The organism is Variovorax sp. P4_B11 (assembly GCF_056402355.1).
The window spans coordinates 166,142-220,269 of the sequence record NZ_JBFUHO010000005.1; the positions used below are offsets into that span (position 1 = coordinate 166,142).

At 68.6% G+C, this 54,128-nt stretch carries 57 protein-coding genes (2 of these 57 running past the window's edge); 17 read left to right on the forward strand and 40 right to left on the reverse strand.

Annotation, left to right across the window (positions count from 1 at the left end):
* The 6 genes from AC1DYD_RS07845 to AC1DYD_RS07870 all read left to right on the forward strand — a co-directional run.
* Positions 1–383, forward strand: partial view of a xanthine dehydrogenase family protein molybdopterin-binding subunit gene (locus AC1DYD_RS07845; RefSeq protein ID WP_478172185.1) — the 3' portion only. The gene continues 2,053 nt to the left of window position 1, outside the view; only the last 383 of its 2,436 coding nucleotides appear in the window; its start codon lies off the left edge, out of view; its stop codon occupies positions 381–383.
* Between the two features lie 22 nt (positions 384–405).
* Positions 406–1,197, forward strand: a complete 792-nt coding sequence (locus tag AC1DYD_RS07850; RefSeq protein ID WP_478172186.1) for an FAD binding domain-containing protein — start codon at positions 406–408, stop codon at positions 1,195–1,197.
* 106 nt (positions 1,198–1,303) lie between these two features.
* Positions 1,304–2,233 carry an AAA family ATPase gene (locus AC1DYD_RS07855; RefSeq protein ID WP_478172187.1) on the forward strand — a complete coding sequence of 310 codons (930 nt, stop codon included), beginning with the start codon at positions 1,304–1,306 and terminating at the stop codon, positions 2,231–2,233.
* Positions 2,230–3,435, forward strand: coding sequence for a vWA domain-containing protein (locus AC1DYD_RS07860; protein WP_478172188.1), 1,206 nt, complete (start codon positions 2,230–2,232; stop codon positions 3,433–3,435). Before AC1DYD_RS07855 ends, AC1DYD_RS07860 begins: the two co-directional genes overlap by 4 nt.
* Before the next feature lie 84 nt (positions 3,436–3,519).
* On the forward strand, positions 3,520–4,101 hold the full coding sequence (locus tag AC1DYD_RS07865) for a CoxG family protein (RefSeq protein WP_478172189.1): 582 nt from the start codon (positions 3,520–3,522) through the stop codon (positions 4,099–4,101).
* A gap of 33 nt (positions 4,102–4,134) precedes the next feature.
* Positions 4,135–5,139 (forward strand): XdhC family protein, encoded by a 1,005-nt coding sequence (locus tag AC1DYD_RS07870; RefSeq protein WP_478172190.1) that lies wholly within the window; start codon positions 4,135–4,137, stop codon positions 5,137–5,139.
* A 280-nt stretch (positions 5,140–5,419) separates the two neighbouring features.
* Here AC1DYD_RS07870 and AC1DYD_RS07875 read toward each other — a convergent pair whose 3' ends face one another.
* The 4 genes from AC1DYD_RS07875 to AC1DYD_RS07890 form a co-directional block, all read right to left on the reverse strand.
* On the reverse strand, positions 5,420–5,647 hold the full coding sequence (locus AC1DYD_RS07875; protein ID WP_478172191.1) for a hypothetical protein: 228 nt from the start codon (positions 5,645–5,647) through the stop codon (positions 5,420–5,422).
* Between the two features lie 71 nt (positions 5,648–5,718).
* Complete coding sequence (locus AC1DYD_RS07880) at positions 5,719–7,368, reverse strand: alkaline phosphatase family protein (RefSeq protein WP_478172192.1); 1,650 nt, start codon at positions 7,366–7,368, stop codon at positions 5,719–5,721.
* On the reverse strand, positions 7,365–7,961 hold the full coding sequence (locus AC1DYD_RS07885; RefSeq protein WP_478172193.1) for a YceI family protein: 597 nt from the start codon (positions 7,959–7,961) through the stop codon (positions 7,365–7,367). The genes AC1DYD_RS07880 and AC1DYD_RS07885 overlap by 4 nt, the downstream gene beginning before the upstream one ends.
* Positions 7,958–8,779, reverse strand: a complete 822-nt coding sequence (locus tag AC1DYD_RS07890; protein ID WP_478172194.1) for a CDP-alcohol phosphatidyltransferase family protein — start codon at positions 8,777–8,779, stop codon at positions 7,958–7,960. Before AC1DYD_RS07890 ends, AC1DYD_RS07885 begins: the two co-directional genes overlap by 4 nt.
* 68 nt (positions 8,780–8,847) lie before the next feature.
* On the opposite strand from AC1DYD_RS07890, the gene AC1DYD_RS07895 reads away from it, so the two are divergent.
* Genes AC1DYD_RS07895 through AC1DYD_RS07910 form a run of 4 tightly spaced genes read left to right on the forward strand, consistent with a single transcriptional unit; the run spans position 8,848 to position 12,205 of the window.
* Entirely contained in the window at positions 8,848–9,822 is a 975-nt protein-coding gene (locus AC1DYD_RS07895) for a zinc-dependent alcohol dehydrogenase (RefSeq protein WP_478172195.1), read from the forward strand.
* Positions 9,823–9,846: 24 nt separating this feature from the next.
* Positions 9,847–10,260: a 6-pyruvoyl trahydropterin synthase family protein gene (locus AC1DYD_RS07900; RefSeq protein WP_478172196.1), complete on the forward strand. Its 414-nt coding sequence runs from the start codon at positions 9,847–9,849 to the stop codon at positions 10,258–10,260.
* Positions 10,218–11,321: a glycosyltransferase family 4 protein gene (locus AC1DYD_RS07905; RefSeq protein ID WP_478172247.1), complete on the forward strand. Its 1,104-nt coding sequence runs from the start codon at positions 10,218–10,220 to the stop codon at positions 11,319–11,321. Before AC1DYD_RS07900 ends, AC1DYD_RS07905 begins: the two co-directional genes overlap by 43 nt.
* Positions 11,318–12,205, forward strand: coding sequence for a class I SAM-dependent methyltransferase (locus tag AC1DYD_RS07910; RefSeq protein ID WP_478172197.1), 888 nt, complete (start codon positions 11,318–11,320; stop codon positions 12,203–12,205). Before AC1DYD_RS07905 ends, AC1DYD_RS07910 begins: the two co-directional genes overlap by 4 nt.
* Here the strand turns inward: AC1DYD_RS07910 and AC1DYD_RS07915 are convergent.
* Genes AC1DYD_RS07915 through AC1DYD_RS07935 form a run of 5 tightly spaced genes read right to left on the reverse strand, consistent with a single transcriptional unit; the run spans position 12,202 to position 17,418 of the window.
* Positions 12,202–13,089: a RibD family protein gene (locus AC1DYD_RS07915; protein WP_478172198.1), complete on the reverse strand. Its 888-nt coding sequence runs from the start codon at positions 13,087–13,089 to the stop codon at positions 12,202–12,204. The two genes, AC1DYD_RS07910 and AC1DYD_RS07915, sit on opposite strands and share 4 nt — an antisense overlap.
* A gap of 14 nt (positions 13,090–13,103) precedes the next feature.
* Positions 13,104–13,952: a hypothetical protein gene (locus AC1DYD_RS07920; RefSeq protein ID WP_478172199.1), complete on the reverse strand. Its 849-nt coding sequence runs from the start codon at positions 13,950–13,952 to the stop codon at positions 13,104–13,106.
* Positions 13,953–13,962: 10 nt separating this feature from the next.
* The gene (locus AC1DYD_RS07925) at positions 13,963–14,637 is read right to left on the reverse strand and encodes a glutathione S-transferase family protein (protein ID WP_478172200.1); all 675 of its coding nucleotides are present in this window, start codon (positions 14,635–14,637) and stop codon (positions 13,963–13,965) included.
* Positions 14,634–16,262 (reverse strand): (2,3-dihydroxybenzoyl)adenylate synthase, encoded by a 1,629-nt coding sequence (locus AC1DYD_RS07930; RefSeq protein ID WP_478172201.1) that lies wholly within the window; start codon positions 16,260–16,262, stop codon positions 14,634–14,636. The genes AC1DYD_RS07925 and AC1DYD_RS07930 overlap by 4 nt, the downstream gene beginning before the upstream one ends.
* Before the next feature lie 16 nt (positions 16,263–16,278).
* Positions 16,279–17,418, reverse strand: a complete 1,140-nt coding sequence (locus tag AC1DYD_RS07935) for an FAD-dependent monooxygenase (protein WP_478172202.1) — start codon at positions 17,416–17,418, stop codon at positions 16,279–16,281.
* Between the two features lie 96 nt (positions 17,419–17,514).
* Between AC1DYD_RS07935 and AC1DYD_RS07940 the strand changes: the two genes are divergently transcribed.
* Positions 17,515–18,738, forward strand: a complete 1,224-nt coding sequence (locus tag AC1DYD_RS07940) for an NAD(P)/FAD-dependent oxidoreductase (RefSeq protein WP_478172203.1) — start codon at positions 17,515–17,517, stop codon at positions 18,736–18,738.
* Positions 18,739–18,843: 105 nt separating this feature from the next.
* On the opposite strand, the gene AC1DYD_RS07945 is transcribed toward AC1DYD_RS07940, so the two are convergent.
* Together AC1DYD_RS07945 and AC1DYD_RS07950 are read right to left on the reverse strand one after the other, a co-directional pair.
* Positions 18,844–19,059, reverse strand: coding sequence for a hypothetical protein (locus AC1DYD_RS07945; protein ID WP_478172204.1), 216 nt, complete (start codon positions 19,057–19,059; stop codon positions 18,844–18,846).
* Between the two features lie 102 nt (positions 19,060–19,161).
* Positions 19,162–19,485 carry a hypothetical protein gene (locus AC1DYD_RS07950; RefSeq protein WP_478172205.1) on the reverse strand — a complete coding sequence of 108 codons (324 nt, stop codon included), beginning with the start codon at positions 19,483–19,485 and terminating at the stop codon, positions 19,162–19,164.
* A 187-nt stretch (positions 19,486–19,672) separates the two neighbouring features.
* Here AC1DYD_RS07950 and AC1DYD_RS07955 point away from each other — a divergent pair, with 187 nt between their 5' ends.
* Both AC1DYD_RS07955 and AC1DYD_RS07960 read left to right on the forward strand, forming a co-directional pair.
* On the forward strand, positions 19,673–19,864 hold the full coding sequence (locus tag AC1DYD_RS07955) for a hypothetical protein (protein WP_478172206.1): 192 nt from the start codon (positions 19,673–19,675) through the stop codon (positions 19,862–19,864).
* A 96-nt stretch (positions 19,865–19,960) separates the two neighbouring features.
* Positions 19,961–20,782, forward strand: a complete 822-nt coding sequence (locus tag AC1DYD_RS07960; protein WP_478172207.1) for an alpha/beta fold hydrolase — start codon at positions 19,961–19,963, stop codon at positions 20,780–20,782.
* Positions 20,783–20,833: 51 nt separating this feature from the next.
* Here AC1DYD_RS07960 and AC1DYD_RS07965 read toward each other — a convergent pair whose 3' ends face one another.
* The 7 genes from AC1DYD_RS07965 to cyoA are packed head-to-tail and all read right to left on the reverse strand — an operon-like array spanning position 20,834 to position 27,507.
* Positions 20,834–21,370 carry a response regulator transcription factor gene (locus tag AC1DYD_RS07965; RefSeq protein ID WP_478172208.1) on the reverse strand — a complete coding sequence of 179 codons (537 nt, stop codon included), beginning with the start codon at positions 21,368–21,370 and terminating at the stop codon, positions 20,834–20,836.
* The gene (locus tag AC1DYD_RS07970; protein WP_478172209.1) at positions 21,360–22,664 is read right to left on the reverse strand and encodes an ATP-binding protein; all 1,305 of its coding nucleotides are present in this window, start codon (positions 22,662–22,664) and stop codon (positions 21,360–21,362) included. Before AC1DYD_RS07970 ends, AC1DYD_RS07965 begins: the two co-directional genes overlap by 11 nt.
* Entirely contained in the window at positions 22,648–23,394 is a 747-nt protein-coding gene (locus AC1DYD_RS07975) for an SURF1 family protein (protein WP_478172210.1), read from the reverse strand. Before AC1DYD_RS07975 ends, AC1DYD_RS07970 begins: the two co-directional genes overlap by 17 nt.
* Positions 23,395–23,416: 22 nt before the next feature.
* The gene (cyoD, locus tag AC1DYD_RS07980) at positions 23,417–23,809 is read right to left on the reverse strand and encodes a cytochrome o ubiquinol oxidase subunit IV (RefSeq protein ID WP_478172211.1); all 393 of its coding nucleotides are present in this window, start codon (positions 23,807–23,809) and stop codon (positions 23,417–23,419) included.
* Positions 23,806–24,447 (reverse strand): cytochrome o ubiquinol oxidase subunit III, encoded by a 642-nt coding sequence (gene cyoC / locus AC1DYD_RS07985; RefSeq protein WP_478172212.1) that lies wholly within the window; start codon positions 24,445–24,447, stop codon positions 23,806–23,808. Before cyoC ends, cyoD begins: the two co-directional genes overlap by 4 nt.
* Positions 24,440–26,443: a cytochrome o ubiquinol oxidase subunit I gene (gene cyoB, locus AC1DYD_RS07990; protein ID WP_478172213.1), complete on the reverse strand. Its 2,004-nt coding sequence runs from the start codon at positions 26,441–26,443 to the stop codon at positions 24,440–24,442. Before cyoB ends, cyoC begins: the two co-directional genes overlap by 8 nt.
* 2 nt (positions 26,444–26,445) lie before the next feature.
* Positions 26,446–27,507, reverse strand: a complete 1,062-nt coding sequence (cyoA, locus tag AC1DYD_RS07995) for a ubiquinol oxidase subunit II (protein ID WP_478172214.1) — start codon at positions 27,505–27,507, stop codon at positions 26,446–26,448.
* A 147-nt stretch (positions 27,508–27,654) separates the two neighbouring features.
* Here cyoA and AC1DYD_RS08000 point away from each other — a divergent pair, with 147 nt between their 5' ends.
* Positions 27,655–28,998, forward strand: coding sequence for an MFS transporter (locus tag AC1DYD_RS08000; protein ID WP_478172215.1), 1,344 nt, complete (start codon positions 27,655–27,657; stop codon positions 28,996–28,998).
* 26 nt (positions 28,999–29,024) lie between these two features.
* On the opposite strand, the gene AC1DYD_RS08005 is transcribed toward AC1DYD_RS08000, so the two are convergent.
* From AC1DYD_RS08005 to gyrA, 22 genes are all read right to left on the reverse strand, one after another.
* Entirely contained in the window at positions 29,025–29,576 is a 552-nt protein-coding gene (locus AC1DYD_RS08005) for a DedA family protein (RefSeq protein WP_478172216.1), read from the reverse strand.
* A gap of 12 nt (positions 29,577–29,588) precedes the next feature.
* Positions 29,589–29,924, reverse strand: coding sequence for a monovalent cation/H(+) antiporter subunit G (mnhG, locus tag AC1DYD_RS08010; protein ID WP_478172217.1), 336 nt, complete (start codon positions 29,922–29,924; stop codon positions 29,589–29,591).
* A complete protein-coding gene (locus AC1DYD_RS08015; RefSeq protein WP_478172218.1) occupies positions 29,921–30,199 on the reverse strand; it encodes a K+/H+ antiporter subunit F in 279 nt (92 codons plus the stop codon). The genes mnhG and AC1DYD_RS08015 overlap by 4 nt, the downstream gene beginning before the upstream one ends.
* Positions 30,196–30,687, reverse strand: a complete 492-nt coding sequence (locus AC1DYD_RS08020) for a Na+/H+ antiporter subunit E (RefSeq protein ID WP_478172248.1) — start codon at positions 30,685–30,687, stop codon at positions 30,196–30,198. The genes AC1DYD_RS08015 and AC1DYD_RS08020 overlap by 4 nt, the downstream gene beginning before the upstream one ends.
* Positions 30,687–32,387, reverse strand: a complete 1,701-nt coding sequence (locus AC1DYD_RS08025; protein ID WP_478172219.1) for a monovalent cation/H+ antiporter subunit D — start codon at positions 32,385–32,387, stop codon at positions 30,687–30,689. The genes AC1DYD_RS08020 and AC1DYD_RS08025 overlap by 1 nt, the downstream gene beginning before the upstream one ends.
* Positions 32,384–32,737, reverse strand: coding sequence for a Na+/H+ antiporter subunit C (locus tag AC1DYD_RS08030; RefSeq protein ID WP_478172220.1), 354 nt, complete (start codon positions 32,735–32,737; stop codon positions 32,384–32,386). The genes AC1DYD_RS08025 and AC1DYD_RS08030 overlap by 4 nt, the downstream gene beginning before the upstream one ends.
* Positions 32,737–35,676 carry a monovalent cation/H+ antiporter subunit A gene (locus AC1DYD_RS08035; protein ID WP_478172221.1) on the reverse strand — a complete coding sequence of 980 codons (2,940 nt, stop codon included), beginning with the start codon at positions 35,674–35,676 and terminating at the stop codon, positions 32,737–32,739. Before AC1DYD_RS08035 ends, AC1DYD_RS08030 begins: the two co-directional genes overlap by 1 nt.
* Before the next feature lie 42 nt (positions 35,677–35,718).
* Positions 35,719–36,096 carry a fluoride efflux transporter CrcB gene (crcB, locus tag AC1DYD_RS08040; protein WP_478172222.1) on the reverse strand — a complete coding sequence of 126 codons (378 nt, stop codon included), beginning with the start codon at positions 36,094–36,096 and terminating at the stop codon, positions 35,719–35,721.
* A gap of 16 nt (positions 36,097–36,112) precedes the next feature.
* A complete protein-coding gene (locus tag AC1DYD_RS08045) occupies positions 36,113–37,414 on the reverse strand; it encodes a TRAP transporter large permease (RefSeq protein WP_478172223.1) in 1,302 nt (433 codons plus the stop codon).
* Positions 37,407–37,913 carry a TRAP transporter small permease gene (locus AC1DYD_RS08050; RefSeq protein ID WP_478172224.1) on the reverse strand — a complete coding sequence of 169 codons (507 nt, stop codon included), beginning with the start codon at positions 37,911–37,913 and terminating at the stop codon, positions 37,407–37,409. The genes AC1DYD_RS08045 and AC1DYD_RS08050 overlap by 8 nt, the downstream gene beginning before the upstream one ends.
* A gap of 18 nt (positions 37,914–37,931) precedes the next feature.
* Entirely contained in the window at positions 37,932–38,900 is a 969-nt protein-coding gene (locus AC1DYD_RS08055; protein WP_478172225.1) for a TRAP transporter substrate-binding protein, read from the reverse strand.
* Between the two features lie 178 nt (positions 38,901–39,078).
* Positions 39,079–39,438 (reverse strand): ComEA family DNA-binding protein, encoded by a 360-nt coding sequence (locus AC1DYD_RS08060; RefSeq protein ID WP_478172226.1) that lies wholly within the window; start codon positions 39,436–39,438, stop codon positions 39,079–39,081.
* Positions 39,439–39,698: 260 nt separating this feature from the next.
* Positions 39,699–40,883 carry a lipopolysaccharide assembly protein LapB gene (lapB, locus tag AC1DYD_RS08065; RefSeq protein ID WP_478172227.1) on the reverse strand — a complete coding sequence of 395 codons (1,185 nt, stop codon included), beginning with the start codon at positions 40,881–40,883 and terminating at the stop codon, positions 39,699–39,701.
* Complete coding sequence (locus AC1DYD_RS08070) at positions 40,873–41,205, reverse strand: LapA family protein (protein ID WP_478172228.1); 333 nt, start codon at positions 41,203–41,205, stop codon at positions 40,873–40,875. Before AC1DYD_RS08070 ends, lapB begins: the two co-directional genes overlap by 11 nt.
* A gap of 44 nt (positions 41,206–41,249) precedes the next feature.
* A complete protein-coding gene (locus AC1DYD_RS08075; RefSeq protein WP_286371264.1) occupies positions 41,250–41,567 on the reverse strand; it encodes an integration host factor subunit beta in 318 nt (105 codons plus the stop codon).
* A gap of 71 nt (positions 41,568–41,638) precedes the next feature.
* Complete coding sequence (gene rpsA / locus AC1DYD_RS08080) at positions 41,639–43,324, reverse strand: 30S ribosomal protein S1 (RefSeq protein WP_286371265.1); 1,686 nt, start codon at positions 43,322–43,324, stop codon at positions 41,639–41,641.
* A 162-nt stretch (positions 43,325–43,486) separates the two neighbouring features.
* Complete coding sequence (locus tag AC1DYD_RS08085; protein ID WP_478172229.1) at positions 43,487–45,481, reverse strand: bifunctional 3-phosphoshikimate 1-carboxyvinyltransferase/cytidylate kinase; 1,995 nt, start codon at positions 45,479–45,481, stop codon at positions 43,487–43,489.
* Between the two features lie 2 nt (positions 45,482–45,483).
* Positions 45,484–46,362: a prephenate dehydrogenase gene (locus tag AC1DYD_RS08090; RefSeq protein ID WP_478172230.1), complete on the reverse strand. Its 879-nt coding sequence runs from the start codon at positions 46,360–46,362 to the stop codon at positions 45,484–45,486.
* 85 nt (positions 46,363–46,447) lie between these two features.
* A complete protein-coding gene (gene pheA / locus AC1DYD_RS08095) occupies positions 46,448–47,566 on the reverse strand; it encodes a prephenate dehydratase (protein WP_478172231.1) in 1,119 nt (372 codons plus the stop codon).
* A 21-nt stretch (positions 47,567–47,587) separates the two neighbouring features.
* On the reverse strand, positions 47,588–48,655 hold the full coding sequence (serC, locus tag AC1DYD_RS08100; RefSeq protein ID WP_478172249.1) for a 3-phosphoserine/phosphohydroxythreonine transaminase: 1,068 nt from the start codon (positions 48,653–48,655) through the stop codon (positions 47,588–47,590).
* 50 nt (positions 48,656–48,705) lie between these two features.
* Positions 48,706–49,290 (reverse strand): DUF2059 domain-containing protein, encoded by a 585-nt coding sequence (locus tag AC1DYD_RS08105; protein WP_478172232.1) that lies wholly within the window; start codon positions 49,288–49,290, stop codon positions 48,706–48,708.
* Positions 49,283–51,934, reverse strand: coding sequence for a DNA gyrase subunit A (gene gyrA, locus AC1DYD_RS08110; RefSeq protein ID WP_478172233.1), 2,652 nt, complete (start codon positions 51,932–51,934; stop codon positions 49,283–49,285). The genes AC1DYD_RS08105 and gyrA overlap by 8 nt, the downstream gene beginning before the upstream one ends.
* Before the next feature lie 225 nt (positions 51,935–52,159).
* On the opposite strand from gyrA, the gene ompA reads away from it, so the two are divergent.
* The 3 genes from ompA to gph all read left to right on the forward strand — a co-directional run.
* Positions 52,160–52,804, forward strand: a complete 645-nt coding sequence (gene ompA / locus AC1DYD_RS08115) for an outer membrane protein OmpA (RefSeq protein ID WP_478172234.1) — start codon at positions 52,160–52,162, stop codon at positions 52,802–52,804.
* A gap of 97 nt (positions 52,805–52,901) precedes the next feature.
* Positions 52,902–53,621, forward strand: coding sequence for a bifunctional 2-polyprenyl-6-hydroxyphenol methylase/3-demethylubiquinol 3-O-methyltransferase UbiG (gene ubiG, locus AC1DYD_RS08120; RefSeq protein WP_478172235.1), 720 nt, complete (start codon positions 52,902–52,904; stop codon positions 53,619–53,621).
* Positions 53,618–54,128 carry the 5' portion of a phosphoglycolate phosphatase gene (gene gph / locus AC1DYD_RS08125; RefSeq protein WP_478172236.1) on the forward strand. 158 nt of this gene lie beyond the right edge of the window, so the window shows 511 of its 669 coding nt (coding positions 1–511); the start codon lies at positions 53,618–53,620; its stop codon lies beyond the right edge, outside the window. Before ubiG ends, gph begins: the two co-directional genes overlap by 4 nt.

Below are 54,128 nucleotides of genomic sequence, written 5' to 3' on the forward strand. Positions count from 1 at the left end.
TCGGCGGGCTGGTGCAGGGCATCGGCCAGGCGTTGATGGAGAACTGCGTCTACGACAACGATACCGGCCAGTTGCTCACCGGCAGTTTCATGGACTACGCGATGCCGCGGGCCGAGGACTTCCCGATGTTCAAGCTCGACACGGTGTGCACGCCCTGCACCCACAACCCGCTGGGTACCAAGGGCTGCGGCGAGGCCGGTGCCATCGGCTCGCCACCCGCCGTGATCAACGCGGTACTCGACGCGCTGGCGCCGTTGGGCGTCAAGGACTTCGATATGCCGGCGTCGCCGCACCGCGTCTGGGAGGCCATGCGCAAGGGCAGCACCACGGCGACCCAGCAGCCGTCCCTCGCCGCCGGCACCCAAGGCCAGCCCGCTCCCTGAACACCCGGAAGGAAATCACACCATGTACGCCTTCACCCTCGAACGCCCCACCAGCCTGGCCGATGCGGTCAAGCTCGCCGAAGCCGGCGCCAAGCCGCTGGCCGGCGGCCAGACCCTGCTGGCATCCATGAAGCTGCGGCTGTCCGCGCCCGAGCAATTGGCCGACCTCGGCGGCGTCAAGGAGCTCACCGGCATCAGCAAGTCGGGCGATGCCTTCGTGATCGGCGCCATGTCGCGCCACCTCGATGTCGCCAACAACGCCGAAATCAAGGCCGCCTTCCCGGCGCTCGCCGACCTGGCCGCGCGCATCGGTGACCGGCAGGTGCGCGCCATGGGCACGCTGGGCGGCTCGGTCGCCAACAACGACCCGGCCGCCTGCTATCCCAGCGCGGTGCTGGGCTCGGGCGCCACCGTCATCACCCACAAGCGCGAGATCGCGGCCGACGATTTCTTCCTGGGCCTGTTCACCACCGCGCTGGAAGATGGCGAGCTGATCAAGGCGATCCGCTTCCCGATCCCGCAGCGGGCCGCCTACGTCAAGCTGCGCCAGAAGGCTTCCAACTTTCCGCTGGTCGGCGTCTTCCTCGCGCAGTACGCGAGCGGCGTTCGGGTGGCGGTGACGGGCGCCGGCAACGGCGTGTTCCGCCACAAGGGCCTCGAGGACGCGCTCAACAAGGCCTTCACGCCCGAGTCCGCGGCCGGCGTCAAGATCGACGCCACCGATCTCAACAGCGACCTGCATGCCTCGGCCGACTACCGGGCCAACCTGATCTCGGTATTGACGCAGCGCGCCGTCGCCCAAGCCTTGGGCTGACATTGGCCCCCACGCTCGGCACTTCGTGTCCTCGCTGCCCCCCGAGGGGGCTGCGGTCCGCCTTGGGGCGGCCCGGCGCCGGACCCGTCGCCGCTATCCTTTCGCCATGACTGAATCAACGCCTGCCACGACCTCGCCGTTCCCCTCCATCGATGCGGTCGTGCAGGCGCTGCAAGGCGTCGGCTACTACGCCGATCGACGGCTGGCGACCGCGGTGTTCCTGGCCCTCAAGCTGCAGCGCCCCCTGCTGCTCGAGGGTGAGCCGGGGGTGGGCAAGACCGAACTGGCCAAAGCGCTGTCGGCCGCGCTCGGGCGCGAACTGCTGCGCCTGCAATGCTACGACGGCCTCGAACAGCGCGAGGCGCTCTACGAATGGAACTATGCGGCGCAGCTGCTGCACATGCGCGCCGCCGAGGCCCATGGCGCCTCGAGCGATGTCGAGTCCGAGGTCTACCAGCCGCGCTACCTGATCCGTCGGCCGCTGCTGCAGGCGCTGCAGGCACCGCCCCCCGGCGCGGTGCTGCTGGTCGACGAGGTCGATCGCGCCGACGAGCCCTTCGAGGCCTTCCTGCTCGAGTACCTGGGCGAGTACCAGGTCAGCATCCCCGAGCTGGGCACGGTGCGGGCGCTGGTGCCGCCGGTCACGCTGCTCACCAGCAACCGCACGCGCGAACTCAACGACGCGGTCAAGCGCCGCTGCCTCTATCACTGGCTCGACTATCCGGAGCGCGAGCGCGAGCTCGCCATCGTGCGCGCCCAGGTGCCCGAAGCCGGTGCCGTGTTGTCGGAGCAGGTCGCGGCCTTCGTCGGCCGCCTGCGCACGGCGCCTTTCGCGAGTGCCTTCCAGCGCGCGCCGGGCATTGCCGAAAGCGTCGAATGGGCCAAGGCGCTGATCGCGCTCGACACCGTCGAACTCGACCCCGAGGTGGTGGTCGACACCGCCGGCATCCTGTTCAAGCAGCGCGACGATGTCGCCGCGCTGACGCGCGAGCTGGCCTCCGACCTGCTCAAGCCCGAGGAGGAGGCCGCGCCTTGACCGAGCGCGTGCAGCAGCTGGGCGATGCCCGCCGCGGCAAGCTGGCCGGCAATCTGGCGGGCTTCGGGCGTGCATTGCGGCGTGCCGGCGTGCGCACCGATGCCATGCGCATCGGGCTGGCGGCCGAGGCCGCGATGCTGGTCGGCGTCGACAGCCGCATCGACCTGGCGGCCGCGATGGAGGCCGTGATGATCAGCCGCGAAGAAGACCGGATGGTGTTCCGCGAGCTCTTCGACGCCTGGTTCCGCGACCCCGAGCTGGCCAACAAGTTGCTGGCCCAGATGTTGCCGAGCGCCGAAGGCAAGGCCGAGCCCTCGAAGCGCCGGCCGCGGGTGCGCGAAGCCCTGGCGGCCCCGCGCGATGCGGTCAAGCCGGCGCAGACCGAGCGCGAGGTCGACTTCGATGCCGCGATGACCGCCAGCGATCGCCTGCGGGTGCACCATGCCGACTTCAACGCCCTCGGCGCCGCCGAGTACCGGCTGGTCGAGCGGCTGGCGCGCGACATCGCGCTGCCGGTTCCGACCCTGCCTTCGCGGCGGCTGCGGGTCGCCGGCGACGGCGGCGTGCATTCGCGCATGCATTGGCCCGGCGTGCTGCACGAGGCCGCACGCACCGGCGGCGAAATGCTGCGGCTGCCGAAGCTCTCGCGCCGCCGCCAGCCGCTGCCGCTGCTGGTGCTGGTCGACGTCTCGGGTTCGATGGAGCGCTATGCGCGCCTGCTGCTGGCCTTCCTGCATGCGTCGACGCGGCGCGCCGGCCGGCGCGACGTGTTCGCCTTCGGCACCCACCTGACCGACCTGACGCCGGCCTTCCGAATCGCCGATACCGATGCGATGCTGGCCGCGGCCGGTGCCGCGATCGACGATTTCGCCGGCGGCACTCGCTTCGGCGAGTCGCTGGCCCAGCTGCGCCACGCCCACGCGCGCCGCCTGACCGGTCGCCGCACGCTGGTGCTGGTGATCAGCGACGGCCTCGACACCGGCGAGCCCGAGGCGCTGGAGCGCGAGCTGCTCTGGCTCAAGCGCCATTCGCGCCGGCTGCTGTGGCTCAATCCGCTGCTGCGCTACGAGGGCTATGCACCGCTGGCGCGCGGCGCGGCGGTGCTGCACCGCCATGCAGACGCGATGCTGGCGGTTCACAATCTCAGTGCCCTCGAACAACTGGCCGCCAGCCTGGCGGCGCTGATGCGCGCCGGCCGCTAGAAAAATGAACCCCACGCTCCGTCACTTCGTGTACGCGCGGAGGCCTAAGGTTCGACACCTACCAACGACCACAAGGAACCCACCATGGAAATGCTCGGCAACCGCCGCCTCGGCGTCACGCAGCAACAGGCCTGGGACGCGCTCAACGATCCCGAGACGCTCAAGAAGTGCATCCCCGGCTGCGACCGGTTCGAGCTCACCGGCGACAACCAGTACACGGTCGGGCTGGCGCTCAAGATCGGCCCGGTGTCGGCCAAGTTCGCCGGCAAGGTGACGCTGGCCGACATCGAGGCGCCCGACAGCTACAAGCTGTCCTTCGAGGGCCAGGGCGGCGTGGCCGGATTCGCCAAGGGCTCGTCGAGCGTGTCGCTGAAGCCGGTCGCCGATGGCGGCGAGGGCTGCGAGCTCGACTACACGGTGCAGGCCCAGGTCGGCGGCAAGATCGCGCAGATGGGCCAGCGCCTGATCGACGGCGCTGCCAAGTCGACCGCCGACGATTTCTTCAAGCGCTTCGACGCCGAGATGCAGAGCCGCTACGGCCCGCCGCCCGAAGTGGCGGACGAAGCCGCGCCCCCGGCCGAAAAGACCGGCGCGGTGGCGGGCTTCATGAAGAAGCTGGGCATCGGCAAGAAGGCCAGTGTTGACACCGACAAGGACGCCGGCTGAAGCGTCGGCGGGCAAAGGAACAGGGGGAACGACATGGAAAACCTCGACGTCATGGTGCTGCGCACCCTGCGCGACTGGCGGCTGGCCGGTCGCCGCGCACTGCTCTCCACCGTGGTGCGAACCTGGGGCTCGTCGCCGCGCCCGATCGGCTCGATCATGGCGCTGGCCGAGGATGGCGCGGTGGTCGGGTCGGTGTCGGGCGGCTGCATCGAGGACGACCTGATCGCGCGCTACAGCCGCGCCCATGGCGACGGCGTGATGCCGACGGGCGCGCCGGCGCTGCTCAAGTACGGCATCACCGCCGACGAGGCGCATCGCTTCGGGCTGCCCTGCGGCGGCACGCTCGAACTCCTGCTCGAGTACGACCCCGACGCCGGCTCGCTGCAGACGCTGGTGGCGGCGCTCGAAGAGGGGCGCCTGATGCAGCGCACGGTCAGGCTGGCCGATGGCGCGGTTACGCTGGCCGAGGCCGGCTCGCCGGCCGAGCTGTCGGTCGACGACACCGAGCTGGTCAACACCTTCGGACCCGAGTACCGCATGCTGCTGATCGGCGCCGGCCAGCTGGCCGAGTACCTGGCGACGATGGCCAAGTTCAGCGGCTTCGCGGTCACGCTGTGCGATCCGCGGACCGAATACCACACGGCCTGGACCTTGCCCGGGGTGGCGATCACCACCGAGATGCCCGACGACGCCGTGATCGCCTTCAAGCCCGATCGGCGGACCTGCGTGGTGGCGCTCACGCACGACCCCAAGCTCGACGACCTGGCGCTGCTCGAGGCGCTGCAGAGCGAGGCCTTCTACGTCGGCGCCATCGGCTCGCGGCGCAATGCCGAGGCGCGGCGCGAACGCATGATCGAGCATTTCGAGCAGACCGCGCAATCGCTGGCGCGCCTGCGCGGCCCGATCGGCATCTACATCGGCAGCAAGACGCCGCCCGAGATCGCGGTCAGCGTGATGGCCGAAATCCTGGCGGTGAAGAACGCGGTGACGCTGCCGCGCGAGGCCGCGGTGGCGGTGGCGAAGTCGGCCGCAGGCTGAGATGAAACTCACCCCCGAAGCGCCTTGCGGCGCCTCCCCCTCAAGGGGGCAACACCAGCGGCCCGGCAAAGCCGGTTCCGCGGTGTTCCTGGCATTTGGCTGCGCCGGTTTCATGCGTCGCGGGTCACGCGATCACGTGGTGGAGCACTGAGATGAAACTCACCCCCGAAGCGCCTGCGGCGCCGCCTCCTCGAGGGGGCGATACCAGCGGCCCGGCAAAGCCGGTTCCGCGGTATCCCTGGCGTTGGGCCGCGCTGCCGGATGCAACCGACCCACGGAGTCAGGGCTTTCGCGGGCCCAGCAGTTCGGCCAGGAAGGTGGTGTTGCGGCCCATCGCGCGCTGCATCTTGCGCGACTCGCGGGCTTCGGTGCTGGCCATCGAGAAGGCGAAGAAAGCGGCGATGACAACGAAGCAAAGCCCCGCCGCGATCAGCAATCCGGTCAGCGAAGCGACCCAGTAAGCCGCCGCGAGGACGGCGATGTTGACGAACAGGATGAGTGCGCGCATGGCGCTCAGGCTATCAGAGAAGGCCGAGGCGCCGGCGTGAAATAGTGCACGGAATCGAGTTCCGTCACCGGCTATTCGGCCGCGCTGGCGTGCCCGCCCGCGCTGCCTTCGAAGATCGACAGCAGCAGGGGCGTCAGGGCGTGCATTCGCGGCGTCGAGGCTTGTGGCGGCGGCAGCAGTCCGGGGCTGAAGCCGGCGGCCTCGAAACGCTCGAGCAATGTGCGGTCGGCGCTGATGACGTGGATCGGCACGTCCCAGGAGGCATCGCGCCCGCTGACGCTGGCCATCGGCTGGTGGTCGCCGATCACGACGGTCACGAGCCGCGGCGGCGCCGGGCCCGCGAGGTAGTCGCCGAGCCAGCGAAAGGTGTAGTCGAGCGATTCGACATACGACGGCACCGGCGCCAGCCACGAGACCGGCTGAGCCAGCGCCTCGTTCAACGCGGCCGGCGCATAGGCATCGGCACGCAGCAGCCGCGGCCAGTCGGCGACGTAGGGCGCCAGCGGCCGGAACGGCGCGTGACTGGCCAGCGTCGGGAAGACCACCAGCCGCGGCTGGCGGCCCGCGGGCGGCCCGGCCAGTTCCTGCGCATGCAGCAGCGCCATCGACGCCTGGTCCGGCACCAGCCAATGGCCGAAGGGCGGTCCGCGGTAGCCGATGCCATGGGCATCGGCGTAGCGGTCGAAGCCGTAGAAGCGGCCTTCGGGCCAGGGCCCCTGCAGCCCCGGCATCCAGTTCACCGTGCGATAGCCGTGGGCCTTGAATTGCTTCACCAGCGTCGGTCGGTCGGTGGCCAGCAGCAGCTCGTAGTCGCCCGGTCGCTGCGTGTCGACGCCGCTCAGCAGCGCCGCGTGGGCCAGCCAGGAGCCGCCGCCGAAGGTCGGCGAGCGCACGCGCGCCGAGACCACCTGGCGTCCGCCGGCCTTCAGCGCCAGGGCCAGCCGTTCGCGGGCGGCGGCCAGGCTGGCCGCCTGTCCCGGATCGTCGAGCGTGGTCACGCCATAGGATTCGACGAAGAGCAGCAGCACGTCGGCACCGCCGAGGCCCGTGAGCGGCGCGTCGAAGGATGGGCTCGCCGTCAGCCTCGAGGCTGCGTGCCCCGGCGTCCACAGGCCCGCGAGCAACTCGGCCTGGGCGGCGATGATCGGCGCCACCGGCATCGAGAAGAACCAGCGCGTGTTGCGGCCGCCGACGCCCTGCAGCGCGAACGCCGCCAGCAGCGCGGCGCCAGCCAGGCCAATCGCCGGCAGCGGCCGCCGCCAGGCCAGCGCGCGCGCCAGCCTCGACCAGCAGCGGTGCGCCAGTGCGTAGAGCGCGCCCACGGCAGCCAGCACGGCGACCCCTCCCAGCGCGATCTGCCAGCCGGCTGCATTGCCCATCCGCAGCACCTCGAACAGGTGCCGCCCGTCCCAGTACAGGTTGATCTGGCGGCCGAACACCGCCGAAGCCGTGACCTCGGCATAGCGGGTGGCGACCCACAACACCGTGAGCAGCGACAGGCTGCGCAGCAGCAGCGGCGCGCCCGCGCCGCCCCGCACGCGGATCCAGATCGCCAGCGCCAGCGTCGCCATGCAGAGCTCGAAGGACAGGCGCGGGCCCGGCAGCGCCCACCAGGTCGGCCAGAGGTTCTCCAGTGTCAGCAGCGCATTGAGCAGCGCGAAGGGCAGGCCGAAGCGCAGCAGCCAGCCACCCCATCCGGGCCAGCGCGCCGTGGGCCTCACTTGCGCTGCGCCTCGAACTCGATGATCAGCGGCACCTCGTCGCCGACCCATTCGTTGGCGACGCCATAGGTCATGCCGTGGTTGCTGCGCTTGAAGCTGCCGCGCGCCGAGACCCCCATGGTGTAGACCTTGTCGATCGGCGAGGGCCCGCTCTTGTTCCAGGTGGCGGTGAGCGTCAGCGGCTGCGGCCGGCCCAGCAGTTCGAGCTGGCCGGGGATCTCGAATGTGCGTTCGCCGGTGCGTCGGGCGCTGTCGGCGGTGAACACCATGCGCGGGAACTGCGCCGTGTTGAGGAAGTCCGCGCTCTTCAGGTGCTGGTCGCGCTTGGCGTAGTTGCTGAACACGCTCTGGGTGTCGACCTCGATGCGCAGCTTGCCGAGCGTACCGGTGGCCTCGTCGAAGTCGTAGCTGCCGCGGGCGGCGCGGAACATGCCGAGCACCTTCGCATAGCCCAGGTGATCGACCATGAAGGCGACGGTGATGTGGTTCGGGTCGAGCTCGAAGTGCGCCGGCTCGGCGCTCGCCGGCGCCGCCCATGCCCAAAGGCCGAGCAGGACGGTGGCGCTCGCAACGCGGACGCGCGAGGTCGTCATGGCGCAGGCTCCACGGCCGAAGGGCGTCCACCGTGTCCCAGGCGCTGGCGGGCCAGCCAGCCCAGGTCGGCCGCGAAGGACGCAGCCAGCGCAGCCAGGCTGGCGGCGGCGATGGCGTGGCTCCAGGGCACCGCGATGATCGGTCCGAGGCAGACGATCAGGCTGGTGATCTGCGCCACGCACACCGCCTTGCGCCGCAGGCTCGGGGGCAGCGGGCGCGCCAGCCAGGGCAGGGCCGCCGCTGCCGCCACGAAGGCATAGCGCATCAGTCCGGCGGCCAGGATCCAGCTGCCGGCCTTGTCGAAGTGGATCACCAGCAGCGACAGCACGAGCACCAGCAGGGCGTCCGTCTCCATGTCGAAGCGGGCGCCGAAGTCGCTCGCCAGGCCCCGCGTGCGCGCCAGCGGCCCATCGAGCGCGTCCATCAGCGCCGCCGTGGTGGCGACCACGATCGCGACCCAGGCCGCAGCCGCGGGATCGGCGAAAGGCTCGCCGATGCCGGCCGCGAGCAGCGCGACCCCCGCCAGGCGCGCGAGCGTCAGGCGATTCGCGCCGCCGAAGCGTGCGTGCGGCGCATGGGCCGGCAGGGCCCGCAGCACCATGCCGAAGGCCAGGCCGAACACGGCCAGCGCGCGAACGACGAACCAGGGGCCGAGTCCGGCGGCGACGGTGGCGCCGGCGGCCGCCAGGATCAGCAGCGGCAGGCAGGACAGCGCGTCGCGCCATGCATCGCGGCGCAGCGCTTTCGCCTGCGCGGCCAACACAGGCCCATCGTCGGTGGAAGTCTGCAAGGGCGTCGCCTTAAGATGGCTCTCCATCGGTTCGAAATCCTTGGGGCTCGCGAACTGCGGGCGCTGAAAGCATGCCAGCATATTCCTCTCGCGTCATGTCCGCCGAGCCCCGCGCCTGCTGGATCGAAGCGCCGGGCCGGGCCGTTATCCGGACCGAACCGGGCGCAGTGCCCGGCAGCGGCGAGGTCGAGGTTCGGGCGCTTCACAGCGCCGTCAGCCGGGGCACCGAGATGCTGGTGTTCCGCGGCGAGATTCCCGAGAGCGAATTCGAGCGGATGCGTGCGCCCTTCCAGCAGGGCGACTTCCCCGGGCCGGTCAAGTACGGCTATGCGAGCGTCGGCATCGTCGAGCAGGGTCCGGACGCATTGCGAGGCCGCGCCGTTTTCTGCCTGCATCCGCACCAGACCCGCTACCGGGTGCCGGCCGATGCGGTGCATCCGCTGCCCGACGGCCTGCCGCCGGCGCGCGCCGTGCTGGCCGCCCACATGGAGACCGCGGTGAATGCGCTCTGGGACGCGGCGCCGCGGCTGGGCGACCGCATCGCGGTGGTGGGCGGCGGCGTCGTCGGCCTGCTGGTCGCCTGGCTGGCGGCCCGTTTGCCGGGCTGCGAGGTCGAACTGGTCGACCTGCGGGCGTCCCGGCGCGCGGTGGCCGAGCGGCTCGGGGTGGCGTTCGCGCAACCCACCGGCGCACGAACCGACGCCGACCTGGTGCTGCATGCCAGTGGCCAGCCCGAGGGCCTGGTCACGGCGTTGCGGCTGGCCGCCTTCGAGGCCACGGTGATCGAGCTCAGCTGGTACGGACAGCGGCCGGTCCCGTTGCCGCTCGGCGAGGCCTTTCATTCGCGGCGGCTGGTGCTCAAGAGCTCGCAGGTGGGACAGGTGGCGGCGGCGCAGCGCAGCCGCTGGTCGCACCGGCGCCGCCTCGCGCTGGCCTTGTCGCTGCTGCGCGATCCGGTGCTCGATCTGCTGGTCACTGACAGCGCGCCTTTCGAGCAGCTGCCCGAGGTGCTGGCGCGTCTCGCCGCCGGCGCGCCGGACACGCTGTGCCAGCGCATCGACTATCCCTGAAACCGAAACCGACTGGACCCCAGCATGTACAGCGTCAACGTCCGCGACCATTTCATGATCGCCCACAGCTTCCGCGGTGAGGCTTTCGGGCCGGCCCAGCGCCTGCACGGCGCGACCTACGTGGTCGATCTCGAATGTCGCCGCGCCGAGCTCGATGCCGACGGCATGGTGGTCGACATCGCGCGGGCCACCGAAGTGCTGCGCAGTGTTCTGAGTGGACTCAACCTGCGCAACCTCGACGACGATCCGGCCTTCGAAGGGCGCAACACGACCACCGAATTCATGGCCCGCGTGATCTTCGACCGCATGGCCGCGCGCATCGCGGCCGGCGATCTCGGGCCCCATGCGAGCGGCCTGTCGGGCTTGCGCGTGCGGCTTCACGAATCGCACGTGGCCTGGGCCGCCTACGAGGCCGCGCTGCCGGCGGCCACCGATTGACCGCGCGCTGCAGCTTCCTGGTGCCGGGCGAGCTCGGCACCCGCACCGGCGGCTACACCTACGACCGGCGAATCATCGACGGCCTGCGCGCCGCCGGCTGGCAGGTCGACCTGCAGTCGCTGGGGCCCGGCTATCCCGATCCCGATGCGTCGGCCCTGGCCACGGCTCGCCGCGTGGTCGAGGCACTGCCCGATGACGCGCTGGTGGTGGTCGACGGCCTGGCTTTCGGCGTACTGGCCGATGTGGCGGCGGCCCACGCGCGGCGGCTGCGATGGGTCGCACTGGTCCATCACCCGCTGTCGCTGGAGACCGGGCTCGGGCCCGGGCGGCAGCGCGCGCTGTTCGACAGCGAGCGGCGCGCGCTGGCTTCGGCGCGTGGCGTGATCGTCACCAGCCGCGCCACCGGGCGGGCGCTGGCCGCCTTCGATGTCGATGCCGCGCGGATCGCCGTGGTCGAACCCGGCACCGATCCGGCTGCGCTGGCGCAGGGTTCGGGCTCGGCCGCGCTGGCGCTGCTGTGCGTCGCCACGGTGACGCCGCGCAAGGGCCACGCGCTGCTGATCGAGTCGCTGGCAGGCCTGCAGGATCGCCCGTGGACGCTGCTTTGCGCCGGCAGCCTCACGATGGATGCGGCCTGCGCCGCGGCGTTGGCGGCGGCGATCGACGCCCACGGCTTGCAGGGGCGCGTGCGGCTCCTGGGGGAGTGCGACGAGGCCGGGCTGCGCACGCTCTATGCGACTGCCGACGTCTTCGTGCTGCCCTCCTTCCACGAGGGCTACGGCATGGCGCTGGCCGAGGCGCTGGCGCACGGCCTGCCGGTCATCAGCACGCTGGCGGGCGCCATTCCGGACACGGTGCCCGCCGCGGCGGGCCTGCGGGTCCCGCCGGGCGACATCGGCGCGCTGCAGGCTGCCTTGCGCCAGGTGCTGGACGATGCCGGCCTGCGGGCAAGGCTTTCCGAAGGCGCGCGCGAAGCTCGGCGCAGCCTGCCAACCTGGGACGTCAGTGCGGCGCGCTTCGCTGCTGCGCTCGATGCCGCCGACCGGGCAGCGCTCGCATGACCGGCTTCAGCGCCGACTGGCTCGCGCTGCGCGAGCCCTTCGATCGATCGGCGCGCGGCGCGTCGTTCGGCGCGTTCGACCTGCCGGGGTTGGCGCGGCGCCTGCGTGGTGGCGCGTCGACCCTCGGGGTGCTCGATCTGGCCTGCGGCACCGGCGCCAACCTGCGCGCGCTGGCCCCTCGGCTGGGGGGGCCTCAGCGCTGGCTGCTGGTCGATCATGATCCGCTGCTGCTGGCGACGCTGCCCGGTGCGCTCACCGCCTGGGCTGCATCGCGGGGCTTCTCATCGCACGCGAACGGGGAGGGCTTGCGGCTCGAAGGGCCGGACTGGCACGCCGACGTGGAGCCGCTGCGGATCGATCTCGCGCAGGGACTGGCCGCGCTGCCTCTGGCCGAGGTCGGGCTGGTCACGGCGTCGGCGCTGCTGGACCTGGTGTCGGCCGCCTGGCTCGACGACTTGCTGGTGCGTGTCCAGGCGGCGAGGGTGGCGCTGTTGTTCGCGCTCACGGTCGATGGCCGTGTGGACTGGGCGCCCGAGGTGGCGGGCGACGAGCTGCTGACGCGGCTGTTCGAAGCGCACCAGCAGCGCGACAAGGGTTTCGGCGCGGCACTGGGCGGCGCGGCGGTGGAGCGGGCGGCCGAACGGCTGCGCGCGCTGGGCTACGAACTTCAGCATGCGGCCAGCGACTGGCAGATCGACGGCAGCGAGGGCGCGCAGGCGCAAGCCATGCTGGCAGCGATGGTGGCCGGCTGCGCTGCCGCGGCCTGCGAGCAGGCGCCGGAGCTGGCTGCCGCCATCTCCGATTGGGTGATCGAACGCACGCGCCTGCTCGCCGGCACCCGCCTTCGCATCGGCCATCGCGAGCTGCTTGCGACGCTGCGCTAGCTTTTGGACGCCGCCGCGCGCAGGTCCAGATCCCACAGCACATCGGCGCCCATGCGATACACCCGGCTCGGCGGCCGCAGGCAGTCGCGCATCGCGGCGCTGCGTGGCAGCTGCAGGCCGGGCCGGCCGGCGCCGATGATCACCGGTGCGATGCACAGGTGCAGCCGGTCGAGGCAGCCTTGTTCGATGAAACGCGACACCGTGACGCCGCCGCCTTCGACGAAGAGCACGCCCAGCCCGCGCTGCTGCAAGGCCAGCTGCAGGGCGCTCAGGTCGGCGCTGCCGTCGGGCCGCACGAGGCCGCGCACCCCGAGCACCTGGTCGGCGCCGACGCGCCGCGAGGCTTCGGCGGCGCGGCCGGCATCGCAGGCGAGCAGGGTCGGTGCCTGTCGGTCGCAGAAGACGCGCAGCGCCGCCGGCAGCCGCAGCGCCGGGTCGAGCAGCACGCGCACCGGATGCGGGCCGGCCACGCGCCGCGTGGTCAGCTGGGGGTTGTCGATGGCCGCGGTTCCGGCGCCCACGATGACCGCGTCGCACAAGGCGCGCAGGCGGTGCAGGTGCACCAGCATCTCGGGCCCGTTGACATAGTTGGAGTCGCCGCCATGGGTGGCGACGCAGCCGTCCAGGCTCTGTCCGAGCTGGCCGATCGCCCAGGGCGTGCCGGCGCGCGGGTGGTCGAACAGGGGCTTGAGCAATTCGAACAGCGCGACAGCCTCGTCGTCCCACAGGCCCTGGAGCGCGAAGCCCTGCGCTGCGCTCCAGGCGATCGGACCGCGGGCGTCCGCCGGCGGCGGCGCGTGGCGGCCGCGCCGACCTGCCGCGATCTCCAGGCACAGGGGCCACAGCGCATCGATGCCGGCAAGGGGGGAGGCGGAGGGCATCATGAGAGGGGTATCGCCTACCAGCGAGGCGTGTAGTAGGGGTCGTCCTGCGTGTCGCGCGGTGCCTGGGCGTTGCCGTGGAGCGCCAGCACGACCGCGGCGGCGACCCAGAGCGCGGCCACCGCCGCGACGATCAGTGCCTCCGCCGCAGGATGCCGTCCGCGCCACACCCAGCGCACCATCGGCCCGGACAGCAGGGCGCCGGCCAGCAGGAGCAGGACCTCGGACGCCACCGGCGTCAGCAGGGCCACGCCCTGCGCCAGCGTCAGCCAGGCGATGACGGACACCACCGCGCCGCAGGCGCCGAAGCCGATGCGGGCGCTGGGCCAGAGCCACAGCGCGCAGCCGGCGATGGCGGCCGCGAGCGACAGGCCCAGTTCGAACAGCAGCGCCGATCCACCGATGAAGGCCACGGCCGCCAGCCCGATGCCCGCCACCACCAGGCTCGCCGGCGTCCCGGCTTGCTCGGGCGGGGCGCCCAGCACCGCAGCGAGCGCCACGGCCCCGACCGCCCAGGTGGCGGCTTGCAGCGCCAGAGGCTGGTCGCTGAGCCCGGCCAGCACCAGCGCCCACAGGACGCAGCTTGCGAGCCAGGTGGTGCGTTTCAGCGCCCGCATGCCTTCGAGGCCGAGGCCGAGCAGCGCGGCGGCAGCGTAGATCCAGGGCAATTCCTCGGTCAGGCTGCCGGGCCACAGCTGCCAGCCGAGCGCCCATGCGGAGGCGACGATGATCGTCGATGCGGCGCCCGACGCGGCCCAGCGCCGGCCGTGGACCGCGCCCAGGCCGGCGCGCAGCAGGCCGGTGGCCGCGAACGACAGCAAGAGCGGCAGCGCAAGGCTTTCGAACAGCGGGTGATGGAAGTCCATGCCGGCAAGCTCATGCCGGTCGGGTCGAGGTCGTCGGCGAGACCTCTTGCGCCACGGCCGCATCGTGCTGTGCGGCGAGCGCGCGCCGGAAGCCCTTGCGCTGCTGCAGCCGCTCCCAATAGGCCGCCACCGCGGCCGGGAAGCGCGGCACCAGGTCGAGCTCGTTGGCCAGCATCAGCGCGTAGCCGACCGAGACGTCGGCCACGGTGAAGCGGTCGGCGGCGAGGTATTCGTGCTGCTCCAACACCGCGTCGATGCCGCGCAGGCGGGCGATGAACCACTTGGCATAGTCGTCCGCTGCCTGCGGCAGCTTGCGTTCGTCGGGTTCGAAGCGGCCGTAGCGCAGCACGATGGTCTGCGGGAAGGTCAGCGTCGCCTCGCCGTGATGCAGCCAGTTGAGCCAGGCGCCGAAATCGGGCTCCCCCGGCAGCACCGCGAGCCCGTGCCGGTTGTCGGGGTCGCAGCGCTGCGCCAGGTACTGGCACATCGCGGCCGACTCGGTCATGCGCGTGGCGCCGTCGAGCAGCAGCGGCACCGTGCCGAGCGGATTGAGTTCGAGGTAGCTGCGCTGGAGTGCGCGCGGCGGAAAGGGCAGCATCCGCAGCTGGTAGGGCGCACCCAGTTCCTCGAGCGTCCAGAGCGGACGGAAGGACCTGGCACTGACGCAGTGGTAGAGCTCGATCATGCCAATATCATCTCCCGCAATTCGCGCTTGAGTATCTTGCCCACCGGGCTGACCGGGAACTCCGTCATGATCTCGAGCCGCTCGGGCAGCTTGAAGGAGGCGATCTTCTGCTGCCGCAGGTAGGCGATGAGTTCGTCGAAGCCGAGCGTGGTGCCGGGGTGCAGGATGACGCAGGCGCAGGCCCTTTCGCCGTACACCGGGTCGGGCAGGCCGACCAGCGCCACGCCCTTGACCTGCGGCAGGCCGAAGATCAGGTTCTCGATCTCGTCGCAGCTGATCTTCTCGCCGCCGCGGTTGATCAGGTCCTTGCGCCGGCCTTCGGTGAAGACGTGGCGCCCGCGCTTGCGCACGATGTCGCCCATGCGGTAGAAGCCATCGGCCGTGAAGGCCTCGGCGTTCTTCTCGGGCGCGTGGTAGTAGCCGCGGATGGTGTAGGGACCGCGCGTGACCAGCTCGCCGGCCTGGCCGTCGGGCACTTTGCGGTCGTCGTCGTCCAGTACCTCGATCTCGTCGTATTCGCTGACCGGCGCGCCGGAGCTTTCGAACAGCAGATCCTCCGGGTCATCGAGCCGCGTCATGTTGATCAGGCCTTCGGCGGTGCCGTAGATCTCCTGCGGCGTGCAGCCGAAGCGGCTGGCTAGACGCATCCGCAGCTCGGGCGCGAGCCGCGCGCCGCCGTTCTGGATCACCTTGAGCGAAGAGAGGTCGAAGCGCTTGGGCACCTCGCTGTCGAGCCAGCCGGCGATCAGCGGCACCACGCCGGCGATCACCGAAACCCGCTCGCGCTCGACGGCGGCGAAGATGGCCTCGGTGTCGGTGCCCGTCGCGATCACCGCCGTGCCGCCGGCCGAGAAGGTGCCGAGCAGGCCCGGCGAGGCCAGGTTGTAGTTGTGGCCCAGCGGCAGGATCGCCATGAAGACCGTGTCGCGGTCGAAGCCGGCCGCGCGGGCACAAAGCCGGGCGTTGAGCACGTAGTCGTTGTGGGTGCGCGGGATCAGCTTCGACACCGAGGTGGTGCCGCCCGACAGCAGCATCGTCGAGACCTCGTCGGGCGACGGCCGCACCGCAGCCAGCCGGGCCACCGATTCGCGGTCGGTCACCGAATCGCCTGCGATCAGCGGGTCGAGCGCGCGCTGTCCCGGCGCCGGTTCGCCGGCAACGATCAGGTGGCGCAGCGAGGAGAACTCGGCCGCCATCTCGGCCGCCATCGGCCGGTAGTCGAAGCGGCCCATCACGTCGGGCAGCAGGTAGGCGCTGGCGCCCGAGGCGCGGATGAAGTGGCGCACCTCGGCATGCCGGTGCGCCCGCAGCGCCATCACCGGGATCGCACCCATCCAGTTGAGCGCGAGGTAGGCGATGACGAACTCCGGCACGTTCGGCAGCTGCACCACGACGCGCTCGCGCGGCTTCAGCCCGAGATCGAGCAGGGACACTGCGAGGCGGCGCGAATCGCGCACCAGTTCCTCGTAGCTGATGCGCCGGTCGCCGAAGACCAGCGCGGTCTTGTCCGGCACAGAGCGCATCGTGCGCTCGACCATTTCGGCCACCGTGAGGTCTTCCCACAGGCCGAGCCGGCGGTATTCGGCCGCCGCTTCGGCGGGCCAGGGGACGCAGCCTTCGAGCATGGTGGGTTCCTCCGGTTCAGAAGCTGAGTTCAGGGTGCAGCTTTTCGTAGGCGGCTGCGAGTTCGGGGTCGCGCTTGCGGACGTCGGCATGGTCGACCCGGCCGCTGCGCGTGACGTAGTCGTAGGCGAAGGAGATCGGGTCGAGCGGCAGCTTGGGGCCGAGGTTCTCGTACCACTCGCAGCTCTTGATGGCCGCCTGCTGCAGCGCGTCGGAGCCGGGCTGGCGGATTCGCACGAATTCCTCGAGCATCTTCGGCACGTCGGGTCCGCAGGCCTTGAAGGCGTCGAAGAGCGCGATCGAATCCTGCATCGCGAGCCGGGTGCCGGAGCCGACCGACGGATGGCCGGTGCGCAGCGCATCGCCGATCAGCACGATGTTGTTCCAGTGCCAGCGGCGGTTCTTGACGATCGTGTAGCGGAACCAGTTGGACTTGTTCGACAGCAGCTTGTGGCCCTGCAGGTCGTCGGCGAAGACCTTCTCGCACCAGGCCAGGCTGTGCGCCTCGTCCATGCGGTCGAGGCCGGCCTGGCGGAAGGTGTCCGGGTCGACCTCGACCAGGAAGGTGCTGTGGGTGCGGCTGTAGCGATAGGTGTGGGCGATCGCGAGGCCGTCGGGGTTCTGCCGGAAGATCAGCGACAGCGGGTCGAACAGCTGCGTCGTGCCATACCAGGCGAGCAGGTTCGGCCGCTCGTCGAGCGTGGGGCCGAAGTGCTCGGCGAAGCGCGTGCGGATCGCGCTGTTGGCGCCATCGGCCGCCACGATCAGGTCGGCATCGGCGAAGTCCGCGACGTCGTCGAGGCGGCGCTCGAATTCGATCGCGACGCCGACCTCGCGGCAGTGCGCATGCAGCGCCTTGAGCAGGTCGATGCGCGCCATGCGATGGAAGGTGTTGTGCGCCAGCTTGACCTGCACGCCGCGGTGCACCACCGCCATCTCTTCGAACACTTCCTGGTTCGCGGTCATCGAGCGGTAGAGCTCGGGCGCCAGCTCGCGCACGAAGGCCAGGGCCACGTCGGAGAACACCACGCCCCAGCCGTAGGTGGCGTTCTCGGCATCGCGCTCGCAGACGCGGATGTCGTGCGACGGGTCGTCGCGTTTCATGAGGTAGGCGTAGAACAGTCCCGCGGGGCCGCCGCCGATGATGCGAATCTTCATCGTCTTGTCTCTTTGGTTGGAATCCCTTGCCGCATCCTAAGGCTACAGTCACGGGCACGGCCGCATCATTGTGCGGATCGACGACAGGAACAGGGCATGAATTCGAACATCGTGATCATCGGCGGCGGCCATGCCGCCGCCCAGCTGTGCGCCGGCCTGGCCGAAGCGGGGCAGGGCGCGCGGGTCCACCTGGTCAGCGAGGAGACCGCCATCCCGTATCACCGGCCGCCGCTGTCCAAGACCTTCCTGAAGAGTCCGGACGAGCAGCTGCAGCCGCATCGGGCCGAGGCCTGGTATGCCGAAGCCGGCATCACGATGCACCTGGGCGACCCGGCGCTGGCGATCGATCGCGGCGCGCGCACGGTCACGCTGCGTTCGGGCGCGGTGCTCGGCTGGGATCGGCTGGTGCTCGCGACCGGCACCCGCGCCCGTCGGCTGTCGGCGCTGGCAGGGCTGTCCAACGTGGCCCTGCTGCGCGCCGCCGACGAAGCGGCGCAATTGCGCGCCTTGCTCGCGGCGGCCGGGCATGTGACGGTGCTCGGCGGCGGCTTCATCGGGCTCGAGGTGGCGGCCACGGCGCTGGCGCTCGGCAAGCAGGTGCGGGTGCTCGAGAGCGCGCCGCGGCTGCTGAGCCGCGCGGTGTCGCCGGAGCTGTCGGCGCACGTGCTGGCGACCCACCGTGCGGCCGGAATGGACGTGCGTGTCGGGGTGCAGAGCGGCGTGATGGAGGTCAAGGGGCCGCGCCTGGCGTCCATCGAGGTCGATGGCGAGCCGCAGGCCATCGACCTGCTGCTGCTCGGCATCGGCGCAGTGCCCGAGACCGCGCTGGCCGAGGCGGCCGGCCTCGAGTGCGCCGACGGCATCGTGGTCGACGCCTACATGCAGACCAGCGACGAGGCCGTGCTCGCGGTCGGCGATTGCACCCGCTTCCCCGACCGGCGCGCCGGCCAGGCGCTGCGTCTGGAATCGGTGCAGAACGCCAACGACCAGGCCCGCACCGCGGTCGCGACCTTGACCGGCGCGCCGAGGCCGCACGATGCGGTGCCGTGGTTCTGGTCGGACCAGGGCGGCATGCGGCTGCAGATGGCGGGCCTGGTGCCCGCACCCGGCACCGCCGGCCACGCCACGGTGAAGCGGCCCGGAGCCAACCCGGCTTCGTTCTCGCTGCTGCACTACGTGGACGGCCAGCTGCGCTGCGTCGAGTCGGTCAATGCGCCGGTGGACCACCTGATGAGCCGCAAGCTGCTGGAAGCGGGCCGCAGCCCCGACCCGGCGGTCGCGGCCGATCCGGCCGTGCCGCTCAAGGCGCACCTGGCTTAGGGCCTGTTCAGGCCTTCGCGACCCCGGAAGCAGTGTGAGCAGGCCCTCGATGCAAGGACTCGCCTGAGGCAGTCCCTCATCGCATCTGGACGAGCGCGGGCAGGGTCAGGAAACGTCGGCCGGACGCGGCGCCAGGTTCTTGCGAATCTCGGCGTCCATCATCCGCGTGCCGGCCGCCAGCGCGGCCTCGTAGGTGTCGGCGGCATATTCGGCGGCGCGCACCACCTTGTGGGGGACGCCTCCGGCGTCGCATTCGAGCAGCGTCCAGAGAAAAGACCCGGGCGCCGGCTCGTCGATGACGAGTTTGATCGGATTCTTCATGCCCTCATGGTGGACGTTCGCGAGGGTGATTTCTGTAGGCCGATACCTACGTTACGTCGGAATCAGCGGCCACATCGGACGCCGTCCCTGCGATCCGCTCGATCAATAGCGGTAGGGATTGTCGGGACGGCGGTCGTAGCGGTTGGGCACGCCGTCGCCGTCGCGATCCCGGTCGTAGCGGTCGGGCACGCCGTCGTGGTCGCGATCGCCCCAACCGTGGCGGTAGGCGCGGCGTTCATCGCCCTGCGCATGCCAGCCATAGGAGGGCTGCACCGGTCGCGGGACCACGACATAGCCGCGCGGCGGAGGCGGGGGCGCCGGGATCACCATCACGCGGTTGTCGTAGGGCTGGGCCTGGGCCGGGGCGGCCAGCAGACTCAGCGACAGCAGGGCGGTGGTGCCGATGGCTACAAGGAACTTGTTCATCGCAGTCTCTCTTTCGGGGTCTCGAAGGATCTTCATGCTGCGCGCCGCATGTGAAGCTCGCGTAAGGCCGGTGCGAAATCTTGTGTCGTTCGGATTCGCTTCTGTTGCTCAACGCGCTGGCGCTCGTTCGCGTCGACTTCGCGTGGGGCTTGTGTCGAGCCATGTAATGTTAGTTAAAATGTATTACATGAATACCGAAAGAGACAACTTCCACGACTGGGCCCGGGACAAGCCCGACTCGACATCGTTCTCGGGCCTGCACCGCTCGGAATTGCATGACCTGTCCAGCCACCCGCGCGTGCGATGGGGCGGCCTGCTGTTCCTGGCCGTGCTGGCGTTGCTGCTGATCGTCGGATTCAAGTACGTCGCCGGGCTCTAGGGTCGCCCCCCAGGGGCAGACGGCATGGCGCACCTTCCCTTAGGATCCATCCCGTCACCCTTGGCGGCATCTGCCGCCCCATTCGAAAGGACGCCCATGAGCAGCATCACGACCCGGGACGGCACGCAGATCTACTACAAGGACTGGGGCAAGGGGCGCCCGGTCGTCTTCTCCCATGGCTGGCCGCTGACGGCCGACGCCTGGGACGCGCAGATGGTGTTCCTCGGCGAGCGCGGCTATCGCGTGATCGCGCATGACCGGCGCGGCCACGGCCGCTCCAGCCAGCCGTGGGACGGCAACCACATGGACACCTACGCCGACGACCTGGCCGAGCTGATGAACGCGCTGGACATCCGGGACGCGGTGATGGTGGGCCACTCCACCGGCGGCGGCGAGGTGACGCGCTACATCGGACGGCACGGCACCGCGCGGGTCGGCAAGGCGGTGCTGCTGGGCGCGGTGCCGCCGCTGATGCTGAAGACCGAGGCCAATCCCGGCGGCCTGCCGATCGAGGTCTTCGACGGCATCCGCGCCGGTGTCACGGCCGACCGCTCGCAGTTCTTCAAGGATCTGACGACGCCGTTCTACGGCTACAACCGGCCGGGGGCCAAGCCCTCGCAAGGCGTGCGCGATTCGTTCTGGCTGCAGGGCATGCTGGGCGGCCACAAGGGCCTGCTGGACTGCATCGAGCAGTTCTCCGAGACCGACTTCACCGAGGACCTGAGGAAGTTCGACATCCCGACCTGGATCGCCCATGGCGACGACGACCAGATCGTGCCGATCGGGGCCTCGGGCCTGTTGTCGGCCAAGCTCGTGAAAGGCGCGACCCTGAAGATCTATCCGGGCGGTTCGCACGGCCTGGCGACGACGCAGGCCGATGAGTTCAACGCCGACCTGCTGGCGTTCATCAAGCGCTGAGGCGAAGGGTTTTCCCCCGGGTGCGGCACAAGTCGGCGCCAGGCGCGCCCGCTACTTGACCTGTTGCTTGACCAGCTTGCGTGCCAGCGTGCGGCGATGCATGCCGAGCCTTCGGGCCGTCTCGGAAATATTGAAGCCGGTTTCCGCCAGGGTTTCGTGGATGCGCTCCCATTCGAGTGTCTTGATCGAGGTCGAGCGATTGGTGAGCTCGATGTCGGTGTCGCCTTCGGCGCGGCCGAAGGCGGCTTCGATGTCGTCGGTGTTGGAGGGCTTGGCCAGGTAGTGGCAGGCGCCCAGCTTGATCGCCTCGACCGCCGTGGCGATGCTGGCGAAGCCGGTCAGCACCACGATCAGCATGGCCGGGTCGTGCCGGTTCAGGAGTTGCACGCAGGCCAGCCCCGAGGCCTCGCCGCTGAGCTTGAGGTCGACCACCGCGTAGCGCGGCGAATGGGTCTGCAGCAGGGCCGCGACCTCGTCGCGGTTGGCCGCCAGCAGCACCGCGTAGCCGCGCCGCTCGAACGAGCGGCCGAGCGTGCGGGCGAAGGCGGCGTCGTCCTCGACGATCAGCAGCAGGCGTTCAGCTTCCATGTCCTTCGTCTTCCTCCTCTTCGAGAATGATCGACGCCAGTGGCAGGGTGAGCGTCACCTCGGCCCCGCCTTCGGGGCGGTTGCGCGCGTGGACCTTGCCGCCCAGCGTGCGCGCCACGTTGACCACCAGGAACAGCCCCAGCCCGCCTTCGGGACGGCCCTTGGTCGACAGGTAGGGCTTGCCGAAGTCGGCCAGCATGCCGGGTGCGAATCCGGGGCCGGCATCGGTGACCGTGAGACGCAGGGTGTCGCCGTCGTGGGTCGCTTCGAGCCGCACCCAGTCGGGCGAGGCCTGGAGCGCATTGTCGAGCACGTTGCAGAGGGTCTGCTTCAGGGCCGAGTCGGAAACCATCGGCAGGTCGTGGCCGAAGCGATTCTCGTACTCGAAGGCCAGCACCGGCCGCGTGCTGCGCCACTCTTCGGCCAGGTCGTCGAGAAAGGTGCTGACCGTGGTCTCGAGCGAGGATTCGCCGCGCGCCTCCCCGGCCGACAGCAGGATGCCGCTCAGGATGGTCTTGCAGCGCTGCACCTGGGCCTGCATTTCGTCGATCTCGGCGAGCAATTCGGGGTCGGACGTGAAATGCGGCAGGTGGCGCCAGTCGCCGAGGATCACCGACAGCGTGGCCAGCGGCGTGCCCAGGTCGTGCGCCGCGCCCGAGGCCAGCAGGCCCATGCGCACGATGTGCTCTTCCTCGGCGGCCCGCTCGCGCAGTGCCGCCAGCCGGGCGTCTCGGGCCCGCAGGTTGCGGCTGATGCGGCTGATGAAGACCACCAGCAGCGCCGCGTTGAGGGCGAAGCAGATCAGCATGCCGAGGATGTAGGGGCTCAGCAGGCCGCGCCCGTGGTCGATCGGCAGTTCGAGCGGGCCGTTGAAGATCGCCAGCCCGGCGAAGCAGGCGCTGGTGATGCCGACGATGGTCCAGGTCGACCAGGCCTCCAGCAGCACCGCACCCAGGATCACCTGCAGCAGGTACAGGAAGACGAAGGGGTTGGCGGCACCGCCGCTCAGGTAGAGCTGCGCGGTCAGCATTGCGACGTCGACCAGCAGCGCGACGAAGAGCTCGCCGTTGCTGACGTCGCGATGGATGCGCCAGCGCAGCTGGCTGGCGGCATTGAAGGCGGCCAGGAAGGCCAGCACCGCCAGCATCCGGTCGAGCGGCAGGCGGATGCCGAAGCCGTAGTGCACCACTGCGATGGTGGCCACCTGGCCGACCACGGCGATCCAGCGCAGCTGGATCAGCTGCTGCATGTTCTCCAGGCCAGTGGCGTCGCCGCCTTCAGTCTCGCGCGCCATCGCGTGCCTCCTCACCGTCATTCTGCGGCCGGCGCTGCTCGCGGACGACGTACCCCGCCGCGCCGGCGATCATCAGCGCCAGCGCGTACCAGGTGAGGGCGTAGACCAGATGGTTGTTGGGGAAGGAGATCACCGTCAGGCCGCCGCGTGGCGACGCCGGTGCGGCGGCGTCCGCATCGACGAAGTAGGGGGCGACCTCGCCGAGGCCGCGCGCCCGGGCGATCGCCTGGACGTCGCGCGAGTACCAGCGCTGGGCGTCCGGATCATTCTTGCGCAGCAGCGCGCCATGCGGCTCCGTCAGGCGCAGCAGGCCGGTCACGGTGACCGGACCGGCGGGCTCCTGAACGCCGCGGGCGGCCGGGTCCTTCTGCGGTGGCGCGACGAAGCCGCGGTTGACCAGCAGCACCCGGCCGTCGGCCATGCGCAAGGGCGTCAGCACCCAATAGCCGCTGCCGAACTCGGTGCTCGCCTGGACCAGGGTCTCGCGGTCGTGGAGGAAGGTGCCGGTGGCACGAACGCGGCGGTACTCGTCGTCCGCCCGGTTGACGCCGGCCCAGCGGTCGGGGCCCGGCGCCTCGATGGCCGGGGCATGAACGCGCTGGTCGACCCGCGCGATCAGGTCCAGCTTCCAGGCCCGGCGCTCCAGCTGCCAGGTGCCGAGGGCGAAGAAGCCCGCGAAGGCCAGCAGCGCGCACGAGGCCAGCGCGAGCCGCGGAAGAAGTTTCCTCACCGAAGCGCCGCGCCTGCCCGCATCAGGGCATCTTGTGCGTCTCGTGCATCAGGCCCGGCATCATGTTGTGATTCAGGTGGTACATGACCCACAGCGAGCCGCTCAGCGTGATCACGACCAGCACCACGGTGAAGATCAGGGCCAGCATGGTCCAGCCGTTCTCCGACCGGGCGTTCATGTGCAGGAAGTAGATCATGTGGACCACGATCTGCACCGCCGCGAAGGCGAGGACCACCAGGGCCGTGGTGCTGCTCTTCTCGAACACGTTGCCCATCACGAGCCAGAAGGGAATCGCGGTCAGGATCACCGACAGGATGAAACCCGTCATGTAGCCCTTGAAGGTGGCGTGGGGCGCACCGTCGTGCGCGTGGTCGTCATGGCCGCCGTGATCGGCGTGTTCGTTGTGCGCGCTCATGGCAACACTCCCATCAGGTACACGAAGGTGAAGACGCCGATCCAGACCACGTCCAGGAAGTGCCAGAACATCGACAGGCACATCAGCCGGCGGCGGTTGTCGGCGACGAAGCCGCGCTGCCCCAGCTGCACCATGAGCACCACCAGCCAGACCAGGCCGAAGGTGACGTGCAGGCCGTGGGTGCCGACCAGCGCGAAGAAGGACGACAGGAAGGCGCTGCGCTGCGGCACCGCGCCTTCGTGGATCAGGTGCACGAATTCGTGGAGCTCGACCGCGATGAAGCTGGCGCCGAACAGGCCCGTGATGACCAGCCAGACCAGCGTCGCGCGCATGCGCTTGCGCTGCATCTCGATCATCGCGAAACCGTAGGTGATCGAGGACAGCAGCAGGAAGGCGGTGTTGAGCGCCACCAGCTTGAGGTCGAACAGGTCGGCGCCCGAGGGGCCGGCCGCGTAGCTGCGGCCCAGCACCGCGTACATCGCGAACAGGCAGGCGAACACCAGGCAGTCGCTCATCAGGTAGAGCCAGAACCCGAGCAGGGTGCCGTTCTCGGGGTGATGCTCGCCCTGCACGTGGAAGCGCGGGTCCGGATGCGCGCCCAGGGCGCCGGCGGGGGAAAGGACGGTGGTATCAGACATGGCCAGCGAGCAGGCGGGTACGAGCGCCTTCGGTGCGGACGACTTCCTCCGTGGGGACGTGGTAGTCGCGCTTGTAATTGAAGGTATGGACGATCACGGCGATCAGCATCGCGGCGAAGCAGATGCCGGCCGGCAGCCACATCTGCCAGATCAGCGTGAAGCCGCAGGCCGCGGCCAGGGCAGCGATGACGAAGCCGGCGCCGGTGTTCTTCGGCATGTGGATCGGGATGAAGCCTTCGCGCGGCCGCACGTAGCCGTGCTTCTTCATGTAGGTCCAGGCGTCGTTGTCCTGCACGCGCGGCGTGAAGGCGAAGTTGTAGGCCGGCGGCGGCGAGGAGGTCGACCATTCGAGCGTGCGGCCGTTCCATGGGTCGCCGGTCTTGTCGCGCAGCGAATCGCGGCGCACGTAGCTCACCACCAGCTGGATCAGGAACGAGCCGATGCCGAGCGCGATCAGCACGGCGCCGAAGGCCGCGATCTGGAACCAGATCTGGTAGGTCGGATCCTCGAAGTGGCTCACGCGGCGGGTCACGCCCATCAGGCCCAGCACGTAGAGCGGCATGAAGGCGAAATAGAAGCCGATGACCCAGAACCAGAACGAGCATTTGCCCCAGAACGGCTCGAGCCTGTAGCCGAAGGCCTTCGGGTACCAGTAGGTGATGCCGGCCATCAGGCCGAACAGCACACCGCCGATGATCACGTTGTGGAAGTGCGCGATCAGGAACAGGCTGTTGTGCAGCGCGAAGTCGGCCGGCGGCACCGCCAGCAGCACACCGGTCATGCCGCCGATCACGAAGGTGATCATGAAGGCGATCGTCCACATCATGGGCAGCTCGAAGCGGATGCGGCCCTTGTACATCGTGAACAGCCAGTTGAAGATCTTCGCCCCGGTCGGGATCGAGATGATCATCGTCGTGATGCCGAAGAAGGAGTTCACGCTGGCGCCCGAACCCATCGTGAAGAAGTGGTGCAGCCACACGAGGTACGAGAGGATCGTGATCACCAGCGTGGCGTAGACCATCGAGGCGTAGCCGAACAGGCGCTTGCCGCTGAAGGTCGCGACGACCTCGGAGAACACGCCGAACACCGGCAGCACCAGGATGTAGACCTCGGGGTGGCCCCAGATCCAGATCAGGTTCACGTACATCATGGCGTTGCCGCCGAAGTCGTTCGTGAAGAAGTTGGTGCCGACGTAGCGGTCGAGCGACAGCAGGGCCAGCACGGCGGTCAGCACCGGGAAGGCGGCGACGATCAGGATGTTGGTGCAGAGCGCGGTCCAGGTGAACACCGGCATCTTCATCAGCGTCATGCCCGGGGCGCGCATCTTGACGATGGTCGCGATCAGGTTGATGCCCGAGAGCAAGGTGCCGACCCCCGCGATCTGCAAGGACCAGATGTAGTAGTCGACCCCGACGTCGGGACTGAACTCCAGCCCCGACAGCGGCGGGTAGGCGAGCCATCCGGTGCGCGCGAACTCGCCGACGAACAGCGAGGCCATCACCAGCCCGGCGCCGAAGGTGGTCATCCAGAAGCTGAAGTTGTTCAGGAACGGGAAGGCGACGTCGCGGGCGCCGATCTGCAGCGGCACGACGAAGTTCATGAGGCCCGTGACCAGCGGCATCGCGACGAAGAAGATCATGATCACGCCGTGGGCCGTGAAGATCTGGTCATAGTGGTGCGGCGGCAGGAAGCCGGCGTTGTCGCCGAAGGCGAAGGCCTGCTGGGCCCGCATCATGATCGCGTCGGAGAAGCCGCGCAGCAGCATCACCAGCCCGAGGATGATGTACATGATGCCGATCTTCTTGTGGTCGATGCTGGTGATCCAGTCGCGCCACAGCGTGCCCCAGACGCGGAAATAGGTGATCGCGCCGACGATCGCGACGCCGCCGAGGACGACCGCGATGAAGGTCGCCAGCAGGATCGGTTCGTGAAAGGGGATGGCCTCCCAGGAGAGGCGGCCGAAGATGAGCTTCGTCAGATCAGGATGGTCGAGCATCGTTATTCTTCGCGGATGCGAGCGGTGGAAAGCGGAAGCGAAAGTCCGGCGGGATCGTTGACGCTGCACATGGCCGCGACGTAAGTGCGGGGCGGAATGCTGGCCTCGGGCTGCCAGGGCCGCGGCGAGACGTTGTAGGCGCCGACCTTGCCGAGTCCGCCGTCCGCGTCGATGGCCATCATCTGGTCCATGCACATCTTGTTGCGGTCGACGCAGCGGTTGACGATGGCGTCGTAGAGGTCGGGCGCGACCGCGGCGAAGCGGCGCACCGGATCGCGTTCGCTCGGGCGCTCGAGTTCGAGGTAGGCGGCGCGGCTCAGCTCGCCGCCGGCCGTCCTGGCCTTCTGGACCCAGGCCTCGAAGTCGGGCTCGCTCACGCCGTGGAAGCGGAAGCGCATGCCGGAGAAGCCGGCGCCGCTGTAGTTGGCCGAGAAACCCTCGAAGTCACCCGGCTTGTTGATCACCGCATTGAGCTTGGTCTCCATGCCCGGCATGGCGTAGATCTGGCCGGCCAGCGCCGGGATGAAGAAGGAGTTCATCACCGAGGAGGCGGTGATCTTGAAGACGATCGGCCGGTCCACCGGGGCCGCCAGTTCGTTCACCGTGGCGATGCCCTGCTCGGGGTAGATGAAGAGCCATTTCCAGTCGAGCGCGACGACTTCGACCGTCAGCGGCTTGGCTTCGGTCGGGACCGGGCGGCCGGCTTCGATGCGGCGCAGCGGGCGGTAGGGGTCCAGCGTGTGGGTGCTGATCCAGGTGATGGCGCCGAGGGCGATGATGATCAGCAGCGGGGCGCCCCAGATGGCCAGTTCCAGTTCGGTGGAGTGGTCCCAGTCGGGCGAATAGTTCGCCTCCTTGTTCGTTTGCCGGTAGCGCCAGGCGAAATAGATGGTGAGGGCGATCACCGGCACGATGATCAGCAGCATCAGGACCGTGGAGACGACGATCAGCTGGCCTTGCTGGCGGGCGATGTCGCCCGATGCGTTCAACAGCACCATGTCGCAGCCCGCCAACAGGGCGAGCGGGAGCAGGAGCAGTCCGCGAAAGTTCTTGAGGGGTGGCATGCCGGGAAATGAGCGGTGGGTGCGCAAAAGGGACCACAATCTACTTCGTTTGGCGACTGCGGGATATTGGACGTTTTGTCCTATGGCGGCAATCTCGATTCGGTGAGACCCTCGGAGTATCCAGTTGAACACGACCCCCAAGCAGAAATGACGACGTCCAGCATCCGTCCTCCCAGCGGCTCCTCGCCGCTGCACGACACCCAGCACGACAGCCCCGACGCCGCCTCGGACCATTCGCCGATCGCTCCCGGCGAGATCGCGGTCGGCGTGATCATCGGCCGCGCCTCCGAGTATTTCGACTTCTTCGTCTACGGCATCGCCTCGGTGCTGGTGTTCCCGGCGGTCTTCTTCCCGATGGAAAACCGCCTCGAGGGCACGCTCTACGCCTTCGTGATCTTCTCCTTCGCCTTCATCGCACGGCCCTTCGGCACCGTGGCCTCGATGGCGATCCAGCGCCGTTTCGGCCGCGAGGCCAAGCTCACCGCCGCCTTGTTCATGCTCGGCATCTCGACCGCCGGCATCGCCTTCCTGCCGGGCTATGCCAGCATGGGCTTCGCCTCGATCGTCCTGCTGTCCATCCTTCGGGTCGGCCAGGGCATCGCGCTCGGCGGCTCCTGGGACGGCCTGCCCTCGCTGCTGGCGCTCAACGCGCCCGAGAACCGCCGCGGCTGGTACGCCATGCTGGGCCAGCTGGGTGCGCCGGTAGGCTTCTTCGTCGCCAGCGCTCTGTTCGCGTACCTGTATTCCAGCCTCTCGATCGAGGACTTCCTCGACTGGGGATGGCGTTACACCTTTTACGTGGCGTTTGCGATCAATGTCGTGGCGCTGTTCGCCCGCCTGCGCCTGGTCGCCACCAACGAGTACGACCGCCTGCTCGAGCAACGTGAACTGGAGCCGGCCAGTGTCGTCGAGATCACGCGCTCGCAGGGCTACAACCTGGTCATCGGCGCCTTCGCCGCGCTGGCGAGCTATGCGTTGTTCCACCTGATCACCGTGTTCCCGTTGTCCTGGATCACCTTGTACTCGAGCCAGTCGGTAAGCGAATTCCTGGTCATCCAGATGATCGGCGCGGTGCTCGGCGCCTGCGGCATCGTGGTTTCGGGCGTGATCGCCGACCGCATCGGCCGGCGCAACACCCTGGGCAGCCTGGCCGTGGCGATCGCAGTGTTCAGCGGCTTCGCGCCGACGCTGCTGGACGGCGGCAAGCTCGGCCAGGACGTCTTCATCCTGGTCGGCTTCGTGATCCTGGGCCTCTCCTATGGCCAGGCGGCCGGGGCGGTGACGGCCAACTTCGAGTCGAGGTACCGCTACACCGGTGCCGCGCTCACGGCCGACCTGGCCTGGCTGATCGGCGCTGCCTTCGCGCCGCTGGTGGCACTGGGCCTGTCGGCCAACTTCGGCCTCGGCTATGTCAGCGTCTACCTGCTTTCCGGCGCGCTCTGCACGCTGGCCGCGCTACGGGTCAACCGCGCCCTCGAAATCAAGGAGTAGAACCCCCTGATGCGTTGGCGGCGCCTTCAGCGGCGCGCATGCCATTGGCGCCAGAGCGCCATCGCCAGCGTGATCAGCAGCGCGGCAAGGATCAGCGGGTGCTCGTAAGGCTTCAGGTGGCCGACCCAGGCATGCACCCAGCCCGTGAGCTTGAGGCCGAACAAGGTGATGACAGCCGCCCACAGGACCGCGGCCACGGCGTCGAGCGCGGCATAGACCGGGGTCCGCATCGGACCCATGCCGAGCGTGGCGGGCAATGCGATGCGCAGGCCCCAGGCGAATCGCATGAGGAAGATCGTCGCCACCGGATGCCGGCCGACGAAGCCGTTGACCCGCTCGACGTGGGCTCGCAGCTTGGGGCGCTTCGCCAGCAGCTCGGCGCCCTTGCGCCGGCTCAGGTGGAAGTAGACCTGGTCGGTCACGAACGCGGCTGCCGCGCCGCAGGCGATCAACGGCCCGAGTGACAGGTAGCCCTGGTGCACCGCGAAGGCGCCCAGCATCAGGATCGTCTCGCCCTCGAAGAGGCCGGCCACGAAGACCACGATGTAGCCGTATTGCTGGAGCAGTTCGGACAGCATCGGCAGGTGGTCCTAGCCCGGCGGCGGGACGTCGCTTTGTTTCTGCCGTTCGCGGAACAGCGCCGCACGCATCAGGAAGATCGTCGTGACCGGCGCCGTGAGGGCGACGAAAAGGGCGATCAGCACCGCGTGCAGGAACAGGCTGCGCCCCTGCACCGAGAAATAGATGATGGTGGCCAGCGTCATGCACCAGACGCCGAGCGTCGCGCCCAGCGTGGGCGTGTGGATGCGGCGGAAGAAGGTCGGGATGCGCACCAGGCCGAACGAGCCGATGGCGGCGAACGCCGCGCCGACCACCGCGAAGACGGCTGTCAGCACTTCAGCCCACAGCGGCAGCGCTTCATTCACTCGATCACCTCCCCGCGCAGCAGAAACTTGGCAATCGCGGTCGAGCTGACGAAGCCGAACAGCGCGATCAGCATCGCCGCCTCGAAGTAGACGTTGCTCGCGTAGACGATGCCCAGTACCAGCATCATCAGCATGCCGTTGATGTAGAGGCAGTCGAGCGCCATCACGCGGTCCTGCGCGGTGGGCCCGATCAGCAGGCGGTAGAGCGCGCACAGCATCGCCACCGCCAGCAGCAGCAGCGCAAGCTTGAGCGCCCAGAGGAGCGCGGGCGTCATGATTCGAAGATCTCCATCAGCGGGACCTCATAGCGCGACTTCACCATGGCGATGAAGGCCGCGACGTCGTCGGTGTCGAACACGTGGATCAGCAAGGTCGAGCGGTCGAGCGCGATCTCGGCCCAGGCGGTGCCGGGCGTCAGGCAGATGATCATCGCCAGCACCGCCAGCGCATTCGGATCGCGCAGCTCGAGCGGAACGCGCACGAAGCGCGGCGACATCTGGTCGTTGCGGCACGTCAGCAGCAGGCGCGCCACCGTCAGCGCCGAATGGACCAGGTCGAAGGCGACCACGCCCGAGAGCCGCAGCGCCACCGCAGGCCGGCGCATCCGAGCCCGGGCCGGGCGCAGCGACTGCGTCAGCACCGGCACCGCGATCGCGAGGATGGCCGCCAGCAGCAGGGTGGCCGCGTCCAGCGACTGGTTCAGCAGCAGCCAGACGACGAACAGCGCCATCGACAGCGCCGGCGAGGGCAGCCAGCGCCTGATCATTTCGCAGCCTTCGGCGCGGCGACCGGGTTCGGCACCTGCGTCGCACCCAGCACCGCCTGGCGGTAGGCGGTCGGCGAGAACAGGCCGTCGGCGGTCACGGCCGCATGATGCATCACCGTCCCCCCTTCGATCGTCAGCGCCATGCAGGCCGCCAGCAGCGCGGCGACCGGCAGCACCTCGAGCGCGGGCAGCGCCGGCAGGGTGGCATGGGCCTGGGTCCAGAAATGCCGGATGCCGGTCCGGCCCAGCGCCAGCAGCGAGAAGAAGCCGGAGACCATCAGCAGCCCGAGGAAGACCCAGGCCGCCGCCGACACGCGCGCGCCGCCGAGCAGGCCCGACAGCATCGCGAACTTGCCGACGAAGCCCGACAGCGGGGGCATGCCCGCCAGCAGCAGCGTGCAGCAGACGAAGCTGAGCCCGAGGAAGGCGACACCGGCCGGAATGGCGCGGCCGTAGAGCGCCTGGGCGTCGTCGTCGAGGTTGACGTCGTCGAGCCGGCGCAGGTCCTTGGACAGGAAAGGCGCGTCGCCCGCCGCCTCGTGCGGCGCGATGCTCGCGCCGGCGTTGCGCCAGCGCTCGACCATGTCGATCAGCATGAAGAAGGCGGCCGCCGCCAGGGTCGAGCTCAGCAGGTAGTAGAGGGCGCCGGCCCACACCGCCGGCTGGCCGAAGCCGATCGCCGCCAGCAGCGTCCCGGCCGAGACCAGCACGCTGAAGCCGGCGAGATTCGACAGCCGCTGGGTGCCGACGATGCCCAAGGCGCCGACGAACAGCGTCGCCAGCCCGGTCGTGATCAGCACACCCTGGCCGAACTGGGCCGAGGCGCCGGTGTCGGGCGCGAACAGCAGGCTCCAGAGCCGCAGGATCGTGTAGATGCCCAGCTTGGTCAGCAGGGAGAAAACCGCGCCGACCGGCGATACCGCGGCGCTGTAGGCCGGCACCAGCCAGAAATTGAGCGGCCAGGCGCCGGCCTTGGCGAAGAAGGCGGTCGCGAGGATGGCCGCCGCCGCATGCACCAGGCCGCGGTCGGCCGGATCGAGCTGCGCGATGCGCACGCCCAGGTCGGCCATGTTCAGCGTGCCCGTCACGCCATAGAGCAGCGAGGCGCCGATCAGGAACAGCGAGGATGCCGCGAGGTTGATCGCCACGTAGTGCAGCCCGGCCTGCACGCGCAGCCGTCCCGAGCCGTGCAGCAGCAGGCCGTAGGAAGCGGCCAGCATCACCTCGAAAAAGACGAACAGGTTGAACAGGTCGCCGGTCAGGAAGGCGCCGTTGAGCCCCATCAGCTGCAGCTGCAGCAGCGGATGGAAATGCACGCCCGCACGGTCCCAACGCGAGGTCGAGTAGATCGAGGCGGCGAAGGCGACGACACCGGTCAGCGCGACCATCAGGGTCGACAACCGGTCGGCCACCAGCACGATGCCGAAGGGCGCGCGCCAGTTGCCGGGCAGGTAGACGCCGATCGAGCCGGGGCCGCCGCCGGTATCGGCTGCATTGACCCAGCGCAGCAGCGCCAGCGCGGTCAGCAGGCCGACCAGCCCCGAGACCACGCTGAGCGCCGACTTGCTGCGGCGGTGTTCCTCGCCGAGCAGCAGCATCAGGGCGGCGGTCAGCATTGGCACCAGGATCGGCACAGCGATCAGGTGCGGCATGCTGAACTCGAGCAGCCGGTCGAGGAGGGCCGGGAACTCCGTCATTCCTGCGACTCCCGGCGTTCCTTGCCGTCCACGTGGTCGGTGCCGGTCAGGCCGCGCGAAGCCAGCAGCACCACCAGGAACAGCGCGGTCATCGCGAAGCCGATCACGATGGCGGTCAGTACCAGCGCCTGCGGCATGGGGTCGGCGGTGTTGGCAAGCGTGGCACGCACACCCGGCGTCAGCACCGGTTCGCTGTCGACCTTGAGTCGGCCCATGCTGAAGATGAAGAGATTGACCGCATAGGAGATCAGGGTCAGGCCCATGATGACCTGGAAGGTGCGCGGGCGCAGCAGCAGGTAGACACCCGAGCCGGCCAGGATGCCGATGGCGATGGCGAGCACGATTTCCATCAGGCGGCGGCCTCCGCTTCGGCCGCGGCGCGCGCGGCTTCCTTCTCTTCCTGTTCGTCGACCCAGCGATGGCTGCGGATTGATTGGTGGGCGAGGGCGGTCAGGATCAGCATGGTCGCTCCGAGCACCAGCGAGAACACGCCCATGTCGAAGAACAGCGCGCTCGGCACGTGCACCTCGCCCAGCAGCGGCAGGTGCAGGTGCGCGGTGTGGGTGGTGAGGAAGGGGTAGCCCAGTGCCACCGCGCCGCCGCCGGTCGCCAGCGCCAGCAGCAGGCCGGCCGCGATCCAGCGCCGCGGATAGATCCGCAGGTGCTCCTCGACCCATTCGGTGCCCGAGACGATGAACTGCAGCAACAGCGCCACCGACATCACGAGCCCGGCGACGAAGCCGCCGCCCGGCTGGTTGTGGCCGCGCATGAAGAAGTAGACCGAGACCAGCACCGACAGCGGCAGCAGCAGCCGCACCAGCACGGCCGGCACCATCAGGTAGCCGACCGCGGTGTCCTTGGCGCGGCGCGGATTCAGCAGGTCGCTGCTGCCGTCGTCGGGCTGCAGCCGTTGCTGGATCGGCAGCGCCATCGATTCGGGCGCCGGACGAAAGCGGCGCAGCAGCGCGTAGACGGTCAGCGCGACCACGCCCAGCACGGTGATCTCGCCGAAGGTGTCGAAGCCGCGGAAGTCGACCAGCATCACGTTGACCACGTTGCTGCCGCCGCCCTCGGACAGCGCGTTGTCGAGGAAGAAGGGCGAGATGCTGAGCGGGAACGGCCGCGTCATGACGCTCCAGGCGATGGCCGACATGCCGGTGCCGGCCGCGATCGCGATCGCGACGTCGCGGCCGCGCCGGCCCCAGGTCCGCAGCCAGCCGCGCACCGGTTCCTGCTGGGCGGTGCGCATCGGCAGCCAGCGCAGTCCAAGCAGGATCAGCACCGTGGTGACGGTCTCGACCACCAGCTGCGTGAGCGCCAGGTCGGGTGCCGAGAACCAGATGTAGGTGATGCAGCAGACCAGCCCTGCGCCCGAGGCCAGCATCAGCGAGGCCAGCCGGTGGAACTTGGCCTGCCAGGCCGCACTGACCGCGCAGGTGGCGCCGATCAGCCAGGTCATCGCGAACATCGGCGAGAAGGGCAGCGGCGCTCGCGTGCCGCGCGCGACCGGCGTGACCCAGAGAGCCGCACCGGCACCGGCGACGGCGACCGCGACCAGCAGCAGCAGCTGCGTCTGCAGCCGGCGCGTACCGAGCAGCCGCCGGCTGCGTCGGCCGATCTCGCTGAGCCGTGCCATCGCGTTCTCGAAGACGCGCTGGCCGTCGAGGCGATGCAGCAGCGGCGTCGTCGAGAGCACGCCGAGCGCGCGGCCGCGCCGCTGCAGCAGGTAGAGCAATGCGCCGCCGGCCAGCGCGATGAAGCTCATCATGAGCGGCAGGTTGAAGCCGTGCCACAGCGCCAGGCTGTAGGCGGGCAGTTCGCCGCCGACCACCGGCGCCGCCGCCGCGGCCAGGAAGGCGCCCACCGACCAGGCCGGCGCCACGCCGACCACCAGGCAGACCAGCACCAGCAGCTCGACAGGCACGCGCATCCAGCGCGGCGGCTCGTGCGGTGTCTTCGGGAGGTCGGCGCCGCAGGGCGGGCCGAAGAAGACGTCGAACACGAAGCGCGCCGAATAGGCCACGCTGAAGGTGCCGGCCAGGGTGGCGATGATCGGCAGGCCGAGGTCGACCCAGCGGTTCGACTGGATGAAGACGGTCTCGGCGAAGAACATCTCCTTCGACAGGAAGCCGTTGAGCAGCGGCACGCCGGCCATCGAGGCACTGGCGATGATCGCCAGCGTGCCGGTGATCGGCATCAGCTTCAGCAGCCCGCTGAGCTTGCTGATGTCGCGGGTGCCGCTCTCGTGGTCGATGATGCCGGCGGCCATGAACAGCGAGGCCTTGAAGGTCGCGTGGTTCATGATGTGGAACACCGCCGCGACCGCCGCGAGCGGGCTGTTGAGCCCGAGCAGCAGCGTGACGAGGCCGAGATGCGAGATCGTCGAATAGGCCAGCAGCGCCTTCAGGTCGCGCTGGAACATCGCCACGTAGCCGCCGAGCAGCAGCGTGATCGCGCCGGCGCCGCCGACCAGCCAGAACCATGGCTCGGTGCCCGAGAGCACCGGCCACAGGCGGGCCATGAGGAACACGCCGAGCTTCACCATCGTGGCCGAATGCAGGTAGGCCGACACCGGTGTCGGCGCCGCCATCGCCCGCGGCAGCCAGAAGTGGAACGGGAACTGCGCGCTCTTGGTAAAGGCGCCCAGCAGCACCAGCACCAGCACCACGGGATAGAGCGGGTTGGCGCGGACCAGGTCGCCCGAGGCCAGCACCATGTCGAGGTCGTAGCTGCCGACGATGCGGCCGAGGATCAGCACGCCGGCCAGCAGGCACAGCCCGCCCGCGGCCGTGACCGTGAGCGCCATGCTGGCACCGCGCCGCGCGTCGCGCCGATGGTGCCAGTAGCCGATCAACAGGAACGAGAACAGGCTGGTGAGCTCCCAGAACATCACCATCTGGATCAGGTTGCCCGACAGCACCACGCCCATCATCGCGCCCATGAAGGCGAGGAAGAACGAGAAGAAGCGCGGCACCGGGTCCGAGGCCGACATGTAGTAGCGCGCATACAGCACCACCAGCGCGCCGATGCCCAGCACCAGCATGCAGAAGAGCCAGGCGAAGCCGTCCATGCGGAAGCTCAGGTCGAGTCCGAGCACGGGCAGCCACTCGACCCGCTGGCGGATCACGTTGCCGTTGGCAAGGTCCGGAAAGAACCAGGCGGCCTGCACCGCGCAGCCCAGCGCGACCAGCCCCGCCAGCGTCGACTCCCGGTTGCGCGCGTTCGATGGCAGCAATGCGGCGAGCACGCTGGCGACGAAGGGGAGTGCAACGAGGAGGACAAGGGGCATTGCGATCGATTCTATCGACCGCCCCTGCGGCAATTCCCTCGTTCAGGCCATGAATTGCCGGACCGTCCGGATGCCCAGCCAGGTGAGGGCCAGGGAGCCCGCCACGTGCAGCGTGGCGGTGCCCAGTGCGAGCACGATGCGTCCCTGCATCAGCATGGCGACGACTTCGGCCGAGAAACTCGAGAAGGTCGTGAGTCCGCCGAGGAAGCCGGTGATGAGCGCGAGGCGCCAGACCGGATCGAGTTGCGGCATGGACTGGAAGGTGGCGACCGCGATCCCGATCAGGTAGCCGCCGACCAGGTTCGCGGCCACGGTTCCCCATGGCAGCGAACCGGGGGTCGACAGCCAGAGCCCGAGGCCCCAGCGGCTCAGGGCGCCGATGGAGGCGCCGGCACAGATGGCGATGACGTGAAGAGGCATGAGAGGCGCGATGCTCTCACGGCGCCATCTGCTGCGGCAACCAGGTGACGAGTTGCGGCGCGACGTAGATGATCAGCACCGCCGCCACCATCAGGAAGAACATCGGCAAGGTGACGCGGGCGATGTAGAGCAGGTCGCGGCCCGTCATGCCCTGCAGCACGAACAGGTTGAAGCCCACCGGCGGCGTGATCTGCGCCATCTCCACCACCAGCACGATGAAGATGCCGAACCACACCGGGTCGATTCCCGCGGCCGTCACGGTCGGCATGATCACGCCCATCGTCAGCACCACCATCGAGATGCCGTCCAGGAAGCAGCCGAGCACGATGTAGAACAAGGCCAGCATCACGATCAGCTGGAACTTCGACAGCCCGAGCGAGCCGATCCACTCGGCCAGATGCCGCGGCAGCCCGATGTAGCCCATCGCCAGCGTGAGGAAGGCGGCTCCCGCGAGGATCAGCGCCATCATGCAATACAGCCGCGTCGCGCCCAGCAGCGACTCCTTGAAGGTGCTCCAGTTCAGCGACCCCTGCAGGGCCGAGATGACCAGCGCGCCGACCACGCCCACCGCGGCGGCCTCGGTGGCGGTCGCAATGCCGGCGTAGATCGAGCCGAGCACCGAGAGGATCAGCAGCGCGACCGGGATCAGGCTCAGCGACGCCCGCAGCTTGGCGCCGAAGGGCATCGGCGGATCGGCCGGCGGCACCCGGTCCGGATGCAGCAGGGCCCAGACGGCGATGTAGCCCGAGAACAGCACGGCCAGCATGATGCCCGGTACCACGCCCGCGATGAAGAGCCGGGCGATCGAGACGTCGGCGCTGACGCCGTAGACGATCATGATGATCGAGGGCGGGATCAGCAGGCCCAGCGTGCCGGCGCCGGCCAGCGTGCCGATCACCATGTCGTCGGGATAGCCTCGCCGCTTGAGCTCGGGCAGCGTCATCTTGCCGATCGTCGCGCAGGTGGCGGCACTCGAGCCCGAGACGGCGGCGAACACGGCGCAGCCCGCCACGTTGGTGTGCAGCAGGCGCCCGGGCAGGCTCTGCATCCACGGCGCCAGGCCCTTGAACATGTCTTGCGAGAGCTTCGTGCGGAACAGTATCTCGCCCATCCACAAGAACAGCGGCAGCGCGGTCAGCGTCCAGCCGGAGGCCGAGCCCCAGATCGTCACGGCCATCGCGTCGCCGGCCGGACGGGCGGAGAACAACTGCATGCCGATCCAGGCGACGCCCGAGAGCGTGAGGCCGATCCAGACCCCGCTGCCGAGGATCAGGAACAGCGCGAGGATCAGCAGGCCGGCAACCGCGACGTCACTCATGGCGCAGCGCCTCGGCGTTCATCTGCAGCGGGCGTCCGTTCCATTCGACGAAGAACTCGTCGACGGTGGCGATCGCGAACACCACGGCACCGATGGCCATGCCCAGCTGCGGCAGCCACAGGGGCGTCGCGTCGTTGCCGGTGGAGATGTCGTTGTAGCCGTGCGATTGCCAGGCCAGCCGCACGCTGTAGAAGGCGAACAGTGCCGCCAGCATGGCCGCGGCGCCACAGGCCCAGCGTTCCAGCCAGCGGCGTCCGGTTGGCCCCAATCGGGAGACGATCAGCGAGACGCGGATATGCTCGCCGCGCTTGAGCGTGTGGGCCAGCGCCAGAAAGCCGCTGCCCGCCATGAGGTAGCCGGCATAGGCGTCGATGCCCGGGATGTTGAACTGCAGCTGCCGGCCGATGATCGACAGCAGCACCATCACCAGCAGGCCGACCATGAAAAGCGCCGCCAGGGCGGCGGCGCTCTCATAGAGAAAGTCGAGTGTCTTGCGCATGGGAGCCGGTCGTTCGCCCTACATCTTCTTGAAGGCGTCGACCACGCCCTGGCCTTCGGGCCCGGCCTTCTCGAGCCATTCCTTGATCATCGTGTCGCCGACCTTCTTCATGTCGGACTTGAGCTGGGCCGATGGCGCATGGATGGTCATGCCGTTCTTCTTCAGCAGTTCGAGGTACTCGAGGTTCTTCTTCTTCGACAGCTCCCAGCCGCGCTTCTCGGCCTCGGCACCCGCCTTCAGCAGCGCATTCTGCGACGGCTTGTCCAACTCCTCGAAGGCCTTCTTGTTGACCAGCACGGCGTTCTTCGGCAGCCAGGCCTGCGTGTCGTAGAAGTTCTTGATGTACTCGTAGGTCTTGGTGTCGTAGCCGGTCGAGCCGGAGGACATGTAGGACTCGATCACGCCGGTGGCCATGGCCTGCGACAGCTCGGCCTGCTGCACCGTGACCGGCTGGGCGCCGACCAGTTCGCCGATGCGCGCCGTCGCGGGGCTGTAGGCACGCCACTTGACGCCTTTCAGGTCTGTGGCCGACGCGATCTCCTTCTTGACGAAGATGCCCTGGGGCGGCCAGGCGACGGCGTAGAGCAGCATGATGCCCTGCTCGGCCAGCTTCTTCTCGAGCACCGGCTTCTGTGCCTGGTAGAGCTTCCACGCGGCGTCGTAGCTGTCGGCCAGGAACGGGATGCCGTCGGCACCGAACATCTGCCATTCGTTCTGGTAGTTGACCAGCAGGATCTCGCCCATCTGCGCCTGGCCGCCCTGCACCGCGCGCTTGATCTCGGGGGCCTTGAACAGGGCTGCGTTCGGATGCACCGTGATCTTGAACTTGCCTGCACTGGCCTTGTCGACGTCGCTCGCGAACTGCGTGATGTTCTCGGTGTGGAAGTTGGTGGCAGGGTAGGCCGTGGGCAGGTCCCACTTGGTCTGGGCGAACGCTGCAGCGCCGAGGGTGAGGCCCGCGAGTGCAATGCCGAACTTGTGATTCATGGACTCTCCAGAACGTGCGAAATTGAAAAAGGCGATCGGCAGCATACGTGCAAATATCGGGCCATCGCTCGGGCATTTCCCTGCCATCGGCGGCGCCGCGCCGGAGGAACGCGGCAATGAAAAAGCCGCCCGGGGGCGGCTTTGGATCAGCAACGGCGCGCGTGCGCCGTGCGTGCGATCACGGCTTGGAAGCCGCCTTGGCTGCTCCGGTGGCGGCCTTCTTCGGCTCGGCCTTGACCTCGCTCGTGGCAACCTGCGCCGGCGCCGGCGCTGCACCGAAAGCCTGGCCGTTCACCGTCAGGCCCTCGGCCGACAGCTTGGCCGCCGCCTTCTCCTTCACGCCCTTGACCCGGGTCATGAAGTCCGGCCAGTCCTTGAACGGCGCTTCCTTGCGTGCCTCGGTGATGCGCTTGGACAACGCGGGGCCCACGCCCTTGACGCCATCGAGTTCGGCGCTGGTGGCCTTGTTGACATCGACGGCCGCCCAGGAGGCGACCGCGAACAGCATGGCCGTGATGGCCACGATCTTTTTCATCATTTCTTCTCTCCCTGACATGGTGTGAGAAGCGCCGAAACGCTCCACCGTGCGCCGAGTGCGCCCGGCGCGGAACATGATAGCGGCGAAGTCCGCGCTTCGCACGGACGGGCGGCCTGCTGCTTCCCCCTCGGGGGGCAGCGACCCAGACGCAGTGGGGGAGCGTGGGGGCCAGGCCGGCGCCGGGCCGCCCCAAGGCGGCCTGCGGCCCCCTCGGGGGGCAGCGACCCACACGCAGTGGGGGAGCGTGGGGGCCTTGTTCTTTAGAGTTCCTCGACGCGTCGCGGCGGGTAGCTGTCCCAGGCCTGGCAGCCCGGGCAATGCCAGAAGTACTGATGGGCCTCGAAGCCGCAGGCCGCGCAGCGGTAGCGCATCAGCGGCCGGGTGGCCTGGTCGAGCGAGCGCTGTACCTGCGGGTGGAACTCCTCGTGCTCGAAGCGTTCGCCGGCGAGCCAGCGCGAGGCCGCGACCAGCGAGGGATGGTGCGCCAGGTGGGCGATGTAGCCGTCGCGGGGTTCCGGCGCGATCGCGGCATCGGAGGGCGCATCGTCCGGCAACGCCGGCGTGCCGCCGAGGGCGATGATCGCCTCCAGCACATCGATCGAGGGCGAGGCCACATAGCGGCGCTGCAGCAGGGCGAGGGCCTCCCCCGAGCGCTGCGAAGCGACCGCAGCTTGCTGCAGCGCCGCCGCATACAGGGGCAGCGCCAACGGCGCGGTTTCGCTCAGTGCCGCCAGCGTGTCGAAGGCGGCCACCGCATCGCCGCTGCGCAGGTGCAGCGTGGCGCTGTCGATCGCCGGTCGCGGGGCCTCCGGTGCCAGCGCAATCGCCTGCTGCAGCAGCCTCGCCGCGGCGCCCGGGTCGCCGGCGGCGACGCGCTCGGCGGCCTGTTCGCACAGGTGGTGCGCCCGCCGGGTGCTGTAGCTCGCCTGGTCGGATTCATCGAGCTTCTGCGCCACATCCTCGGCCTGCGCCCATTCGCGCGAGCGTTCGTAGATGGCCAGCAGCGACAGCCGGGCCTCGTTCTCGTAGCGCGTGCCTTCCAGCTTCTGCAGCGCCGCTTCGGCGCGGTCGAGCAGGCCGGCGCGCAGAAAGTCCTGCGCCAGCGCGTGCTGCGCGCGGTCGCGGTCGGCGCGGCTCAGGTCGCCGCGACCCAGCAGGTGCTCGTGCACGCGCACCGCGCGCTGGTATTCGCCGCGGCGCCGGAACAGGTTGCCGAGCGCGAAGTGCAGTTCCTGCGTGTCGGGGTCGTTCTGAACCGCCTCGATGAAGGCGTCGATGGCCTGGTCCTGCTGCTCGTTGAGCAGGAAGTTCAGGCCGCGAAAGTAGGCTTTCGGGGCTTGGCGGTTCTCGATCCGGAGCTGCCGGAGGTCGAAGCGCGAAGCCAGCCAGCCGAGCACGAAGGCGATCGGCAGGCCGAGCAGCAGCCAGCTGAAGTCAAAGTCCATGTTGGCGTACGGCGGGCAGGTCGGCGGGGGCTGCGGGCGTGGGCGTGGCGGCGGCGGACGAAGGCGCCGGCGGCGCACCCGGTGCACCTTGCGCGCCCGGAACCTGCGCTGCGGCGCTGCGGTGTTTCCACCAGCCCGGCAGCATGCCGAGCGCGCCCACGACCAGGCCGCCGGTGAAGGCGGCCAGCACCACCAGTACCAGGGGCGCGCGCCACGAGGTGCCGAAGAAGAAGTAGACGGTGGCGTCGTGCTGGTTGTTCAGCGCGAAGGCGAAGAGGGTAAAAAAAATGGCTGCCTTGAGCAGCCACAGGAGATATTTCATGCGGGTCCCCGATGGCCGGGGAATTCTATGCCGGGGCCGGCGTGTCAGCCGCGCTTGTGCTTCTCGGCGTCGAGCAGCGCGGTTTTCGCATCCACCGCTTCGCGCAGGGCCTTGCCCGGCTTGAAGTGGGGCACGCGTTTCTCGGGAATCTGCACGCTCTCGCCGGAACGCGGGTTGCGTCCGATGCGAGGCGGGCGCCGGTTCACCGTGAAGCTGCCGAAGCCGCGGATCTCGATCCGGTGGCCACGCACCAGTGCGTCGCTCATCGCGTCAAGAATGGTCTTGACGGCGTATTCGGCATCGCGGTGCGTCAGTTGCGCAAATCGGGCCGCGAGTTCTTCGACGAGATCGGAGCGGGTCATGGCAAGAGAAAGAGTAGACGAAAAAAAAGACAGGGTGGCGCCCGGCGCCGACCCTGTCCCCGGGACCCGGATTACTTGTCCGAGTTGTCCAGCTTGGCGCGCAGCAGGGCGCCCAGGCTGGTCGTGCCCGCGTTCTCGCGTGCCGATTGCTGGCTCAGGCTGGCCATGGCGCCTTGCTCGTCGACCATGTCCTTCTGCTTGATCGACAGCTGGATGTTGCGGGTCTTGCGATCCACATTGACCACCACGGCCGTGACTTCGTCGCCTTCCTTGAGCACGTTGCGTGCATCTTCCACGCGGTCGCGGGAGATTTCGCTGGCGCGCAGGTAGCCGATGATGTCTTCACCGAGATCGATCTCGGCACCGCGGGCGTCGACCGTCTTGACCTTGCCGGTCACGATCTGGCCCTTGTCGTTCACGGTGGTGAAGGTCGTGAACGGATCGCTGTCGAGCTGCTTGATGCCCAGCGAGATGCGTTCGCGGTCGACGTCGACGGCCAGCACGATCGCTTCGACTTCCTGGCCCTTCTTGTAATTGCGAACGGCGGTTTCGCCGGTTTCGTTCCACGAGAGGTCCGAGAGGTGAACCAGGCCGTCGATGCCGGCAGCCAGACCCACGAACACGCCGAAGTCGGTGATCGACTTGATCGGGCCCTTGACGCGGTCGCCGCGCTTGGTGTTCTGCGCGAATTCCTGCCACGGGTTGGCCTTGCACTGCTTCATGCCCAGGCTGATGCGGCGCTTGTCTTCGTCGATCTCGAGGACCATGACTTCGACTTCGTCGCCGAGCGAGACGATCTTGTTCGGCGCGATGTTCTTGTTGGTCCAGTCCATTTCGGAGACGTGCACCAGGCCTTCGATGCCGGGTTCGAGTTCGACGAACGCGCCGTAGTCGGCGATGTTCGTGACCTTGCCGAACAGGCGGGTCGATTGCGGGTAGCGGCGCGAAACGCCCATCCACGGGTCGTCGCCCATTTGCTTCAGACCCAGCGAGACACGGTTCTTCTCGGTGTCGAACTTGAGGATCTTGGCGGTGATTTCCTGGCCGGCCTGGACCACTTCGCTCGGGTGGCGAACGCGGCGCCATGCCATGTCGGTGATGTGCAGCAGACCGTCGATGCCGCCGAGGTCGACGAACGCACCGTATTCGGTGATGTTCTTGACGACGCCGCGCACGACTGCGCCTTCCTTCAGGGTTTCCATCAGCTTGGCGCGTTCTTCGCCCATGCTGGCTTCGACCACGGCGCGGCGCGAGAGCACCACGTTGTTGCGCTTGCGGTCGAGCTTGATGACCTTGAATTCGAGGGTCTTGTTCTCGTACGGGGTCAGGTCCTTGATCGGACGGGTGTCGATCAGCGAACCCGGCAGGAAGGCGCGGATGCCGTTGACCAGCACCGTGAGGCCGCCCTTGACCTTGCCGCTCGTCGTGCCGGTGACGAAGTCGCCGGATTCGAGGGCCTTCTCGAGCGCGAGCCACGAAGCCAGACGCTTGGCGGTGTCGCGCGAGAGGATGGTGTCGCCGTAGCCGTTCTCGACGCTGCCGATGGCCACGGAAACGAAATCGCCGGCCTGGACTTCGAGCTCGCCCTTGTCGTTCTTGAACTCTTCGATCGGCACGTAGGCTTCGGACTTGAGGCCTGCGTTGACGACGACGTGGTTGTGTTCGACACGCACGACTTCGGCGGTGATGACCTCACCGGTGCGCATCTCCGAACGCTTCAGGGATTCTTCGAATAGGTCGGCAAAAGATTCAGACATGTGGTTTTCCTTCCGTCACGCAGGGTTTGCAGTTGCACTATTGCGACTGGCTTGGATCTGGAGACGGTGGTTGTTTGGGCTTTGGGGCCCGGGTTGAGGTTGAACAACCAGCAGGCCGGTGCGCTGTCGCGCGGCGGGGGCTTTGCTGGACCGAAACACCGTTCAAGCGGACTCGAACGGCTGTACTTCCTGCCACCAGGCAAGCACTTGCACGACCGATTGCTCGATCGTCTGGTGCGAGTTGTCCAGGAGGCGGGCATCAGGCGCCGGCTTGAGCGGCGCGACGCTGCGGGACGCGTCCCGGAGGTCACGCGCTTCCAGGTCGGCGCGAAGACTGTCGATTGTAGTTGAAATTCCCTTTGAAATCAACTGCTTATGGCGCCGTTCGGCGCGGTGGGCGGCGCTGGCCGTGAGGTAGACCTTGAGCTCGGCGTCCGGGAAGATCACGGTGCCCATGTCGCGGCCGTCGGCCACCAGGCCGGGCAGGCGCCGGAAGCTGCGCTGCAGCGCCAGCAGGGCGGCACGCACTGCTGGCAGGGCCGACACCCGAGAGGCATCCATCCCGGCGGCCTCGGTCCGGATGGCCTCGCTCACGTCCTCGCCGGCCAGCAGCACCTTGCCCTCGCTGAAGGCGACCGGCAGAGCACTCGCGAGTTCCGCGATCCGCGCCTCGTGCCCGGCTTCGGCGTCGAGCCCGGCGCGTCGCATCGCCAGCCCGGTCACGCGGTAGAGCGTGCCCGAATCCAGGTAGTGGTAGCCCAGCCGCCGAGCCACTTCGACGGTCAGGGTGCCCTTGCCGGAGGCGGTCGGGCCGTCGATGCAGATCACCGGCACTTCGGCAGCCTCGGCGACCGAGAACAGGGTCTCGAAGTAGTCGGGGAAGGTCTTGGCGACGCAGTGCGGTTCGAGGATGCGCACCTCGACGCCGGCCGGATTGAAGGCCGCGAGCGAGAAGCACATCGCCACCCGGTGGTCGTCGTAGGTCTTGATGCTGGCCGGTCGCCAGCCGGCCGCCGCCAGCGGATGGACGCGGATGAAGTCCGGGCCGTCCTCGACCGTGGCCCCGAGCTTGCGCAGCTCGGCGGCCATGGCGTCGATGCGGTCGGTTTCCTTCACGCGCCAGCTGGCGATGTTGCGCAGCGTGCTCGGGCCGTCGGCATAGAGCGCCATCACGGCCAGCGTCATGGCGGCATCGGGAATGTGGTTGGCGTCGATGTCGATCGCCTTGAGCGGCCAGGCGCCGCGTGCGATCGCCAGCCAGTTGGCGCCGCTGTCGACGCGCGCGCCCATCTGCCGGGCGGCGTCGATGAAGCGGATGTCGCCCTGGATCGAATCGGCGCCGACGCCTTCGATGCGGATGCCCGAGCCCTTGGCGATGGCCCCGAGCGCGATGAAGTAGCTGGCCGACGAGGCATCGGCTTCGACGTGGATGTCGCCCGGCGAGCGGTACCGGCTGCCGGCTGGAATGGTGAATCGCTGCCAGCCCTCGCGTTCGACCGCGATGCCGAAGCGCGCCAAGAGATTCAGCGTGATCTCGATGTAGGGCTTGGAGATCAGCTCGCCGACGACCTCGATCACGATGTTGCGCCGTGCTGCCAGCGGCAGCGCCAGCAGCAGCGCTGTCAGGAACTGGCTCGAGACGTCGCCGCGCACGCGGATCGGGGCGTCGAGTTGCAGCGCGTCGAACGCCACCGGATGGATCTGCAGCGGTGGGTAGCCCGGGTTGCCGAGGTAGTCGACGCGGCAGCCGAGCTGGGTCAGGGCATCGACCAGGTCGCCGATCGGCCGTTCGTGCATGCGCGGCACGCCGCGCAGCGCGAACTCGCCGCCCAGCAGGGCCAGGGCGGCGGTCAGCGGCCGCATCGCAGTACCGGCATTGCCGAGGAACAAGGACGCCGTGGGGGTCTTCAGCTTGCCGCCGAGGCCTTCGATGCGAAGGATGTCGCCCGCGCGCTCGATGACGCAACCGAGCGCGGCCAGCGCGTCGAGCATGACCCGCGTGTCGTCGGAATCGAGCAGGTCATGCACGGTCGTCGTGCCGCTGGCCATTGCCGCCAGCAGCAGCACGCGGTTGGAGATGCTCTTGGAGCCCGGCAGGCGAACCGTGCCGGCGGCACTCGAAAGCGCCGGTATGTCGAGAAAGGGGGTAGAGAACATCGTCAGTCGGGAGAGGCGGCAACGCCGGGTTGCCACTGCGAGCGAACCCCGCTCGCGGCCGCGATCGCGTCCTCGAGCGCTTGCGCGTTGCCCGTGCGCACCAGCGCCTCGAGGTGCGCCAGGGCCTCGCGGAAGCCCTGGGCCTGGAGCAGAACCTGGTCGCGGTTGGCCAGCAGGACGTCGCGCCACATGGTCGGGTCGCTGGCCGCGATGCGCGTGAAATCGCGAAAGCCCGGGCCGGCCAGTTCGAGGAAGCGCCCGCCCTGCGGGTGCGCGGCCATGGCATTGATGAAGGCGAAAGCCAGCAGGTGCGGCAGGTGGCTGACGGCCGCGAAGGCGCTGTCATGGGCCTCCGGCGTCATCGTCACCACCTTGGCGCCGATCGCGGTCCAGACCTTCGAGGCCCGCTGGACGTTGGAGCGCAAGGTGGCCTTGATCGGCGTCAGCACCACCTGGCGTCCGGTGTAGAGGTCGGCGTCGGCGTGCTCCACGCCCGCCACTTCCTTGCCCGCGATCGGATGCGCGGGCACGAAGGCGCCGATCTGGTCCTGCAGGCCGCGCCGCGCGGCCTCGATGACGTCGCCCTTGGTCGAGCCGACATCCATCACCAGCATCTGGTCGTTGATGCCGTGGCGGATGGCCTTGAAGGTCTGCTCGGACGCGCCGACCGGCACCGCGATCAGCACCAGTTCGGCACCCGACATCGCCAGCAGCGCCGAGGGCGCCGCGACGTCGATCACGCCGAGTTGCCGGGCGCGCTCGGTGGTGGACGGCGACTTGCTGTAGCCGACCACCCGCTTCACCAGCTTCGCGCGCTTGAGCGCCAGCGCGAACGAGCCGCCCATCAGGCCGCAGCCGATCAGTCCCAACTGTTCGATCATTGTCAGTGCCCGCACGGCCGCCCGAAGGGCACTGAGCGCCCTCTCGGGGGGCAGCGATACGCGAAGCGATGAGCGTGGGGGCTTTTCATGCCGTGATCGGGTAGGCGCCGAGGACCTTGTAGAACGCGCACAGCTTGCGCAGTTCGACGAGCGCGGCGGCAACGTTGGGCTGCGACGGATGGCCGTCGAGGTCGATGTAGAAGTAGTACTCCCACTGGCCGGTGCGTGCCGGTCGCGATTCGAAGCGGGTCATCGAGACGTTGTTGGCCTTGAGCGGCACCAGCAGGTCGTGCACCGCCCCGGGCTGGTTCGGCACCGACACCACCAGGCTGGTGCAGTCGCGGCCGGTCGCCGGCGGCATCGCCAGCGTCTGCGGCAGGCAGATGATGGCGAAACGGGTGCGGTTGTAGGAGTCGTCCTGGATCGCGTGGGCCACGATATGCAGCCCGAAGCGGGTGGCTGCACGCTCGCTGGCCAGGGCCGCCCAGGCCGGATTGCCGGCGGCCAGCCGGGCGCCTTCGGCGTTGCTGGAGACGGCGCGCCGTTCGGCATTCGGCAGGTGCTTGGCGAGCCAGGTCTGGCACTGCGCCAGCGCCTGCGGATGGGCCAGCACCGCCTCGATGCCCTCGAGCGAATTGCTCGAGCGCAACAGGTGATGCCGCACCAGCAGGCTGACCTCGCCGACCACGTGGGTCGGCGAATGCAGGAACAGGTCGAGCGAGCGCGTGACCACGCCTTCGGTGGAATTCTCGACGCCGACCACGCCGTACTGGGCGCTGCCGGCGGCGGTGGCATGGAAGACCTCGTCGAAGCTGGCGCAATAGACCAGGTCGGCGGCGCCGCCGAAATACTCGACCGCGGCCTGCTCGCAGAAGGTCCCTTCGGGGCCGAGCACGGCAACGCGCTGCGGCGATTCGAGCGCCAGGCAGGCCGACATGATCTCGCGCCAGATGGCGGCCACGTGAAGGGGCTTCAGCGGGCCGCCGTTGCTCTGCTGCATCTTCTCGATCACCTGGGCGACGCGATCGGGCCGGAAGAAGGGCGTGCCCTCGCGCTTCTTGACCTCGCCGACGCGCTCGGCGACACGGGCGCGCCGGTTCAGGAGGTCGAGAAGCTGCTGGTCCAGCGAGTCGATCTGTACGCGCAGATCGGCCAGGCTGGGGGAGGAATCGGGGGCGGAAGGTGGTGGTGCTGAGGCGGTCATTCGGGTCGGGAGCGCGTGCCTCTACGCACGCGACCGCTCGAATTCTCGCATGTAGCCCACCAGCGCCCGAACGCCGGCCATCGGCATGGCGTTGTAGATGCTCGCGCGCATCCCGCCGACCGACTTGTGGCCCTTGAGCTGCAGCAGCCCGGCCGCGCGGGCACCGGCCAGGAAGGCTTCGTTGCGGCTCTCGTCGGCGAGGAAGAAGGGGACGTTCATGCGCGAGCGGCAGCCGGGGTCGACCTTGTTGGCGTAGAAGTCCGAGCCGTCGATGAAGTCGTACAGCAGCCGTGCCTTGGCGACGTTGCGCGCCTCCATGGCGGCGACGCCCTTGAGATCGCCTTCGGTCTGCTGCGCGAGCCACTGGAAGGTCAGCCCGGCGATGTAGATGCCCCAGGTTGGAGGCGTGTTGTACATCGACTGGTTGTCCGCGACGGTCTTGTAGTTGAAGGCGCTCGGGCAGATCTCGAGCGCATGGCCGAGCAGGTCGTCGCGCACGATCACGATCGTCAGGCCCGCCGGGCCAAGGTTCTTCTGGGCCCCGCCGAAGGCCAGGCCCACGCGCGACCAGTCGACAGGCCGCGAGGCCACGTGCGAGGAAAAGTCGATCACCAGCGGCGCCTTGCTGCCGAGTGCGGCGAGGTCGGGCAGCTGCTGGAACTCGATGCCGTTGATCGTCTCGTTGGTGCAGACGTGGACGTACGACGCGTCCGGGGAGAGCTGCCAGCCGGCCGGGTCCGGCAGCCGGGTGTGCCCGTCTGCCGCGTTGCTCGCGACCACCCGGGCCTCGCAGTAGCGCTGGGCTTCCTTATGCGACTTGATGCTCCAGCTGCCCGTGAGGACGAAGTCGGCGCGGGTCCCGCGCGACAGGTTCATCGGCACGATCGCGTTCTCGCCGAGCCCGCCGCCCTGCATGAACAGGATGTGGAACTGCGACGGCACCGCGAGCAGGGTGCGGATGTCGGCCTCGGCCTGCGTGCAGATCGCGCCGAACTCCTTGCCGCGATGGCTCATTTCCATCACGCCCATGCCGCTGCCGTGCCAGTCGAGCATCTCGGATGCGGCCTGCTGCAGCACCCATTCCGGCATCGCGGCCGGACCGGCGGAGAAGTTGTACGGGCGCGGACCCGCCGGTTTCGTCACTTCTTGGCGGGCGCCTTGGCCGGCGCCGCCTTGCCTGCGGTCGCTCCGCCCTGTGCACCCGGCGCGCCCAGCGCCTTGGCGACGCTGGCGTCCAGCGCGACCATCTTCGGCTCGATCGTGGCGCGGGTTTCAGCCACCAGCTTCTCGGTCAGCGCGGTCTGCAGCTTGGGATTGATCTCCTGGTACTTCTTGCTCAGCGGCGAGCTGATCCAGGCCAGCAGCTGGCGCATCTCTTCCTCGCTGAAGGTCTGCTCCATGATCGGCGACAGGGCGGCCGGTGCCAGCTGCACGGCCTTGTCACGCACGATCGGGTAGGCCTCGTCGAAGTACTTCTTGAGCTCGACGTCGGCCGCCTTGGCCGCGGCCTCGCGCTTCTCGGCCGGCACCTGCGTCTGCAGATACTGCGAACCGGCCTGGGCGATCGGGGCGCTCGACTGCTCGACCAGCCCGCGCGCCAGCGACTCCACGCCGGGGCGCTGCAGCTCGACGAACTGCTTGATCATGGCCGCCTTGTCCTGGGCCATGGCCAGCGAGCTGCCGGCGAGCGCGGCCGTCACGAGCGCGAGTTTGAATTTATTCACTGGGGTTCTCCGTTGAAGATGAGGTGGAAGGATCGTCGGCGCCGGGTTCATTCTCGATATTCGCGTCATTCTCGACGATGCGCTGCAGCCCGCTGAGCTTGGCGCCTTCGTCGAGTCCGATCAGAGTGACGCCTTGCGTGGCGCGCCCCAGTTCGCGGATTTCGGAGACTCGGGTGCGCACGAGGACACCCTTGTCGGTGATGAGCATGATCTCGTCGTCGGCATGCACGAGAGTCGCTGCCACCACCTTGCCGTTACGTTCACTTTGTTGAATAGCGATCATGCCCTTGGTTCCCCGGCCATGTCGCGTGTACTCGGTAATGCTGGTTCGCTTTCCGTAACCGTTTTCGGTCGCGGTCAGCACGCTCTGCTGTTCGTCCTCGGCCACCAGCATGGCGATCACGCCCTGGCCGTCCTCGAGCGTCATGCCGCGCACGCCGCGGGCGTTGCGGCCCATCGGGCGAACGTCGTTCTCGTCGAAGCGCACCGCCTTGCCGCCGTCGGAGAACAGCATCACGTCGTGCGCGCCGTCGGTCAGCGCGGCACCGATCAGGTAGTCGCCCGGATCGAGGTCGACCGCGATGATGCCGGCCTTGCGCGGGTTGCTGAATTCGTCAAGGGCGGTCTTCTTGACCGTGCCCATCGAGGTCGCCATGAAGACATACTGGTTGGCCGGGAAGGTGCGCTTTTCGCCGGTGAGCGCCAGCACGACGTTGATCTTCTCGCCTTCCTGGAGCGGGAACATGTTGACGATCGGCCGGCCACGCGAGCCGCGCGAACCCGCCGGCACTTCCCACACCTTGAGCCAGTAGAGCCGGCCGCGGTTCGAGAAGCACAGGATGTAGTCGTGCGTGTTGGCGATGAAGAGCTGGTCGATCCAGTCGTCTTCCTTGGTCGCCGTGGCTTGCTTGCCGCGGCCGCCGCGCTTCTGCGCCCGGTACTCGCCCAGCGGCTGGCTCTTGATGTAGCCGCTGTGGGAGAGGGTCACGACCATGTCGGTGGGCGTGATCAGGTCCTCGGTCGAGAGATCGAAGGCGCTGTGCTCGACCAGGCTGCGGCGCACGCCGAGCTTGCTCTGGCCGAACTCCTGCTTGATGGCTGTGAGCTCGTCGCCGATGATCACCGAGACCCGTTCCGGCTTGGCCAGGATGTCGAGCAGGTCGTCGATCTCGGCCATCACGTCCTTGTATTCGGCCACGATCTTGTCCTGCTCGAGGCCGGTCAGGCGCTGCAGGCGCATCTGCAGGATTTCCTGGGCCTGCGTGTCCGACAGCTTGTAGAGGCCGTCGGCGTGCATGCCGTACTCGCGCTCCAGGCCGTCCGGACGGTAGTCGTCGGCGTTGATCACGCCACCGTCGGCGCGCGTGCGGGTCAGCATCTCGCGCACCAGCTTGCTGTCCCAGGCGCGGCTCATGAGCTCGGCCTTGGCGACCGGCGGGGTCGGCGCATTGCGGATGATCGCGATGAACTCGTCGATATTGGCCAGCGCCACCGCCAGGCCTTCGAGCACATGGCCGCGCTCGCGCGCCTTGCGCAGCGTGAACACGGTGCGCCGCGTCACCACTTCGCGGCGGTGCTGCAGGAAGACCTCGATCAGGTCCTTCAGGTTGCACAGCTTCGGCTGGCCGTCGACCAGCGCCACCATGTTGATGCCGAAGGTGTCCTGCAGCTGGGTCTGCTTGTAGAGGTTGTTGAGCACCACTTCGGGCACTTCGCCGCGCTTGAGCTCGATCACCAGCCGCATGCCCGACTTGTCGGACTCGTCCTGGATGTGGCTGATGCCTTCGATCTTCTTCTCGTGCACCAGCTCGGCCATGCGCTCCTGCAGCGTCTTCTTGTTCACCTGGTAGGGCAGCTCGTCGACGATGATCGCCTGCCGCTGGCCGCGGTCGATGTCCTCGAAGTGGCACTTGGCGCGCATCACGACCTTGCCGCGGCCGGTCCGGTAGCCGTCCTTGATGCCGTTGATGCCGTAGATGATCCCGGCGGTGGGGAAATCGGGCGCCGGCACGATCTCCATCAGGTCGTCGATGCCGGCATCCGGATGACGCAGCAGGTGCAGGCAGGCATCGACCACTTCATTCAGATTGTGCGGCGGGATATTGGTCGCCATGCCCACCGCGATACCGCCGGCGCCATTGACCAGCAGATTCGGCAGTTTGCTCGGCAATACCAGCGGCTCTTTTTCGGAGCCGTCGTAATTGGGACCGAAATCGACAGTTTCCTTGTCGATATCGGCCAGCATTTCGTGCGCAATTTTGGCCAGCCGGATCTCGGTATAGCGCATCGCCGCCGCCATATCGCCGTCGACCGAGCCGAAATTGCCTTGCCCGTCAACCAGCATGTGGCGCATCGAGAAGTTCTGCGCCATCCGGACGATGGTGTCGTAGACCGACTGGTCGCCGTGCGGGTGGTACTTGCCGATGACGTCGCCGACGATACGGGCCGACTTCTTGTACGGCCGGTTCCAGTCGTTGTTGAGCTCGTGCATCGCGAAAAGTACCCGCCGATGCACCGGTTTGAGGCCGTCCCGGGCGTCCGGCAGGGCGCGACCGACGATCACGCTCATGGCGTAATCCAGGTAGCTGCGGCGCATTTCCTCTTCGAGGCTGATGGGGAGTGTTTCTTTGGCGAACGAGGTCATGGGCGGCAGGCAGACGGCAAGGGAGGCGAAATTTTACGCTGAGGAGGGTGTCGCACCGCCGCAACACAAGGCCGGTATTCCGCCTCCGTCCGGCGTTTCAGAGGGGGCCGGCGGGCTGTTTGCCAAAGACCCTATGGCACAATCGCCTCAACGTTTTGGGTGGTGGTCACTTAAAGCGTCCTTGATTCGCAGCGCGGCTGCGGCTTTTTCCCCAAGAGGAGAACCATGAAGAAACTGAATAAAGTGGCGATGATGTTTGCAGTCGCTGCGCTCGCCACTGCCGCCGGCGCGCAGACCCGTGTCACCGCTGCGAATGGTGGCCCGGCCATCGACAACTGGCAAAACGGCACCGGCGAACTGGTCTGGAAGAACGGCACCAACGAACTGTGCTGGCGCGATGCCAACTGGACGCCCGCAACGGCTGCTGCTGGTTGCGACGGTGCGCTCGTTCCCGCACCGCCGCCTGTGGCTGCTGCCCCCGCACCGGCTCCGGTTCCCCCGGCAGTCGCTGCTTCGAAGGTTACCTTCGCTGCTGACGCATTCTTCGACTTCGACAAGTACGTCCTGAAGCCCGAAGGCCGCGCCAAGCTGGACGACCTGGTCTCGAAGATCAAGGACGTGAACCTCGAGGTGATCATCGCTGTCGGCCATACCGACTGGATCGGTACCGTGGCGTACAACCAGAAGCTGTCGGTCCGCCGCGCTGAAGCCGTCAAGGCCTATCTGGTCTCGAAGGGCATCGAAAAGAACCGCGTGTACACCGAAGGCAAGGGCAAGAGCCAGCCGATCGCTGACAACCGCACTGCCGAAGGCCGCGCCAAGAACCGCCGCGTGGAAATCGAAGTGGTCGGTACCCGCCCCAACAAGTGATTCGCAAGAATCGCTGAAGAGAACCCCGCCTCGGCGGGGTTTTTTTATGCCCGCTCCAGCACCGGCATCTCAATTCGTGCCGTTTCATAATCGCTCCATGACCGAACCCGTGAATGCCGATCCGGCAGAGCTCGCCAAATTCTCCGAACTTGCGCACCGCTGGTGGGACTTCGAAAGCGAATTCCGACCGCTGCACGAAATTAATCCGCTGCGTCTCGACTGGATCGACGGGATTGCCCCGATTGCCGGTCGCAGGGTGCTCGATGTCGGCTGCGGCGGCGGAATCCTGGCCGACTCGATGGCGCGCAAGGGCGCCGAGGTCCTCGGCATCGACCTGGCCGACAAGGCGCTCAAGGTGGCGCAGCTGCATGCGCTCGAGGCCGGTACGCGCGGGGTCAAGTACCGCTCGGTCAGCGCCGAGGCGCTGGCGGCCGAGCAACCCGGCAGCTTCGATGTCGTGACCTGCATGGAGATGCTCGAACACGTGCCCGATCCGGCTTCGGTCGTCAAGGCCTGTGCTGATCTGGCCAAGCCCGGCGGCTGGGTCTTCTTCTCGACCATCAACCGCAACCTGAAGGCGTTCATGCTGGCGATCGTCGGTGCCGAATACGTGCTCGGCATGCTGCCGCGCGGCACGCACGAGTACCAGAAGCTGATCCGCCCGAGCGAGCTCGCCGCCTATTGCCGCGCCGCCGGGCTCGACCTGCGCCACACCCGCGGCCTGGAGCACAACCCGCTGACGCGGCGCTACTGGCTCAGCGGCGACACCAGCGTCAACTACATGTTCGCGACCCAGAAGCCGGCAGGCGCCCTGTGAGGACGGACCGCACCGAAGCCGTCCTGTTCGACCTCGACGGCACCCTGATCGACAGCGCCCCCGACCTGGGGGCCGCGGCCGACCAGATGCGGACCGAGCGTGGCCTGCCTTCGCTGCCGCTCGAACGCTATCGCCCGATGGCGGGGGCCGGCGCCCGGGGCATGCTGGGCGTGGCTTTCGGCATCACGCCGGAGTCGCCCGAGTTTGCGGTACTGCGTGAGGAGTTCTTCGTCAAGTACGAATCGCGGATGCTGCTCAACACGCAGGTCTTCGACGGCGTGGCCGAACTGGTGAAGGCGCTGAACGCCTCCGGGCTGCAGTGGGGCGTCGTCACCAACAAGTCCGAACGCTTCACCCTGCCGCTGACGCGCGCGATGGCCCTGTTCGAGAGCGCGCGAGCGATCGTCAGCGGCGACACCACCCCCCACGCCAAGCCGCATCCGGAGCCGCTGTTCGAAGCCGCGCGCCGGCTGGGCGTGGCCCCGGTGCATTGCGTCTATGTCGGGG

What these genes read in the sequence shown, in the direction of transcription:
- AC1DYD_RS07925 (WP_478172200.1), bottom strand. Translation starts at nt 14,637, where the DNA reads ATGATCGAGCTCTACCACTGCGTCAGTGCCAGGTCCTTCCGTCCGCTC.
- AC1DYD_RS07955 (WP_478172206.1), top strand. Translation starts at nt 19,673, where the DNA reads ATGAATACCGAAAGAGACAACTTCCACGACTGGGCCCGGGACAAGCCC.
- AC1DYD_RS08005 (WP_478172216.1), bottom strand. Translation starts at nt 29,576, where the DNA reads ATGCTGTCCGAACTGCTCCAGCAATACGGCTACATCGTGGTCTTCGTG.
- AC1DYD_RS08075 (WP_286371264.1), bottom strand. Translation starts at nt 41,567, where the DNA reads ATGACCCGCTCCGATCTCGTCGAAGAACTCGCGGCCCGATTTGCGCAA.
- AC1DYD_RS07875 (WP_478172191.1), bottom strand. Translation starts at nt 5,647, where the DNA reads ATGCGCGCACTCATCCTGTTCGTCAACATCGCCGTCCTCGCGGCGGCT.
- rpsA (WP_286371265.1), bottom strand. Translation starts at nt 43,324, where the DNA reads ATGTCTGAATCTTTTGCCGACCTATTCGAAGAATCCCTGAAGCGTTCG.
- AC1DYD_RS08000 (WP_478172215.1), top strand. Translation starts at nt 27,655, where the DNA reads ATGACGACGTCCAGCATCCGTCCTCCCAGCGGCTCCTCGCCGCTGCAC.
- AC1DYD_RS08050 (WP_478172224.1), bottom strand. Translation starts at nt 37,913, where the DNA reads ATGCGCAAGACACTCGACTTTCTCTATGAGAGCGCCGCCGCCCTGGCG.
- AC1DYD_RS07900 (WP_478172196.1), top strand. Translation starts at nt 9,847, where the DNA reads ATGTACAGCGTCAACGTCCGCGACCATTTCATGATCGCCCACAGCTTC.
- cyoB (WP_478172213.1), bottom strand. Translation starts at nt 26,443, where the DNA reads ATGCTCGACCATCCTGATCTGACGAAGCTCATCTTCGGCCGCCTCTCC.
- AC1DYD_RS07850 (WP_478172186.1), top strand. Translation starts at nt 406, where the DNA reads ATGTACGCCTTCACCCTCGAACGCCCCACCAGCCTGGCCGATGCGGTC.
- AC1DYD_RS07920 (WP_478172199.1), bottom strand. Translation starts at nt 13,952, where the DNA reads ATGGACTTCCATCACCCGCTGTTCGAAAGCCTTGCGCTGCCGCTCTTG.
- AC1DYD_RS08015 (WP_478172218.1), bottom strand. Translation starts at nt 30,199, where the DNA reads ATGACGCCCGCGCTCCTCTGGGCGCTCAAGCTTGCGCTGCTGCTGCTG.
- AC1DYD_RS07865 (WP_478172189.1), top strand. Translation starts at nt 3,520, where the DNA reads ATGGAAATGCTCGGCAACCGCCGCCTCGGCGTCACGCAGCAACAGGCC.
- AC1DYD_RS08055 (WP_478172225.1), bottom strand. Translation starts at nt 38,900, where the DNA reads ATGAATCACAAGTTCGGCATTGCACTCGCGGGCCTCACCCTCGGCGCT.
- cyoD (WP_478172211.1), bottom strand. Translation starts at nt 23,809, where the DNA reads ATGAGCGCGCACAACGAACACGCCGATCACGGCGGCCATGACGACCAC.
- AC1DYD_RS08090 (WP_478172230.1), bottom strand. Translation starts at nt 46,362, where the DNA reads ATGATCGAACAGTTGGGACTGATCGGCTGCGGCCTGATGGGCGGCTCG.
- lapB (WP_478172227.1), bottom strand. Translation starts at nt 40,883, where the DNA reads ATGGACTTTGACTTCAGCTGGCTGCTGCTCGGCCTGCCGATCGCCTTC.
- AC1DYD_RS08045 (WP_478172223.1), bottom strand. Translation starts at nt 37,414, where the DNA reads ATGAGTGACGTCGCGGTTGCCGGCCTGCTGATCCTCGCGCTGTTCCTG.
- AC1DYD_RS08085 (WP_478172229.1), bottom strand. Translation starts at nt 45,481, where the DNA reads ATGTTCTCTACCCCCTTTCTCGACATACCGGCGCTTTCGAGTGCCGCC.
- AC1DYD_RS07855 (WP_478172187.1), top strand. Translation starts at nt 1,304, where the DNA reads ATGACTGAATCAACGCCTGCCACGACCTCGCCGTTCCCCTCCATCGAT.
- AC1DYD_RS07960 (WP_478172207.1), top strand. Translation starts at nt 19,961, where the DNA reads ATGAGCAGCATCACGACCCGGGACGGCACGCAGATCTACTACAAGGAC.
- AC1DYD_RS07910 (WP_478172197.1), top strand. Translation starts at nt 11,318, where the DNA reads ATGACCGGCTTCAGCGCCGACTGGCTCGCGCTGCGCGAGCCCTTCGAT.
- cyoA (WP_478172214.1), bottom strand. Translation starts at nt 27,507, where the DNA reads ATGCCACCCCTCAAGAACTTTCGCGGACTGCTCCTGCTCCCGCTCGCC.
- AC1DYD_RS08070 (WP_478172228.1), bottom strand. Translation starts at nt 41,205, where the DNA reads ATGAAATATCTCCTGTGGCTGCTCAAGGCAGCCATTTTTTTTACCCTC.
- cyoC (WP_478172212.1), bottom strand. Translation starts at nt 24,447, where the DNA reads ATGTCTGATACCACCGTCCTTTCCCCCGCCGGCGCCCTGGGCGCGCAT.
- AC1DYD_RS07970 (WP_478172209.1), bottom strand. Translation starts at nt 22,664, where the DNA reads ATGGCGCGCGAGACTGAAGGCGGCGACGCCACTGGCCTGGAGAACATG.
- pheA (WP_478172231.1), bottom strand. Translation starts at nt 47,566, where the DNA reads ATGACCGCCTCAGCACCACCACCTTCCGCCCCCGATTCCTCCCCCAGC.
- AC1DYD_RS08035 (WP_478172221.1), bottom strand. Translation starts at nt 35,676, where the DNA reads ATGCCCCTTGTCCTCCTCGTTGCACTCCCCTTCGTCGCCAGCGTGCTC.
- AC1DYD_RS07950 (WP_478172205.1), bottom strand. Translation starts at nt 19,485, where the DNA reads ATGAACAAGTTCCTTGTAGCCATCGGCACCACCGCCCTGCTGTCGCTG.
- serC (WP_478172249.1), bottom strand. Translation starts at nt 48,655, where the DNA reads ATGCCGGAATGGGTGCTGCAGCAGGCCGCATCCGAGATGCTCGACTGG.
- AC1DYD_RS07945 (WP_478172204.1), bottom strand. Translation starts at nt 19,059, where the DNA reads ATGAAGAATCCGATCAAACTCGTCATCGACGAGCCGGCGCCCGGGTCT.
- AC1DYD_RS07870 (WP_478172190.1), top strand. Translation starts at nt 4,135, where the DNA reads ATGGAAAACCTCGACGTCATGGTGCTGCGCACCCTGCGCGACTGGCGG.
- ubiG (WP_478172235.1), top strand. Translation starts at nt 52,902, where the DNA reads ATGACCGAACCCGTGAATGCCGATCCGGCAGAGCTCGCCAAATTCTCC.
- AC1DYD_RS07885 (WP_478172193.1), bottom strand. Translation starts at nt 7,961, where the DNA reads ATGACGACCTCGCGCGTCCGCGTTGCGAGCGCCACCGTCCTGCTCGGC.
- AC1DYD_RS07915 (WP_478172198.1), bottom strand. Translation starts at nt 13,089, where the DNA reads ATGATGCCCTCCGCCTCCCCCCTTGCCGGCATCGATGCGCTGTGGCCC.
- gyrA (WP_478172233.1), bottom strand. Translation starts at nt 51,934, where the DNA reads ATGACCTCGTTCGCCAAAGAAACACTCCCCATCAGCCTCGAAGAGGAA.
- AC1DYD_RS07935 (WP_478172202.1), bottom strand. Translation starts at nt 17,418, where the DNA reads ATGAAGATTCGCATCATCGGCGGCGGCCCCGCGGGACTGTTCTACGCC.
- AC1DYD_RS07930 (WP_478172201.1), bottom strand. Translation starts at nt 16,262, where the DNA reads ATGCTCGAAGGCTGCGTCCCCTGGCCCGCCGAAGCGGCGGCCGAATAC.
- AC1DYD_RS08030 (WP_478172220.1), bottom strand. Translation starts at nt 32,737, where the DNA reads ATGGAAATCGTGCTCGCCATCGCCATCGGCATCCTGGCCGGCTCGGGT.
- AC1DYD_RS08060 (WP_478172226.1), bottom strand. Translation starts at nt 39,438, where the DNA reads ATGATGAAAAAGATCGTGGCCATCACGGCCATGCTGTTCGCGGTCGCC.
- AC1DYD_RS07940 (WP_478172203.1), top strand. Translation starts at nt 17,515, where the DNA reads ATGAATTCGAACATCGTGATCATCGGCGGCGGCCATGCCGCCGCCCAG.
- crcB (WP_478172222.1), bottom strand. Translation starts at nt 36,096, where the DNA reads ATGCCTCTTCACGTCATCGCCATCTGTGCCGGCGCCTCCATCGGCGCC.
- AC1DYD_RS07890 (WP_478172194.1), bottom strand. Translation starts at nt 8,779, where the DNA reads ATGGAGAGCCATCTTAAGGCGACGCCCTTGCAGACTTCCACCGACGAT.
- AC1DYD_RS07895 (WP_478172195.1), top strand. Translation starts at nt 8,848, where the DNA reads ATGTCCGCCGAGCCCCGCGCCTGCTGGATCGAAGCGCCGGGCCGGGCC.
- ompA (WP_478172234.1), top strand. Translation starts at nt 52,160, where the DNA reads ATGAAGAAACTGAATAAAGTGGCGATGATGTTTGCAGTCGCTGCGCTC.
- AC1DYD_RS08025 (WP_478172219.1), bottom strand. Translation starts at nt 32,387, where the DNA reads ATGACGGAGTTCCCGGCCCTCCTCGACCGGCTGCTCGAGTTCAGCATG.
- AC1DYD_RS07965 (WP_478172208.1), bottom strand. Translation starts at nt 21,370, where the DNA reads ATGGAAGCTGAACGCCTGCTGCTGATCGTCGAGGACGACGCCGCCTTC.